Here is a 56,501-nt window from a genome sequence, read left to right as displayed (position 1 = left end):
TAGCGCCTATTTCCGGCTGGCCTGGACGTGGACCCGCGCTGCGATGGCCTATCCGGCCTCGTTCGCCCTGATGTCCGTGCTCGGTCTCATCGTGGCGGGCACCGACGTGGCGGTGATCCTCATCATCTTCGCCAACACCACCTCTCTGGCCGGATTCTCCCGCGCGGAGACACTCTTCCTGTACGGCACGGCGAACGTGGCCTTCTGCCTCTGCGACATGTTCGTCAGCAACATCGACCGGATCAGCCAGCACGTCAAGGCGGGCACGTTCGACACCATGCTGATCCGGCCCGTGAGCACCTGGATCCAGATGGCGGCCGACCGTTTCCTGCCGACCCGCATCGGCCGCGTCCTACAGGCGGCGCTCGTGCTCGGCTACTCGATCAGCGCCCTCGACCTCGACTCCGGGCGGCTCTGGATGATCCCCGTCATGATCACGACGGGGGCGGTCATCTTCGCGGCGCTGTGGACGCTGGCCGGGGCGGTGCAGTTCGTGCTGACCGACGCGTCTGAGGTGACCAACGCCTTCACCTACGGCTCCGGCCAGCTCACCCAGTACCCGTTCGCCATCTACGGCCGCGAGCTGGTGCGCGGGGTGACCTACGGGCTTCCGCTGGCCTTCGTCAACTGGCAGCCCGCCCTCTACGTGCTGGACAGGGACGACCCGTTCGGCACTCCGGGCTTCATGCGCTTTCTCGGGCCGGTCGCGGCCCTGGTCCTCGCCCTGCTCGCCGGGTTCGCCTGGCGTCTGGGCATCCGGCACTACCGATCCACGGGGAGTTAGGGATGATCGAGCTCGACCGGGCCGGGCGCTCGTTCAAGGTGAAGCGGAGCCTCAAGCTCGAAGGGAACCTCGTCCACGCCGTACGCGACCTGTCGTTCACCGTGGCGCCGGGAGAGTTCGTCGGCTACCTCGGCCCCAACGGCGCCGGCAAGTCCACCACGATCAAGATGCTGTGCGGCATCCTGACGCCCACCTCCGGCCGGGTGCGGGTGGCCGGGCTCGACCCCTCGCGCAAGCGCACGACGCTGGCGCGGCGCATCGGCGTGGTGTTCGGGCAGCGGACGACGCTGTGGTGGGACCTGCCGCTGCGGGACAGCTTCGAACTGATCCGGCACCTTTACAAAGTAGATCGCAACGTCTTCAAAACCCGGCTCGACGAGCTGACCGAGACGCTCGACCTGGGCGGCTTCATCCGCACGCCGGTGCGCCAGCTCAGCCTGGGCCAGCGCATGCGCGGCGACCTGGCCGCCGCGCTGCTGCACGCGCCCGACGTGCTGGTGCTCGACGAGCCGACGATCGGGCTCGACGTGGTCAGCAAGTCGAGCATCCGGGCGTTCCTGCGCCGGCTCAACACCGAGCAGGGCACGACCGTGCTGCTGACCACGCACGACCTGGGCGACATCGAGCGGCTCTGCCGCCGGGTCATGCTGATCGACCACGGGCGGCTGGCCTTCGACGGCACGCTCGACGAGCTGATGGCCACGGCGCCCGAGCAGTCCACGATCGAGGACGTGGTCACCCGTCTCTACACCGGCAGCCGCTGAGCGCGCGACCCTATGGCTCGAAGACGACGATCAGTAATAGCTGCCCTGGGGGCTCTCCTCGTAGTCCTCGTCCTCGTCCTCGTGCCGCCGCGCCCAGCGGGACGGCATCAGCACCGGGATGAACATCGCCACGCCGAGCAGGGCGAAGACGCCCGTGGTCAGCATGGTCTTGTCACCGAACCCGATGTCCCTGATGATCTGGTTCACCGACGGCTCGTCAGGGATCAGGGAGATCGCCCGGTTGACATCGAGGGAGTAGACCACCGTCCAGGCGAGGAGCACCATCGAGGGCACGAACGTGGCCAGCGGAGACACCCGTCCCGCCACCACGAGCCCGACGACCAGCCCCACCGCCGCCATCGAGCCGAGCGCGATCCACATCTTCTGCCCGCCCGCCGGATTGGCCGCCGCGCTGGATAACGCCTGCTGCACGGCCCATCCGCCGCCGCCCAGCACTGCTGCGGTCACCACAACTCCGATGAGCAATCCTGCAAAGTGCCGCAACGTTCTCACCCCAAGTCAACGTGGTTCGGCACGACCCTAGCGACAATTGCCGCAAATCGACCAGGCATTGCACAGCTTGAGAGTAGAGGTCACTCGGGACCCTGCCCCCGTGAGAGCATGTGACACACTCATGCGCGCGGAACTTCCCCTCAGGCTCGCGCGGACGGCCGCCTTCACCGCCGTCTGCGTGGGACTCGCCGCGCTCGCGCACGCGATGGGCGGCGGCTCGGTTCCCGCGCCGCACACGGCCGCGCTCGGCCTCGGCGCCGTACTGCTGGCGGCCCTGGCGCTGGGCGGCCGGGAGCGCTCGGCCCCGACGATCAACGTCGCGCTGGTGAGCGCCCAGCTCGGGCTGCACGAGTTGTTCGGCACCGACGGCACCGCCTACGTCACCGCGCATCCGCACGGCCGCGGGCTCAGCGAGGGCGCCGGCATGCTGCTGGCCCACCTGACGGCCACGCTGATCACGGGGTGGTGGCTGGCGCGTGGCGAGAGCGCGCTCTGGGCGCTGCTGCACCGCCTCGGCCACCGTCTGACGCTGCTGCGCCCGGTCGCCGTCGCGGCCGTGCGACAGGCCGTCCCGATCGTGATCGTCCGGATCGTCCCACTCGATCCGCTCCTCCTGCACTGTGTCGCCAGGCGTGGTCCTCCACTGCCCGCCTGAACCTCTGACACCTTCTCGATCCGTCGATCATTCCCAGTGGAGTTTCATCATGCCCTTCATGCGTCGTGCCGCGACCGTTCTCGCCGCCGCCACCGCGATCACCGCCGGCCTCGCCCTTCCCGCGCTGGCCCATGTCACGATCAACCCGGGCACCGCCGAGCAGGGCGGCTTCTCCAAGGTCGCCTTCCGGGTGCCGAACGAGCGTGACGACGCCTCGACCGTCAAGGTCGAGGTCTCCTTCCCCACCGATCACCCGCTGGCGTTCGTCTCGGTCAAGCCGGTGCCGGGATGGAGCGTCAAAGTCACCGAGGGCAAGCTGCCCAAGCCGGTCAAGACCGAGTACGGCGAGCTGAAGGAGGCCGTCACCAAGGTCGTCTGGTCGGGCGGGAAGATCGGCAAGGGTGAGTTCCAGGAGTTCGAGGTGTCCATGGGGCAGTTGCCCGAGGACACTGATCAGCTCACGTTCCCGACCACGCAGACGTACACCGGCGGCGAGGTGGTCAAGTGGGCCGACGCTCCCAAGGCGGACGGCAGCGAGGCGGAACACCCGGTTCCGACGCTCAAGCTGACGCCCGCGACCGCGTCGGACTCGCACCACGCCGACGCGTCGACCCCCGCGGCCTCGGCCTCCGCCTCCGCCGACAAGGCAGCGGCCCCGTCGGTCACCCAGGTGGCGTCGGCGTCGTCCGGCTCGTCCTCGGACGGCACCGCGCGCCTGCTGGGCGGCGCGGGGCTCGTGGTGGGCGTCATCGGCATCGTGGTCGCCATCCTGGCCCTCCGCCGCCGCCCGTCCTGAGGTCCGGAAGGGTGAAGCCCGGGTCGGATCTCACCGGCCCGGGCCGGTCACGAAGTGATGTCCTTGCCCGAGAAGCGGGCCCAGGCGATGGAGCCGAACAGCAGGATGTACGCCCCGAAGACCAGCAGCCCCTGACCGAGATTGGCGAAGTCGACCGGACTGCGCAGCACCGCGTCGAACCGGGTCCACCAGGTGGGCAGCAGGTACGGCGTGATCCCCTCGAGCTGCGGGATGGCCCGGAGCACCTGGGTGACGATGACCAGCACCATCGTCGCCGCGATGGCGCCGATGGACACCTCGGTGAACGTCGACAGCGCCACCGCCACGGCCGCCAGCGCCGCCATGCCCGCGCCCACGTACCCGACGCTGATCAGGATCCGCAGCAGGCCGTCGGCCACCGAGATCGTGCTGCCCGACAGCAGCGTCACCGGCCCCACCGGGAACAGGATCAGCCCGGTGATGAGCGCCGACAGCGCCACCACGACGGTCACCGCGTAGGCGAACACCACCACGTTGAGGTATTTCACGACCAGCAGCCTCGTGCGGCCGGCCGGCGCGGCGAGCAGGTAGCGCAGCGTCCCCGCACCCGCCTCGCCGGCGATCGAGTCGCCGCCGACCACGCTCACCGCGATCGGCATCAGCAGCAGCACCAGGACGGAGAACGAGACGAACGTCAGCATGAGGCTGTTGCCCGCCACGGCGCCGATGAGCCCGCCGACGGCCTCGTCGCCGCTGGCGATGCGCAGCCCGATGCCGATCAGCACCGGCACGCTCGCCAGTACGGCCAGCATCACCTGGTTGCGCGGGCGCCGGAACGTCAGGCCCAGCTCGGAGCCGAGCAGCCGCCAGAACGCCGACGGCAGGCGGGCCGGCGGCTGCGCGAGCCCGGGCGGCTCGGGCGGGCGCCGCTCGGCGGTGCGCATCGTCTCGGTCACCGGCACGAGCCCCGGCGTCCGGCGCTCCTGTGTCCCCGCCACCGGACCGTCCGATGGCTCGCCCGGCGTCTGACGGGTCTGCGTCTCAGCCGTCGACATCGAATCCCTCCCCTGTCAGTCCGACGAACACGTCCTCCAGGCTCGGCCGGACGACGGCCAGCCCGCGTACGGCGACACCCTCGCGCACCAGCGCCGCGTTGATGTCCTCGGGCGCCTGCGCGCCCAGCTCCGCCGTCACCGAGGCGGCGCCCTCGTCAGGGGTGCGCACGTCGGCCAGTCCGAGCGTGCCGAGCACCCGCGCGGCGTCGGCGACGTCCGGCGTCTCGACCCTGACGCGGGTGGCCAGGCCGCCGTTGAGCGAGGCGATCGTGCCCTGGGCGACCAGGTTGCCGGTACGCATGATCGCGGCGTGCGTGCACATCTGCTCGACCTCGGTCAGCAGGTGCGAGGAGACGAAGACCGTGGTGCCGTCGGCGGCGATCTCCTTGACCAGCGCGCGCACCTCGCGGGTGCCCTGCGGGTCGAGCCCGTTGGTGGGCTCGTCGAGTATGAGCAGCTCACGCGGCCCGAGCAGGGCCGCGGCGATGGCCAGGCGCTGGCGCATGCCGAGCGAGTAGTTGCGGAAGCGCTTCCCCGCCGCCGCGGACAGCCCGACCCGCTCCAGCGCCTCGCCGACCCGCTGCTTGGCGGTGCCGCCGGGAGCGGTGGGGTCGGCGGCGTCGAAGCGGAACAGGTTCGCCTCGCCCGACAGGTACGGGTAGAACGCCGGCCCCTCGACCAGCGCTCCGACGCGGGGCAGCGCGTCCGCCAGGGGCAGGCCGAGCACCGAGTACTCGCCGGCCGTGGGCGTCACCAGGCCGAGCAGCATGCGGATCGTGGTGGTCTTGCCCGAGCCGTTGGGCCCGAGGAAGCCGAAGACCGACCCGCGCGGCACGGTCAGGTCCAGTGCGTCGACCGCGACCTGGCCCCCGCGAAAACGCTTGGTCAGGCCCCGGGTGACGATCGCCGAGTCGCCGGAGGGCGGGGCCGCCCCGAAGGGCGCCCCCGCTTCCTGTGTGACGACGGTCACTTGATGCCCGCCGCTTTGGTGATCTCCTCCGGCGTGACCGCGCCGACCAGCAGCCGGCCGTCGTCGGTCAGCAGCGCGGTGACGAGCTTGGTCTTGATCAGCTTGCCCGAGCCCCACGTGCCGCTGACCGGGGTGGCCGACTTGAGCACGTTGTCGACCAGCGCGCTCGTGTCGGTGCCGTCCGCGCCGCCCTTCCACGGCTTGTGGAACTGGCCGTCCGCCGGGGTCTGCTCCGGCTTGGCCGCCAGGTCCTCCAGCGAGGCGGGCAGGACGGCGACGCTGGTCCAGCCGGCGCCGACGACCTTCACGTCCTTGGCGGTCTCCTTGGCCTTCTCCGCCTCCTGCGCGTCGTCGCCGCTGACGCCACCGATCGTCTGCTCCTTCACCTTGGCCCCCGCGGGCGGGGTGAAGGTGAAGTTCTCGGCCGCCGGCTGCGTGAACGTCACCTGGGTGAAGCCGACCTGGAAGGCCGGTTCGGCCGAGCCCTTGGCGTAGACCTGGACCTGCAACGGCACGTACGTCTCACCGTCGAGCGCCAGCCGCACCTCCTGGACCAGCGAGCCCTGGTCCTTAGGGGTGAGCACGAGCTGGTAGGCGGACCGGCCGGCCACCTGGGCGTTGTTGGTCACCCGGATGGCGGTGTGCTCGTCGGCCTTGGCCAGCAGCTTCTCCGCCACCTGCTGCGGCGTCACGTCGGCGGGCCCCGGCGTGGGCACGGCGTGCCGCGCCGTGGCGTCGCCCGTCATCTTGATCTTGGTGGCGGTGTTGTCGCCGCTGTCCCAGTACCAGACCTGGTCGCCGTTGACGATCAGGTTGGACTCGTCGAACTGCGTCGGCATGGCGACCCGCATCTTGTCGCGACCGCCGTACCAGACCTTCACCTCGTGCGAGCCGGACAGCAGGCTCAGCGGTGACGCGCCGCCCATGTCCGGCAGTGCGGGCAGACCCAGCGAAGCGGTCTGCTGCACGGTGCCGGACATGGGCGGCGGCGCCTTGTCCTTGCCGGCTGCCGCGGCGGCGGCGAGCAACTGCTGCGCCGTACGCTCGGGTAGCACGGGATCGCCGCTCACCGCGGCGATGACCGGGCCGGCCCCCATGGCGCCGGCGATCACAGCCGCGGCCGCGATCGGAACTCCCCATCTCACGAACGTGCCTCTGCGCATCTCACTCCTTAACGGTATGTCGATGACCAGAGCTTGCGTCATGCATGCTTAGGCGAGCCTGAGACCGGCTGAGACGGCTCTCAGCCTTCTCAGCGTGGTCTCAGGGCAGGAAATGGAGAATCGCCACATGAGAGTACTTGTCGTCGAGGACGAGCGGCGGATGGCGGCCGCGCTGCAGCGGGGGCTGCAGGCCGAGGGTTTCGCCGTGGACCTCGCCCACGACGGCGAGCAGGGGTTGCACGAGGCCAGGCACGGCGACTACGACATCGTGGTGCTCGACATCATGCTGCCCCGCCTGTCGGGCTACAACGTGTGCAAGCAGTTGCGCGCCGAGGAGAACTGGGTGCCGATCCTGATGCTCTCCGCCAAGGACGGCGAGTACGACATGGCCGACGGGCTCGACCTGGGCGCCGACGACTACCTGACCAAGCCCTTCTCGTACGTGGTGCTGGTGGCCAGGCTGCGCGCGCTGCTACGGCGCGACTCCGGGCGGCGGCCCGCGGTGCTGGCGGCGGGCGACCTGTCGCTGGACCCGGCGCGGCGCAGGGTGCAGCGGGGCGAGGCCGGGATCGAGCTGACGCCCAGGGAGTTCGCGCTACTGGAATACCTGATGCGCCGGCGCGACGAGGTGGTGTCGAAGTCGGAGATCCTGGAGCACGTGTGGGACACCTTCGACACCGACCCGAACGTGGTGGAGGTGTACGTGGGCTACCTGCGGCGCAAGGTCGACTCCCCGTTCGGCCGGAACGCGATCCAGACCGTGCGGGGCGCGGGCTACCGGCTGGCGGGCGACGGTGGCTGACTCGCCGCTGATCTGGTGGCGGCGCCAGGGGCTGCGCTTCCGGCTGACGGTCGTGGCCGCCGCGGTACTCGCGCTGGCGCTGGCGATCTCGGCGTCGGTGCTGCTGACCGTGCTCGACCGGGCGCTGATCGGCACGGTCGACGACTCGACGCGGCAGCAGGCCCAGACCATCCGGGTGCAGGCCGACGCGGGCACGCTGACCAGCCCGATCGCCACCCACGACGGCACGATCGTGCAGGTGATCGACGCCAAGGGCCGCATCACGGACGTCACCTACGGCGCCGACCGGCTGGTCCCGCTGCTGGACGCGCGGGCGCGGGCCGAGGTGCTGCGCGACGGCCAGGCCACGTTCCTGGACGGCCGGCCGTACGCGATCTCGGGGCCGCTGCGCGTGGTGGTCATCAGCGCCGACCACGGCAGGACCGTGATCGCGGCCCGGCCCGTCGGCGAGATCCAGACCAGCCTCGGTACGGCCGGCCGGATCCTGCTGGTCGGCACGCCGATGCTCATCGTGCTGCTGGCCGTGGCCAGCTGGCTGATCATCGGCCGGACGCTGCGGCCGATCGCCGCGCTGCGCAGGGGCGCCGCCGAGATCACGCACACCGCCAGGTCACGCAGGCTGCCGGTGCCCGAGTCGCGCGACGAGGTGCACTCGCTGGCCACCACGCTCAACGACATGCTGGCCCGGCTGGAGGAGGCCGAGCAGCGGCAGCGGGCGCTGGTCTCCGACGCCGCGCACGAGCTGCGCAGCCCGCTCGCCAGCATCCGGCTGCAACTGGAGGTGGCGCTCGGCCATCCGGAGGGCCAGGACTGGCCCGAGACGGCCGAAGGCGTGATGGAGGACGCGATGCGGCTGTCCAGGCTCGCCGAGGACCTGCTGGCGCTGGCCCGCCTGGACGAGCGCGGCGGCGTGCCCGCCAGGAGCGAGCCGGTCGATCTCGACGAGGTGGTGCGCCAGACCGTCGACAGGTACGGCGAGGCGCGGCTGACCGTGTGCGATCCCGTCGTGGTCCGCGGCGACGCGCTGGACCTGAGCCGGGTGCTGACGAACCTGGTGGACAACGCCGTACGGCACACCTCGTCGAAGGTGGAGGTGGCGCTGACCGCGGACGGGGTGCTGACGGTGACCGACGACGGGCCGGGCATTCCCGAGCAGGATCGCGAGCGGGTGTTCAACCGGTTCACCCGGCTCGACTCGGGTCGCAGCCGCGACGAGGGCGGCGCTGGGCTGGGCCTGGCCATCGTGCGGGAGACCGTACGGGCTCACGGGGGTGCGGTACATCTGGAGGACGCCTCGCCGGGGCTGCGTGCGGTCGTGCGGCTGCCGGTGGCGAGGTGAGTTGAGGGGGGAGGGTCTCGCGTCCGGCCGGGCGCGGTAGCGGCCGAAAGCGATGTGCTCAGGACAGAGGTTAGGCCGCCGAACCCTTCTCGGCGGTGGCCAGGAAGTCCTGGGCGATCAGCGGCAGGCGGCGACGGGCGTGCACGACGGCGATGACCCGGCGGACCGCGGGTTCCAGCGAACGGACCATGAGGCCCGCCCGGCCGGCCTGTTCGGCCATGCCGCGATACCACAGCAGTGACGCCTGGCCGGTCCGTACGGCGTTGAGCCAGCCGTTGCGCTCGTCGGTTTCGAGCACCACGATCGGGCTGACGGCGTACTTGCCGAACATCGCGTCGAGCTCTCTGCGCCGGACGCTGCCCCGGGCGGGCAAGGCCAGGCGCATCCCGTCAAGCTTGCCCATGGGCACGGGATTGGGCAGTTCGAGGCCGGGCGGGGAGATCAGCACGATCTCCTGGCGTTCGAGCGGATGGGTAATGAGATCGGTGGGTACGGGGAGATCGGTCAGGCCGAGGTCGGCCCGCTGATCCCTGATGGCGCTGACGACGGCGTCACGGCCTTCGCAGCGGACGATGTGCACGCGGACACCCGGGTGCTCGGCGGTATAGGCGGGCAGCAGCCGTCCGGCCAGGCCGGGTTCGAGGCTGGGTGTGGCGGCGATGCGGAGCTCCGCCTCCCCTGTGCTGCCGTGATTGGCGAGGCTCTCGATCTCGTGTACGGCGTCGAGTGCCTCCCTTGCCAGTTTGACCACCCGCCGGCCTTGTGCGGTGACGACGACACCGCGTCCGGACCTGGCGAAGAGCGTCATGCCGAGTTCCCGTTCCAGATCGCGGATCGCGCGCGAAAGCGCAGGTTGCGCGATATACAGCGATCTGGCCGCGTCGGTCATGGTGCGGTGCTCCGCAGTCGCGACCACGTAGCGGAGCTGCTGGAGGTTCATGTCAAAGAAGCTAGGACACCACCTGCCGCGCGGTCCGGGACATAGCGGAGATCACCTCGAATGATTTCGGACCGTAGCCGGGTACTGCGACTTCTGTGACGGGTGATAAATCGGTATGCTTCTGCCCAAAATTCGGCAAATGCCAGAGGGGTGACATCCCAAGTCACTCATTACGGACAACCGAGTAAAGGGGGATACACGGTGACAGGCAACGGGCAGCATCCACCCCCGCCTCAAGGGCCAGGTCAGCCCCAGCGGCCTCCTTCTCGCCCGTGGCCGCCGCCGGGTCACCGGGAGCCGCAGCCTCAGGGTTACGGCCATCCACACCCGGTGCCGGGACAGCAACCGCCGCCCCCGGCATATCCGCCGCCCCCGCAGGGGCCCGTGTATCCGCCGCAGGGACAGCCGTACCCGCCGCAACCGCAGGGGCAGCCCTATCAGCCGGGCGGGCCGTACGGGCCGCCGCAGGGGCAGCCGTACCAGCCGGGCGGGCCCTACGGGCCGCCACAGGGTGGGCCGTGGCATCCTCAGCAGCCGCCGCCTCCCCCGCCGCGTCCGCCGATGCCGCCGGGGCAGTGGGGGCCGCCGCCGAGGAAGAAGTCGGGCATGGGGGTGGCCGGCATTCTCGGGGCAGTCTTCGGCTCCCTGGCGGCGCTGTTCGTGTTATTGGTGATCGGCGCGGCGATGCTCAAGGGCTCGTCCAGGCCCGACACGACCACGCCGGTCGCGATCCCCTCCTCGTACACCTACGACGACGACGAGACGCCTTCCCCGAGCGAATCGGAGAGTCGGACGCGGTCGAGCGAGCCGACGGCGACGCGCTCCACCGAGCCTGAGACGCCGACCCGGGCCACGCTCAACACCAGCACGAAGAACAACACCCTGTACCGGGCCGGCGCCCTGCCGAGGGTGAGCTGCCCGGCCGGCGGCGCGAACATCTTCAGCCACAGCCAGCTCAAGGCGCTGATCCTGAAGACCGGCAAGTGCATGGACCGGGCCTGGGGGCCGATCATGCAGAAGCAGGGCATCCCGTTCTCGCCGCCGAGCTACTCGATCGTGGCCACACGCGGCAGGGGCGCCTGCGGCGACTACCCGTCGCCGGGCAGCATGGTGCCGTACTACTGCCCGCGCAACAACACCATCTACGCCTCCACCTCGGCCATGGCCAGGGGCAACGGCAACGCGCGCGGCTACGGGGAGATCATCTCCTGGCACGGCGGGATCATCAGCATGCTGGCCCACGAGTACGGGCACCACGTCCAGAACATCTCGGGCGTGATGGACTCCTGGTGGAAGCAGACGGTCGACTCGGGCAGCAGGAGCGGCAAGCTGGCACTGAGCAGAAAACTGGAACTCCAGGCGACCTGCTTCGGCGGCATGTGGATGAGATCCGTGGCCGCCTCCTATCCGGTCAGCACGTCGGACCGCGCCCGCCTCTTCTGGTTCTACGGGCAGGTGGGCGACTACCCCGGATACCCCCGCGACCACGGGAACAGAGTGAACAACAACCGGTGGTTCCGGCAGGGCTGGGAGAAGAACCAGGCCTTCCAGTGCAACACCTGGATGGCCGCGTCGTCGACGACCTCGTGAAGTCACGGCATGTTCATCTCAGGTTGGGTACATGTCTTGGATGTCCCTATATGGGGGCTAGACTCCTGGCAATCTTGTGCCCTACGGGGCGCTTAAAACCCATGGGTTTCGCCAGGTAGGCGTGTGAAGGAGCCGGTGTGAGCAAGCGCGATGGGGTGGACACCGCGCCCGAGGGCAGAAAACGGCGCGCTCCCCGCCGCTCGGGCACAGCATCCGAAGCCGGACCGGGAAACGGTCCGGGCACCAGTCCCACGGGCGAGGCGGCGGACGCGGACGACCCACCGCAGGACGGCTCCCCCACGGACGGTCCCCCAGTCGCGGGCACCCACGGCACCCATCCGGCCGGCCCCCGCCCGACCGGTCCGAGCGGCACAGGTCCGAGCGGCACCGGTCCGGGCGAGAAGGCTCCAGGCGGGAAGGGCCCCGGCGGGAAGCCGCCGGGCGGCAAGGGCGCCCGCGGTCCCGGGTCTCCCGGTGCCGGGCGGCCCAAGCCGCGCTCCCGGCCGGGCTCAGGGGCGCCGCAGTTCGCCAAGCCGCTCACCCTGGGCTCCGTGCTCGGCTGGACCCTGCTGTCCGCCCTCGTGCCCGGCGTCGCTCACCTGCGCGCCGGGCGCCGCCGTACCGGTCTGATCCTGCTCGGCGTCTACGTGGTGCTGCTGCTGGCCGGGCTGGCGTACGGGCTGACGCGCAAAGAGGCCGACTTCGCCGTGTTCGCCGGCGCCGACGGGCAGATGACGGTCATCGTCATCGCCTCGCTGCTCGCACTGACCTGGTTCGCCGTCATCGTGACGTCGTACGTGGCGCTCGGCCCCAACCGGCTGAACCAGCAGGGCCAGATCATCTCCGGCATCGTGGTCGGCGTGCTCTGCGTCTCGGTCATGGCCCCCTTCGCCGTCACCGCGAGCGCCGTCCAGACCATACGCAATACGTCTCAGAAGATCTTCAAGCCCATCGCCGAGAGCACGGACCCGGGTATGGCGCCGATCAAGGCGAGCGATCCCTGGAACGGCAAGGACCGGGTGAACTTCCTGCTGATCGGCGGCGACGCGGCCGGCGACCGCACCGGCGTGCGCACCGACAGCATGACGATCGCCAGCGTGGACATCCGGACCGGCAACACGGTCCTGTTCAGCCTGCCGCGCAACCTGCAGCACGTGCACTTCCCGACGACCTCTCCGCTGCGCAAGCAGTTCCCCAACGGCTTCATGGCGGAGCTGCCCAACGGCGGCCTGCTCAACGAGGTCTGGCAGTACGCCACTGACAACCCGCAGGTCATGGGCGGTAAGAACAGGGGACCGCGCGCGCTGATGGACGCCATCGGCTACACGCTCAACCTGAAGATCGACTACTACGCCATGATGAACATGTACGGCTTCGCGGACCTGGTCGACGCCATCGGCGGCCTCAAGATCCGCGTGGAGCGCGACATCAAGTGGGGCGGCCACTACGGCACCGCGGGCACGATCAAGGCGGGCTACAAGAAGCTGACCGGCGAGCAGGCCCTGTGGTACGGCCGGTCGCGGGTGGACAGCGACGACTTCTCGCGCATGGCCCGCCAGCGCTGCGTCATCGGCGCGTTCGCGCAGCAGGCGACGCCTGACAAGATCATTCTCAACTTCGGCAAGATCGCCGATGCGACGAAGCGGCTCGCGCAGACGAACATCCCACAGGAGCTGGTGAAGCCGCTCGTGGAGCTGGCCGTCAAGGTGAAGAACGCCAAGATCACCAGCTTGCAGTTCGTGCCGCCGGAGTTCCTGTCGGGGCGTCCCGACTGGCTGAAGATCCGCCGGGCCGCGGCCAAGGCGATCGCCGACTCGACCCGGACGGCACGGAGCGCGCAGGCGGCGGACGTCACCTCCTCGCCCGGGACGCCTACAACCAGCCCCTCGCGCTCGTACGCCGCCAAGCCGACCCAGACGCCGACCCAGAACAGCCAGAAGTCCGCCAAGAGCCTCTCGGAGCTCTGCGGGCTGTAAGCCGCCGCCTCCCGGCCGCACCTGGTGCGGCCGGGAGCGTGCTACTGGGTCGCGAGGGAGACGAGCTTGCGCAGGTAGGCGGCATGGCGGGGGTCGCCGGTGACCGACACCTCGCCGCCCCTGCCCCACACCCAGCGCAACAGCTCGTCGGGCGCCCCCGACACGACCGTCTCGGCCTGCTCGACCGCTCTGTCAGCGGTCTCGTCCTCGACGGCGACCTCGGTGGGCGACGGCCGGACGAGCCAGGCCCGCTCCCCGCCGACGACCGCGATGGCCGTCCCCTTCGGGTCGTCACGCACAGCCTCGGCGAAGTCCTCGGGGTAGCGGGCGAAGTCGTACGCGAGCATCACCTTGAGCCCCTCGTCCACGCCGTCGAGGGCCAGGTCGGCGGCGGCGGGCGTCACGGGCAGGCCGGCCGCGAGCTCGGCGTCGACGCGATGGATCACCGTCTCCTGCGCCATGCGCCTGATCCAGAACCCGACGCTCTGGTCGGGCTCGTACCAGGTGAGCGCGTACTCGTCCGGGACCCGCGCGGCGAACTCCGTCACCAGCTCGGCATAGGACCGGTCGAGCGCCGCCAGCGGCTCCTCGCCGGACAGGTCGGGCGGCCACGGCGTCGGCCACTCCCCGCGCAGCATCGTCTCGGCCTTGTGCAGATAGACCTCGGTGACGTGCGCGACCAGATCGGCGACGGTCCACCCGGGACAGCTCGGCACCGGCGCCACGTCCGGCGCGGCGGAGACCGCGGCTCTGAGCAACGCGTATTCATCGGCCAGGCAGGTCATCAAGCGAGTGGCGTCCATGGAACATCCAACCACGCGGCCCCGGCCACGGCATCGCATTAATTTCGCGTTTCAACCAGCGGATCGAACAGGCGCCCCCACAGCGCCCGTTCCTCTCCCGCTCCAGCGCTAGGCGGCGCTACCGGGCCCGTTCGCCACGGACATCCCGCCCCGTCGTACGCCCGGCATCCCGGGACGCCGGTACGGCAAGGCGAACCACGTCGCCTTCCCGATGCGCCCGGGACTGGTGACGTACTTCTGGGGGTGGCATCCCCAGAAGCCTTCGGAGAGCGCGGCGACGATGCACAGTCCCCGCCCACGCTCGCTGTCGGCCTCGACGACACGGGCCACCGGCAGCGGTGAACCGCAGTCCACCACCATGCACACGATCTCCTCGGGATCGGTATGGAGCACCAGCTCATAGGGTGCCTCTCCATACAGAAAGGCATTTGTCACCAATTCGCTGGCCATCAGCACGGCGTCATCGACGAGATCGGGACTCAGTTCCAGTCCGGTCAGTACGTCACGGACGACCGTTCGGGCATACCGGACGGCCTGCGCGTCGTGGCGCAGGGGCCAGGCATGCTCGGTGTGTGTTCGCGGGACGGATCGCAGTGGGGTCATGGCTTCTCCTTCCGCGTTCAACTGTCGAAACGTGTACGGAAGAGAGGTCAAAAAGGGCGGATCTTGAAAAATCCGGTTTCGTGGGAGGTGGAGCGGCCCCCTGCGGTGATCGTGCCGGCTAGCTCGCCTCGGCGCGCAGGCGCTCGGCGACGTGGAGGTCGGTGATGAGGACGTTGACCCAGCCGCCGTCCAGCGCGGCCTTGATCGCCGAGTATTTGCGCAGGCCGCCCGCCACGGCGACCCGCCGCTCGACCGCCCGGAAGGCGCGTACGTCGATGCCGACCACCCGCCGGTCGAAGCCCGAGTCGACCGCGCTGCCCTTGGCGTCGAAAAAGTGCAGGCAGACGTCGCCTACGGCGCCCAGCGAGCGCAGCTCTTCCTGGTCGGCCTGCTTGACCGCGTTGCCGCTGCTCAGCAGCAGCGGTGAGGGTTCGAGACTGCCGATGCCGACCAGCACGACGGTCAGCTCGCGCCACTGGGCCATGACGTCGACCACGCCGGGGTCCTCCAGCAGCGCGTCGCGGATCGCGGCGGTGCCGACGACGCCGGGCGAGGGGACGAAGACGGGGCGGGCGCGGGTGATATCGGCCAGGCGGCCGATGAGCCGGGTGGCGTGCACCTGCGCCTCGGGGCTGCCCACGCCGCCGACGAGCTGCATGACCCGGTCGGCGACCTGGGTGTTCTTGGGCTGCATGCGTTCGACGGTGGCCAGCAGCGTCTCGCTCCAGGAGGAGATGCCGATCACGTCGCCGCCGGTGAAGGTGGCGTCGAAGTAGGCGGCGGCGGCCGAGGCGAGCGACGGGATGGCGTCTTCGCGGGCGTCCTCGATGTCGACCACCACGACGTCGCGCAGGCCGTAGCGGCGCTGCAGCTCCTCTTCCAGCTCGGTGTGCACGCCGTCGGGCAGGACGACGACCGTGCGCACGATGCCGCGCGTGACCGCCTCCTTGAGCAGGCGGGAGACACGGGGCTGGGAGATGCTGAGCGCCGCGGCGATCTCGGGCTGGCGCATGCTCTGCTCGTGGTACATGCGGGCCACCCTGGCCAGGAGCCGCAGATGCTCCGTGCTCACACCGCGCCCCCGTCCCAGACTCGGGACCACCGGCCACCGCCTCCCCGCACCCCGTGAATCGATGGTTCAGCCTACCGTTCGGCCTGTCCGAGGGGGACTCTCGCGGGTCCCCCTCGCGGCTGCTACTTCCTGGCGAAAACCCCGTAGTCGTCGGCGTTCTCGGCGGTCACCAGCTCGCAGTCGATGGACTGCTTCTCCTCCTTGCTCGCCTTGCCGGTCTTGATGTACTGGTCGGCCTGTTCGACGGCGCTCTGCGCGCCGAGCGCGGCCGGCTGGAGCGCGGTCGCGTGCATCTGACCGGCCTTGACGGCGGCGATGGCGTCGGGGCTGCCGTCGAAGCCGACGACCGTCACCTTGCCGAGCAGTCCCGCGGCCTTGAGCGCGGCGACCGCGCCGAGCGCCATGGTGTCGTTGCCGGCGATGACGCCCTGGATGTCGCGGCTCTTCTGGATGATGGTCTCCATCTTGGTGAAGGCCTCCTGCTGGTCCCAGTTCGCGCTCTCCTTGGCCACCTGCTTGAGGTCCGGGTACTGGGAGATCACGTCGGCGAAGCCCTTGGAGCGGACGCTGGCGTTCGTGTCGGACTCCTTGCCCACCAGCTCGACGTAGTTGCCCTTGTTCTTCATCTTCTCCACGAACGACTGGGCGACCAGCTGCGCGCCCTGAGCGTTGTTGGAGACGATCTGGGCGGTCGCCACCCCGGTGGCGTTGATCTCGCGGTCGATCAGGAAGACGGGGATGCCACCGGTGACGGCCTTGCGGACCGGGCCGATCGAGGCGTCCGCGCCGGCGTTGTCGAGGATGATCGCCTTCGCCTTGCGGGAGATGGCGGCGTCGATCAGCTCGCTCTGCTTGTTGGGGTCGTCGTCGTGGGAGGCCACGGACGTCTCGTAGCCGAGCGCCTCGGCCTTGGCCTTGGCGGAGTCGGCTTCGGCCTTGAAGAAGGGGTTGTCGTGGGAGGGGGTGATGATGGCGATGAGCCCGCCGGCCGTGCCGCCGCTGGTCGCGGACGGCTGGGTGGCGGCCTTCTGCTCAGCGCCGCCGCCACCGCAGGCCGCCAGCAGGGAGCCGGTGGCGAGGAGCGACAGTACGACGAGCAGGCGACGGGCCGGTCTTGGGGCAGCGGACATGGACGACCTCCAGATGTGGGTGACATGGCGTGGGTGTTCGGCGGCCACCGCCGTGAGCGGTGCCCCGTCGCCGCCAGGTGGGCCGGGCTAGGTGGGCCGGGCGCTCGCGGCGACCGCCGACGCGGCGGCGCCCCTGCGCTTGAACCGCTGCTGGCCCTGGTCGAGCATCACCGCGAGGATGATCACGGCGCCCTTGATGAGGATCTGCCAGAACGTCGAGACGCCCAGGATCACCAAGCCGTCGGCGAGGAAGCCGATCACGAAGGCGCCGACGAGCGTCCCGCGCACGGTGCCCCGGCCGCCGCTCAGCGCGGCGCCGCCGATGACCACCGCGGCGATCGCGTTCAGCTCGTACGTCTCGCCCGCCTGCGGGGCTGCCGAGGTGAGCTCCGAGGCGATGATGAGGCCGGCGATCGCGGCGCAGGCGCCGGAGACCACGTACACGATGGTCTTGACCCGGCGGATCGGCACGCCGGACAGGTCCGCGGCCCGCTCGTTGCCGCCCGTCGCGTACAGCCACCGGCCGAAGGGCGACTTGGCCAGCAGCAGCACGGCCGCCGCCGCGAGCACGATCATGATCCAGATCGAGGTGGGCAGCCCGAGCGGCCGCCCGCTGCCGAGCAGGTCGAAGCCGGTGTTGCCGAGGGCGGGGTTGCCGCCCAGGTTGGGATAGGTGGCGCCGTTGGAGATGAGCATCGCCGCGCCGCGGGCCACGTACAGCATGCCGAGCGTGGCGATGAACGGCGCGACGTTGAACCGCGTGACCAGCACGCCGTTGAGCAGCCCGACCCCCATGCCCACCGCGACGCACAGCACGATCACCACCCACACGGGCGGGTAGGCGATCACGCCGCCGAGCGCGACGCCCTGCAGCAGCTCGCCGGCGACGACCCCGGACAGGCCCACGATGGAGCCCACCGACAGGTCGATGCCGCCCTTGAGGATGACCAGCAGCATGCCCAGGGCGATGACGCCGTTGATGGCGACGTGCTTGGTCATCGTGATCACGTTCGTCACGGTGAGGAAGGAGTCCGACAGCAGGCCGAAGACCACGATGAGGACGGCCAGCGCGATGAAGGCACGCAGCTCGAAAGCGACGTTCAGCAGCGACAGCCGCCGGGCCTTGGCGGCCGCCTCGGGCGGCTGGGGCGGGTCCGGGGCCACGCGCGCGGTGGTGGTTCCCTGGCTGCTCATACGGCGCCGCCGTCGGACACGCTCATCAGTTCCTCCCGGGTCAGCTCGCCGCGTCGGAACTCCCCTGCGACGGCGCCGCGGGCGAGCACCAGCAGCCGATCGGGGATGTGCAGGGCCTCTTCGGCGTCGGAGGTGGTGAACAGGACGGCGAGACCCTGCCGGGCCTGGGCCGCCATGAGCTCGAAGATGTCGGCCTTGGCGCCCACGTCGACGCCGCGCGAGGGCTCGTCGAGCAGCAGCACCCTGGGGCCGGTGAGCAGCGCCTTGCCGATCACCACCTTCTGCTGGTTGCCGCCGCTGAGCGAGCCGATGGCCGCCTTCGGGCCGCTGGCCTTGACGGTGATGTCGGCGATGGTCCGCTCGACCGCGCCGCGTTCGAGGTCCGCCGAGACGAACAGCCCGCGGACGAACGAACGCAGGCCCGCCAGGGACAGGTTCTCCCCCACCGACATGGTCTGGACCAGGCCGTCGCGCTGCCGGTCCTCGGGGACGAGCACCACTCCCCTGCCGATGCGCTCACGGATGCCGCTCCCGTCGAGCGCCTGGCCGGCCAGCTCCACCTGCCCGGACGCGGGCGCGATCCGGCCCGCGAGCGCTTCGAGCAGTTCGGTACGGCCCGAGCCCATCAGGCCGTACACGCCGACGATCTCGCCGGCGCGCACGGTCAGCGAGACGTCGTCGATCGCCAGCCGGTCGGGGTTCGCGGGGTCGGCGACCATGAGGTCGCGCACGGTCAGCAGGTCCTCGCCGAGCACCGGTTCACGCCGCGGGAACAGGGCGTCCTGGTCACGGCCGACCATCCGCTCGACGATCCAGCGGATGTCCACCTCGGCGGCGTCGGCCGTGGCGACCAGGCGGCCGTCGCGCAGGACCACCACGTCGTCGGCGATGTCGAGCGCCTCGTCCAGGTGGTGGGAGATGTAGACGACGGCGACGCCGCTGCCCGTCAGCTCCCTGATGACCCGGAACAGCACCTCCACCTCGGGCGCGGTGAGCGCCGACGTGGGCTCGTCCATGATCAGCACGCGGGCGTCCTGGAGCAGGGCCCGCGCGATCTCGACGACCTGCTGCTGCCCGAGCCGCAGGTCGCCGACGAGCCCGTCGGGGTCGACGTCCTCCTCTAAGCGGCGCAGCACCGCCGTGGTGGCCGCGCGCTGGGTCCTCCTGTCGACCGCGCCGAGCCGGCCGCGTAACTCGCGGGCCAGGAACAGGTTGTCCTGGACGCTGAGGTTCGGGCAGAGGCTCAGCTCCTGGTGGATGATCGAGATGCCGTGGTCGGCGGCGTCGCGTGAGGAGACCAGCTCGACCGGGCGGCCGTCGAGCTCCACGCGGCCCGTGGTGGGGTGCTCGATGCCCGCGAGGATCTTCATGAGGGTGGACTTGCCGGCGCCGTTCTCGCCGAACAGCGCGGTCACCCGCCCGGCGGCGACGCCGAAATCGACCCCCTTGAGGGCGTGCGTCCCGCCGTACACCTTGGTGACGTCGCAGGCCCGCAGCACGTGGCCGGTCACGAGATCGCCACCGGGGTGATCGTCACGGTGGCGGGTGTGAGGAGGGTGAACGCGCCGGTGAAGGTGATCTTCTTGGCCTTCAGCCCGGCGGCGTCGAGGCCGGTCAGCAGCTTCTGCCGCATCTGGTTGTTGAGGGCGGTCGCGGCGTCGGCGTACTCCACCTGGTTCACGAACTGGCCGAAGGTGATGTAACCGGCGGCGTCGCGCAGGGCCGTGCCGTTGACGGCCGGGCCGATCTGGATCGACACCCGGGTGCCGTCGGGCAACCCGTCCACGGTCACCGGCAGCAGGCCCGACTTCGCCTCGCCGGCCACGCCGGTGCCCTTGACCGCGAAGTTGTAGGGGCTGGTGCCCTGGCGTTTGCCGTACTTGGCGCCGGCCGCGTCCTTGCCGGCGGTGATCGCCTTCAGCAGGACGGGTAACTCGACGGCGCTCTTCTGGATGATGGGGACGACCTTGGCCTCGTAGTTCTCGGCGCCGAACGTGGCGGGATCGAACTTCTTCGGCGCCGCCGCGCCGGCCGACTCCGCGGAGCGGTACTCGGTGCTCAGCGCCATGGCCACCACGAGGGCGGCGACGGCCCCGGCGGCGATCCACCGCACCGGCCATCGGCGGCGCCCGGCTAACGATGTGCCCGTCATGTGCTGCTCCTCTCCCCGTGGGCTGACCTGTCTCCGCCCGGTGGCGGGCTTGCCGATGCCGGTGGCGGGCTTGCCGATGCCGGTGGCGGGCTTGCCGGAGCCGGTCGCGAGGTTGCCGGAGCCGGTCGCGGGCCCGGGGGGCGCGCGCGGTCGACGGCTTCGTGCCAGGCGGCCAGGCGCGCGGCGCGTTCGCCCGGGTCGCCTTCCGGGCGGAACTCCTCCGCCGGCCGCTGCCGTCCCTCCAGCTCGTCGTACGTGCACAGCCCGGCCGACAGCGCGGCGGCGTCGGCGGCGCCCAGGCAGGACAGGTCGTGCTCGCCGGACCGGACGACCACGCGGCCGGAGATCTCGGCCTGCGACCGCATCAACCGCGCGCTGCGGGTGAGACCGCCGTCGGCCAGGAGGACCCGTACCTGCCCGGTGGCCCGCTCGACGGCCGCCACCACGTCCTCCACCTGGAACGCGACGGACTCCAGCGCGGCGGCCACGAGCTGCCCGCGCCGGGTGCCCGCGGTCAGGCCGGTGAGCACCGCCGTCGCGTCGGGCTCCCACCAGGGCGCGCCCAGCCCGCCGAACGCGGGCACGAGATGCACGCCACCCGGTTCGTCGTCCCCGGCCTCGGCCAGCAGCCGCTCGGAGTCGACGCCGAACAGCTCGGCCAGCCAGCTGACCGCGCGCCCGGTGGCGCGGATGTTGCCCTCCACGGCGAGCACCCGGCCGCCGAGGTCCCAGGCGATGCTCCGGCACAGCCCGGGAGCGTCGCCGCCGTCGCCGATGGCCATCACCGACGAGCCGGTGCCGTACGTGGCCTTCACCACGCCCGGCCGCCACCCCGCGTGCGCGAACATCGCCGCGTGCGAGTCGCCCAGCACGGCCAGCACCGGCACCCCGTCGGGCACCGGGTCCAGCCCGCGCACCGCCGGAAAGTCACCATCCGAGGCGACCACCCGGGGCAGCACCTGCCGCGGCACCCCGAACAGTTCCAGCAGCCGCTCGTCCCACTGCCCGGCCCGCACGTCGAGGAGCTGGGTGCGGGAGGCGTTCCCGGCCTCGATGACGTGGTCGCCGCCGAACCGGCTGAGCAGCCAGGAGTCGACCGTGCCCAGGCACAGCTCGCCCGCCAGGCTGCGGCGCCGGTCAGGGTCGTAGGCGTCCAGCAGCCAGCGGGCCTTCAGCGCCGAGAACATCGGGTCGAGCGGCATCCCGCTGACCGAGCGCACCAGGTCACCGGCGCCCGTGGCGGCCAGTTCCCGGCACTGGGCGACGGTCCGCTGGTCCTGCCAGCTGATCAGCGGGCCGGCGGGCCGGCCGGTGGAGCGTTCCCAGAGCACCAGCGACTCGCGCTGGTTGCTGATGCCCACCCCGGCGATCCGGCCCGCCGCCGACGGGTCGACGCACGTCCGTACCGCCAGCCGTACGCTCTCCCAGAGCTCGTCCGGCGACTGCTCCACCCAGCCGGGCCGGGGCTGCCGCTCGGCCAGCGGCGCGGTGCCGCGCGCGACCACCCGGCCGCCCGCGTCCACGAGCAGCGCCTTGGTGGAACTGGTGCCCTGGTCGATGGCCAGGACGAGCGGGCCGCTAGCCATGGCCGAGCACGTCCTTCACCGCCGCGATGATCCCGTCGGCCGACAGCCGGAAGTGATCCAGCAGGAACGCCGTGTCCCCCGTGGGGGCGAACACGCGCGGCACGCCGAGGATCCGCATCGGGCACGGCTGATGGGTGACGACCGTCGCGGCGACGGCGGCGCCCAGGCCGCCGCTGGTGGTGGCCTCCTCGGCGGTGACGATCCCGCGCGTCTCCCTGGCCGCCGCGATGACGGCGTCCTCGTCGATCGGGTCGAGGAAGGGCGTGTTCAGTACGCGTACGGACACGCCCTCGTCCCGCAGCCGGTCCGCGGCCTCGAGCGCGCGCGAGGTGAGCGAGCCGATGGCGATCACCGTGACGTCGTTCCCCTCACGCAGCAGTACGGCCTGGCGCGGCGCGAAGGGCGCGTCAGGAGGCGTCACCTCCGGCACCTTGAAGCGGGGAACGCGCAGGTAGACAGGCCGTCGCGCGGCCGCGGCCCAGCGGACGGCGGCGCGGGTCTGCACCGGGTCCGAAGGGACGATGACGTCGAGGTTGGCGACCGCGCGGAGCCAGGACAGGTCCTCGATCGAGTGGTGGGTGGGCCCGAGCTCGCCGTAGGCCATGCCGGGGCTCTGACCGCACAGGACGACGTGCGCCTCGCTGTAGGCGACGTCGGCCTTGATCTGCTCCAGGGCGCGGCCGGTGAGGAACGGCGCCGCGGCGCAGACGTACGGGATCTTCCCGGCGTTGGCCAGTCCGGCCGCCACCCCGACGAGGTCCTGTTCGGCGATGCCGACGTTGATAAGGCGGTCGGGGAAGCGTTCGCGGAAGCCGACGAGGTTGCTGGAGCCGACGGAGTCGTTGCAGACGGCGACGATCCGCTCGTCCTGGCTCGCCAGGGAGATGAGCTCCTCGGCGAACGCCTGGCGGCAGTCGAACGTCGCCCGCTGGTCGGTCACGGTCATCCGGCCAGCTCCGCCAGCGCCGTCTCGACCTGCTCGGCGGTGGGCACCTTGTGATGCCACTCCACCCGGTCCTCCATGAACGACACGCCCTTTCCCTTGATCGTGTTGGCGATGACAGCGACCGGACGCCCGGTGGACGAGCCGCTCAAGGCGTCCAGCAGGGCGAGGTGGTCGTGGCCGTCGACCTCGCGTACCTCCCAGCCGAAGCTGCGCCATTTGTCGGGCAGCGAGTCCAGGGCGTTGGTGTCCTCGGTCCTGGCCCCCTGCTGGAGGCGGTTGCGGTCGATGACGGCCGTCAGGGACGACAGCCCGTGGTGCGCGGCCGCCATCGCCGCTTCCCAGTTGCTGCCCTCCTGCAGTTCGCCGTCACCCAGGACCACGAACGTGCGCCAGGACGCGCTGTCCATCTTGGCGGCGAGCGCGCAGCCGGTGGCCACGGGGAGGCCGTGGCCCAGGGCGCCGGTGTTGGTCTCCACGCCGGGCACCTTGACCTTGTTGGGGTGCCCGTTGAGCGCCGACAGCGGGGCCATGAAGGTGTCCAGCTCGGCGGGGTCGAAGAAGCCGCAGTGGGCGAGGGTGGAGTACAGGGCGGCGGCGCAGTGGCCCTTGCTCAGCACGAAACGGTCGCGTCCGGGCCAGTGCGGGTTTTCCGGGTCTACTGACATGACGCCGTAGAAGCAGGTCACCAGGATATCGGTGACGGACAGGTCGCCGCCGATGTGGCCCATGCGGGCGCGGTCGATCATGCGCACGACGCTCCGGCGCACGTCGGTGGCCACCCGGGCGAGCTCCGCAGCGGCGGCCGTCTCGCGGTCGGGTTGGGCGGCGGCCGTGTCGCGGTCGAGTTGGGCGGCTTGCCGGATCCGGGCGGTCAGCTCGCGGTAGCCGGCCGACCGCGCGGCATCTGGGGGAAGCAGGGCCATCACTGATCCGCCATGACGCTCAGCAGCGCCCGCTGGACGATGCGCTGGGCCGCCAGCGCGTCCTGTGCCCGCTGCGCTGCGGCCAGGGCCTCACGGTCGACGAGGCCGAGGGCGCGGTGAATGGCCTTCATCACGCGGATCCCCGCACGGGCCGCCTCGACCGAGTCCTCACGGAACGGGAACTGGTCGAGCTGCCACACCCCGTCCCAGCCGGCCTCACGCAACGCGTAGAAGAACTCGAAGGTCTCGGTCAGGTGCACCGAGCCGACGACCATGTCGTCGTCCCAGCCCCGGTAGTTGTCGTTGACGTCGATCGCGAACAGCCGCCCGCGCGAGATCGCCAGCCGCGCCGCGTCGGCAGGCGACTCGCCGCCGTAGAGCGAGTGGCCGAAGTCGAGCAGGATGCCGACGTTGGGCAGGCCGATCTCCTCGATCCCCAGCAACGTCTTGGCCACCGAGGAGAACACCATCGTGTTACGCGGCTCACGCGGCTTGTACTCGATGGCGAACCGCAGGTCGGGGAAGCTCGTCGCCAGCTCACGCACGGCGTCCAGCGACAGGCGCCACAGCTCGGAGTGGTCGGACTGGAACGGGTAGTCCCAGCCGTCCTGCCCCGGCCACAGCTTCACGTAATCGCAGCCCAGCCGCCTGGCGACCTCGGCGGCCTCGGACACCAACTCGATCGCCTGGCGGCGTACTCCCTCGTCGGGGTTGGTGAACGCGCCGCGGGAGAAACGCCGGGTATAGATCTCGGGGGTCACCGCGATGGCCCGCAGCCCGTTGCTCTTGAGAGCTTCCTCCACCCGTTCTACGGGGAGGTCCACCGGGTCGAACGGGTAGGTCAGGTCCACGACGGACAGCTCGCCCACCTGACCGGCCAGGTCGATGGCGCCGAGGGTGTCCACCGGCGGGCCGTAGCCGTCGGTCGCGTAGCGGTCGACGTACCGGCCGAAGTGCCAGATGCCGGCACCGAACAAGGGCAATTGAATATCTATTCGCGACTGACTAGACATACGACAGACCGTACGATTACGTCAGCGCCATGTCAATGCAATCCACGCGCAACCTGAGACCCGCCGGACCCAGGGGCTCCCTGCCAGGCGTCAGGAACGCTTGGCCTCCTTGACCAGGCCGAGGTCGAGAAGGCTTTGAGCGGTCGCGGTGACGCTGTCCTCGCTGGAGCGCGGCCGCCAGTCCAGGACGGTCCGGGCCTTGGTGTTGTCGACGTGCCGGACGAGGCCGAGGTCGCCGGCGATCCCGCGCAGCGCGGGCACGAAGCGGGCGACGAAGCGGGCGACGAAGCGGAGTAACCAGCTCGGCAGCCTGCGGGCCGGGACCTTGCGGGCGCCCGCGCCGAGCCGCTGCCGCAGGGTCAGGCAGACCTGGTGGAGGAAGACGGTGTCCCCGGCGGTGGCGATGAACCGCTGACCGGCGGCGCCGGGATCGGTCATCGCCCGCAGGTGCAGGTCGGCGGCGTCACGGACGTCGACCACCCCGAAGGACAGGTCCGGCGCTCCCGGCAGCCGCCCGTCCATCAGGCTCTTGATCAGGCGGACGGAGCTGGCCAGGTGCGGGCCGAGTACGGGCCCGAAGATGCCGACCGGGTTGACCACGGCCAGCTCCAGCGCGCCGCCCTCCCGGTCCATGAAGTCCCAGGCGGCCCGTTCGGCCAGCACCTTGGACTTGACGTACGGGGTGACGCCCGGGCCGTTGATGTCGGTCCAGTCCTCTTCGGTGAACGCGCGGTCGGTGGCGGGGTGTCCGTAGCCGATCGTGACGAAGGAGGAGGTGACCACGACCCGCCGCACTCCGGCGTCCCTCGCCGCACGCAGCACCCGCAGCGTCCCCTCAATGGCGGGAACGAGCACCTCGTTCTCGTCCTTCGGGGCGGTGGAGGGCAACGGCGAGGCGACGTGCAGCACATAGGCGCAGCCTTCGACGGCCTCCGCCCAGCGCGTGTCCGACGTCAGATCCGCGACCACGAACGACAACGAGTCTCCCGCCACCACCCCGGCGACCTTCATGGCCTCGCGGACCTCCTGCTCCCTGGCGGCGGAACGCACGGTGGTCCGCACGCGGTAGCCCTCCTGGAGCAACTGAGCGACGCAGAAGCCCGCCAGGAAGCCCGACCCCCCGGTCACCAGCACGGTGTCGCCGTTCATCGCATCCTCCCAGGTCAGTTAAGCCGCACGCGGCTGGGCCGGGCCATGATCGACGAGGTCGCGCGCCGGCGCTCGGACCGTGGCAGGCGGTCCGCACCCCGCTTCTCCCTTGCCGACACGACCTCGCAATCACGGCAACCCTCCATGTCCACGCACTGACCGGATTACGCGTCAAATGTGCTGCATTTTCCGGCTTAAAACACCATTTCACCGCATAGCCAGTCTGCGCCAGGCCCATGTCAGTGACACGTCAGCACAACGACAGCCAGAACGGCGACCATGATTTCGACAAGCGGCCTCGAAATGGCCGCCACATAAGAAATCCTAGAGAGATCCGCGACGAAAGGACGGCCCGCATTGAGAACGACGGTACGGCTACTCGCGATGACAGCACTGGCTGCAGGCATGGCGCTCTCCACTACACCCGCCGACGCCGCCACGGGAACGCTGATTCTTTCCTCCAGTCCGTCCGGCCCAAGAATAGTGTTCAACAATCCAACGGCCGGCTGCCACAGCACCACGTCGGCCTTCACCACGGTCACCAATCGTACGAACGTCTTCGCCACCGTCTACCAAGGAGCGCAATGCCAGGGAATGTCCCTGGTCGTCGCACCGGGAACGAATCCCATGCCGGTAGGAGAACGCCTGAGCGTCTCTGTCCCCAGCTGAGGATTCGCTGTTCCAGCGACCGAAAAAAGGGAGAAAACATGCTTGATCGCATGGCAAGACGAGTAGTCACCGGTGCAGTCGGCCTAACCCTGGCGTTGACTCCCGTGGTCCCCGCATTCGCGACGCAGAGCAGCTCGGCGAGCCGCCAGTCGGCGGGTCCCGCGCAGGTGGCCAGCCATCAAGAATGGGGCGGATGGTATTCCAGCGCGCAAAGCTGCGCCGAAGTCGGCCGGGACTACGTGCACGGGAACGGCGCGATCGGATTCACCTGCCGACCGCTCGACGGCCGGTGGGCCCTCTGGGTCATCTACGACCCCGCCCCCTGACGTCCGCCGCGACAATCCAGGAGAGAACTATGCAGAAAATCAAGAAAGCCGCGACGACGCTCACCATCATGGCCGCTCTGGCAGCCGGCGGCCTGACCCTGGCCGCGCCCACATGGGCGGACAGCGTTCCGTCCGCCGTGAGCTCGAACGCGACACCAGGAGTCTGGTACATCTTCAATTTCTACCCAGATGAGGGAACCTGCGAGGCTCAGCGTAGATGGGGCGCCAGTCAAGGCTGGTGGACCTGGGACCATTCGGCCTGCGCGACCAACGGGCGGGACTGGGCGCTCTTCCTTTACTACGACGCGGCGCCCGGCCAACAGCGAGCGACTCTTCCGGGCCTTCCTGAGGGCTGGCAGCGAGCTTGATCGCCGGACGAATGTGAGATAGCGCGAAAAGGTGCCTTCTGCGGCTGCCTGGCGTGGGAGGCGCCTTTCGCGGCGTACCGAGATAATGGATGGCGTCGGCGAGACGTGTGACACAAAACAGTCCCGCGCACGGCGCGGCGGACTGGGCGCAAAACAGAATCACCCGCCGTCTTGCGCCTGGCCGACCTCCAGGGCTGAAGCGTTCTCATGTCGTGAGACCGAGTGTCGGTTGCAGTTGAAGCTGTCGGTGTTCGCGTGTTGGTGTCGGTGTTCAGGTTGAGTCGTCGGATTCCGCCTTCGGCTCCGATCTTGGTAAGGCAAAATGCTCAGCCATAACGGCTTTGCGCGCTGGCCGGCTGCGCGAGGCCCCTGGCCGAAACCGCCGCCATACTGCAGGACCTGGAGGTCACCGGCCCCGCCGAACCGTCAGCCGACGTCACCGACTACATCGCCCACAAGATCTGGACCGGCGCCGCACGCGTGCCGGCCGGGCCGCTAATCGTCACCATCGCCACCTTCGCCAAGTGCTCGCACCTGCCCCCCACGCGGTCCGGCCCGCCTTGGGCGAGCTCCGCACGAGCGGCAAGATCTCCTGCTGCGGCCAGAAGACCGAGAGCGACCCACCCGCCTGATTCCCGAGGCCGGGTCCATCAACCCTTCTTCCCGATCAGGCCCAGGAGGCGCCGGCCCAGCGCCCGGCCGACTTGGTGTGAGAGCTGACTTCTGTCATGCGGGACCCGTGACACAGCGCACTAACCTCCGCCGAGCGGAAGGCTCATGCTGAGCGCCATGACCATTCGTCGATACAGCACGCTCGCCTCGCGGCTGGGAGCCGCGACCCTGGCCGCCGCGCTGCTCGCGGCGGCACCCGCGGCCGCCGCTGAGGACGGCGGCCTCGACCGGCAGCGGCTGCGGCAGACGCTGGACGCCATGCACGAGGCCGGCATGTACGGCACCTATGCGAACGTCATGGACGGCCGGCGGAGCTGGAAGGGCGCCGCAGGCGTCGCCGACATCGAGACCCGCCGCCCGATGCGGCCCGAGATGGTGCACCGGGCCGGGAGCATCACCAAGTCGTTCGTCGCCGTGGCCGTGCTACAGCAGGTCGGCAAGGGCACGATCGAGCTCGACGCCCCCATCGGCCGCTACCTGCCGGATCTGATCCCGGGTGAGCGCGGGCAGCAGATCACCGTACGCATGCTGCTCAACCACACCAGCCACATCGCCAACCACACCGAGGTGATCTTCCCGACGATCGAGAGCCTGGACGCCAACCGCTTCCGCGCCTTCCCGCCGGAGGAGCTGGCGCGGGCGGGGCTCGGCGCCCCCGCGACCGGGCAGCCGGGGGTGACACCCGGATCGTACTCGAACACGAACTTCGTCATCGCCGGCCTGCTGCTGGAGAAGGTGACGGGCACGAGCGCCGAGCGGTACATCACCGACCACGTCTTCCGCAAGGCTGGGCTGCGGCACACGTCGTTCCCACGCACGCCGTACCTGCCTGGGCCGAGCTCCAAGGCGTACGAGGCGCTGTTCGGCTACTTCGACCCGCCCAAGGACTACAGCGTCTACAACATGTCCTGGGCCTGGACGTCGGGTGCGGTCGCCTCGACGATGGAGGACCTCAACCGCTTCTTCCGGCTGCTGCTGCGCGGTGAGCTGCTCGACGCGACTCTGCTCGCCGAGATGCAGAAGACCGTGCCCATCCGGTCGTTCTCGGGCGCCGTGATCGACTACGGTCTCGGGATCTACCCCCTCGACCTGCCGTGCGGCAGGTTCTGGGGGCACGACGGGAGCGTCCCCGGCATGCAGACCTTCGCGTTCTCCAACACCGGCGGCGGCCGCCAGTTCGCCTTCGGCACCAACCTGAGGAACTACCAGCAGCTCGACGAGAACGGTAGTCCTGTCACGCACGCCATCGACTTCGCGATCGGGAACCACCTGCTGGAGGCGGCGTGCGGGCCAGACGCGGGCGCGGCGACCAGGGCGGCACGGCCGCTCCCGGCGATCGGCGTGGACGGGGGCACGGCCACACCGTGACCGGCGGCGGCGCGACGCGGGCGGGTCACCGATCGGCGGCCCGCCCCAGCGCCGCCGCCCTACCCCGGACGTTAAGCTCTCTCGCCGACAGGAAGACCTGAACAACACGGCTCGAAACCGTTCGAACCGAGGTGTCGTGCCGCAGATCGAAACCTGTCCCAGCCGCCAACTTCATCCGGAAGGGACACCGAGTAGCTGAAGGCCGTCGGCTGGGTGGCTGCGGTAGTGGTCGGTGGCGGAGGCGATGTTGGTCCAGCCGAGCAGGCGTGCCAGGCCGATGGCCAGGTTGCGCAGGCTGGCCAGGACGCGGGGAACTGCTCCGATCCGGGCTCGGCAGGCGTCTTCCCGGTAGGTGACGTCGCGGATGTGGTGCAGGGCCTCGATGCTCCAGTGGCCGCGGATCAGCGCGGCGAGCTGGGGTGGGCTCACTCACTCAACCCGCGTATGCCGGCGCATGCGCTACAACTCGATCTGCCCCATGCCCGACTCCTCCGCTGTCGAAGGGCACCCGTTGACGCCGAAAGCTTTGAAAGCACCCATGGCATCCGTGAGTAGTTCGGGATGCTCCTCAAGATGACGAAGTTCCTCCACCGTGAGCTCTCGGACCAGAGTGTTGGAAGACGTCTTCACCAATAGGATGGATCCGATTAAGATGACCGCCGCAGGAGTCTTCTCCAACTTATCGATAAGGTTCGCGACCGCGTTCAGATTCGTCTCGTTGACGTAGGCCTGGCGCCGCTGCAGTTGCTCCAGTTCTACTGCTCGTAGAGCCTTCTTGGCTACTTCGTCGAGTCCGGCGCCTGAAACCTCTTGGCGAGCCCGAGCGAACAGGCTTTTGAACCAAGAACCAAGTTCGGGGGGTAGTTCGTTGACGATCTCATAGCCCGCCTCATCCAGTACTTCCCGCACGGCTCTATCGATGTTCGGCGCATCGACTTCGTCTTCGAGGAAGATGGAGACTGACACAATCCCCGTTACTTGCGCGGGCGCACTGGAGTCCTGTCTGTCACGCTTGCCTCCGCGGGTCACATAAGTATTGCTAGCGGGAGGAACGCGCGATGGATGGGATGATGAACGCGGTCCTCTGCGTCTTCCGCTGCGATCGAACTCGACCCGCTGGCCTGGCTCTAGCGGACCGTGGGTGAGAATCATCCACAGACTGACCTGCACTTCTTTTCCGTCGTCTAACGCGATAACAACGCGATCTCTCACGGCGTCGTACGACTTCACAGTTCCCCATGCCATAGCAGCGCTCTCAGATGAGTGGCGGACGTTTAGCGCAATAGAAGCACAGCTGCGACGTAGCGTTCGCCAAATGGTCGAGAACTACCGGCATTAAGGAGGAACGGGCACCGAAGCTACCATGGGCACCGGCCGGGCAATGACGCCGCACTGACCGCAAGACCGGCACGACCACCACCGTGACGATCTACGTCATCACCAGCCTCCCACCGGGACTCATCATCCACGCCTGGATCGCCGCGCTGATCCGCGGCCACTGGCGCATCGAGGCCTTGCCGCATTTGCGACGTCACCTCCCGTGAGGACGCCTCCAAATCCCGCGCCGCGCCTCGGATGATGGCTGGCCTGCGCAACCTGGCCATCGACCCGTTATCGCAACCCCCACCGAAGGTCTTTAGCTACTCAGTCTCACAACATGAGAACGCTTCGACCCTGGGCCGACCTCCCCCGAGGTAAGCCCTACGCCCGCCAGACACCATGTCTGGCGGGCACTCATGGCCAGGTCGCCGAGCTCCGGCCTGCACCCGATGCGATGGTGAAGGTCAGAAGATCTTCTGTTGGAGGCTGCCGGGGGCCATGACGTCGAGAATGCCGGCGGCGCTGACGGCGATGTCGGGAAGCTTGATGGTGATTTTCCCGAAAAGGGGATGGCCTCCGTTGACCGCTACCTCAACGGCATTCCCATCGGCTGCCGCAGCGGGGCTGGCGAGTGCCAGCAGTCCCGCCCCAGCGACTGCGGCCACGGCATGCCGGAGCACCCGCCGAGCCGTCCGTACGGAATGGCCGACGCCTGCGGCCTCGATCGACCCGGCTCCGTTGATCGTCCGCTCGACCGGAGCGGGAGGGTACGTCAGGAGATTCTCTGGCATGGTCATCGGGCTCCCTTTGGATCGGGACTACTCACGCTCCGCCACCTACCCGCACCTACAGTAACTTCATGGATACGATTTGTTAGCTCCCTCTCGGTAGCGGTGCCCGCGCTGGACGGGCTGGTTGCCAAACGGGGGCACCGTGCGGATGCTCGCAGTACCCGTGGGCGTCGATGCCCGACGGGATCGATCTCGCGAGGCATCGACGTTGGGCCGTCCGGTCCGGCCGGACGCCGACGCGTCGTCAGTGGCCCATGCCAGGATGGGCGGCATGCTGGAGATCGCGGTGGAGGCAGAGACCGGGCAGCGGCGCATCCGGGTCACCGCCCAGGAGCTTGCCGGCCTGGTCCGCCGGATCGGCGGGGACAACGACAGGTTCCTGGTCGTCCAGCGGGTCCCCGACCTGCCCGATGTTCACATCCAGGTGTGGCATGAAGCAGGCGGCGACTACACGCTGGAGCACCGGGACGGCGGCCCCGACCGACACTTTCAGGTGACGGTCGGCGGACCGGAATCCGTGATCGCGGCGATGACCGGCTGGGCGCGTCAGGAACCTGACTGGAAGATCGGACTGGACTGGGCGCCGCTGGACCTGGGCCCCGCCACAGGTTCCGTTCCCCCGCTCGACCTCGACGAGGACGAGCGTGACCGGCTCGAAACGCGCCTGCGCGAGGTGCTGGTCGGCGGCTATGCCACAAGAGCGCAACTGGCCGAGATCGCGCAGGACCATCTCGTCTCCGGCGACCACCGGCCGGTCTCACCCGGGCAGTCGTGGCAGTTGGTCAACCGGATGTGGCTGGAGCGCGTCGCGGAACAAACCGCCTGGGAAGGCCAGACGGACCCGGAGCGGCTCATCCGGGCCTTCACGGCACTGGAGCAGGCAGGCATCACGGCCCGGGAGAACTTCACCTGTTGCCGTTCGTGCGGTGACGCGGAGATCGGCGGGACAAGCGCTCCGGACGCCTGGGGCTTCGTGTACTTCCACTCCCAGTGCACAGACGCGGCCGCCCGCGGGCACGGGCTGTCGCTTCTGTACGGCGCGTTCCACGGTTCGCCCGCGACGGCGACGTCCATCGGCCAAGCGGTTGCGTCAGCGCTCGAGGAGGCCGGACTGTCGGTGGAGTGGAACGGCGACCCCCTGCAGACCATCACGATCACGCCGCTGGACTGGCGCAAACGGCTCGTCGGCTAGGACCAGGATCCCGAACGGCCGGGAACCACCCCGCTGAGCCCGCCGAGATGCGAGCGTGGCGGTCGAGAAGGCCGAGCGCCGTCAGGTAGTCCGGCGGCCACCACCACGTCCCGGCCGTCCAAGACAAGGGTCAGCGAGATGATCGGCAAGGTGCCGTACTCGGTGTAGCCGCCCATCCGGGGCACGACAGCGAGAAGGCGCCTTCCAGCCTTGCTGCTTGGTGGGCTGTTCCGCGATGGCAGGTTAGGCGCGGATGCGGGCGTGGGGGTGGAGGGTGGGCAGCCAGCGGCCGAGGAGGCCCACGAACGCCTGGGGTCGTTCCAGATGTAGGAAATGACCGGTGCCGTCCCAGGTGACCATCTGCGACCCGGAAGGTGCGGGGATCGAGGACTCCCAGGCGGCCGGCTCGCTCAGTGAGCGGACGCAGAGCACCGGGCGGGTGCGCCTGGCCAGGTACCGGTGCGTCGCGGGGCGGGCGCCGAACGCGTCCGGGCCCAGGTACATGCCCTCGTAGCACGCGGCCAGCACGTGGCCGGGCGTGGCGAGCAGTTGGTCGCGTACCGCGGCGGGCATGGAGCCGAGCTGGCGGACGGCCGCCCGCGCGCCGTTGGCCCGCAGGGCGGCCAGCCGTCTGGCGAACAGTCGCTCCTCGGCGGCGTCGGCCCCGTAGGCGGGATCGACGACCACCAGCGCCGAGACGTGTTCGGGGTGCTCCACGGCCATGGCGGTGACGACCTGGGCGCCCATCGAGTGCCCCACCGCCACGACCGGCCCGGCGCCGAGGCGATCGAGCAGGGCGACGAGGTCGCCCGCCAGGTCAGTGGGGCGGTAGCCGTCCAGGGGCACGGGCGACTTCCCGTGCCCGCGCAGGTCGGCGGCGATCACGCGGTGACCGGGCTGGAGCGCGTCGGCGATGGGATCCCACGTACGGGCGTGACCGCCCCAGCCGTGCACGAGCAGCAGGGTCTCGCCCTCGCCGCGATCGGTGTGGTACAGCGTTACGGGGGCCATCAGTGTGAGCCTTGGCGGATCATGGGACGCCTCCTTGAAAGCGCTTTCCCACCATACTAGCGGTCGCCCGTCCGGAGAGCCCGACACACAGCCCGACACCGAGCCCGGCCGATCGCCGAGAACGGTCTCCGGTCAACGTCATCAGGTGGGCAGAAGCGGAGCAGGGTCGCCAATGCTGCACTCTTATCGCCTGACATGCAGCAAAATGTGACCGACGCGCGTGTCCGTCCTATCGGGGTGAGGGTGAGGATCTTGGCAATCTCGGCGCCGGCGGCTCCGGAGGCCGCTGGAACGTTGCGCTATCCGGCCGGATCCCTGGTGATCCTTACCGGCCTGCCCGGTGCGGGCAAGACCACACTGCTGCGCCGCCTGTACGCCCTGGACGGCACGGAGAGCCGCCCCGTCGTGGCGGGCTCGGTCGTGGTGATCGACTCGTCGCAGTCTCGGCTGCGGTGGAGCACGAGCCTGGGCTGGGCGCCCAAGCCGGTGCGTACGGCGGTGGTGTTCACGACGCACGTGTGGCGCATCGGCCGGGCGCTGCGGGGCGGGTCCGCGGTGATCGCGCACAATCGCGGCTGCGGGTCGGCCGTGCTGCACGGGTTCGCCTGGCTGGCACGACGGTCGGCGGTTCCGTTCCACCTGCTGTTGCTGGACGCTCCTCCCGAGGACGCGCTGGCCGGTCAGCAGGCCAGAGGGCGGGTCGTGGCGACGCGGACGTTCGCGCAGCACCATCGCCGCTGGGAGGCGCTGCTGGCGAGGGTCCGGGCCGGCCAGACCGGCCCGGCCACCGGCGCGCACGTCCTGGACCGGCCCGCCGCCGACCTCCTCGAAGGCATCCATTTCGACGTGCCTCACCCTCGCTGACGAGATCCCGCTGAACGACCAACCACCGACCTCGATGTGAGGCGGCGGAGTGGCATGCTCCGGCTGTACGGCCGAAGGGCAGGGGCGGGCCGCCCGGCAAGCTCGCGCACGGGCCACGCGACCGAATAGCCGGGCCGGCCGACAGGCTCGGACCACACGGCCGGACAGCCCGAGCAGCCCGAACGGGAGGGACGGGCCGCACGGCTGGAGTGGCATGGGCCGGACGCACATGTATGGCTCTGGGAAATCTGGTGCGTGCCACATATCAGGCCGTTCGCCCGGAACGTACCGTCGCGGGCAATCGCCAGGCGTGTGAACTCCGGAGTCGCCGATGTTTCCGCTCCCCAGCCGGGCCGTCGTCAGAGCCATGACGGCGCTCATCCTCGTCCTCGCCGTACTCGCCGTCGCCCGCCCGTCCCGGGCGGCCTCCTTGACGAAGGTCACGGGGTTCGGCTCGAACCCGGGTCCCCTGAACATGTGGGTCTACCGCCCCGACGGCCTGCCCCCGGGCTCCCCCGCCGTCGTCGCGCTGCACGGTTGCACGCAGAGCGCCGACGTCTACTACACCAACTCGGGCTGGCGGAGGTTCGCCGACCTGTACGGCTTCGCGCTGATCTTCCCCGAAGCCACCACGCCACCGTCGAACTGTTTCCAGTGGTTCCAAGAAGGCGACATCGGGCGCGGCCAGGGCGAGGCGCTGTCCATCGCCCAGATGGTGACGTACGCGACGAGCACCTACCAGCTCGACCCCGGCCGGATCTCCATCACCGGCCTGTCCGCGGGCGGCGCGATGACCGCGGTCATGGTGGCGACGTATCCGGAGCTGTTCGACGCGGCCTCCATCGTCGCCGGTCTGCCGTACCGCTGCTCCCCGCCCGCCTCGACGAGCACCTGCATGAACGGCCCGGTCACCAAGACCCCGCAGGACTGGGGAGCCCTGGTACGCGGCGCCTACCCCGGATACACCGGGCCGCGGCCGAGGGTGAGCATCTGGCACGGCCAGGCCGACTACGTGGTCAACAAGGCCAACGGCGTCGAGCTCAGAGACCAGTTCACCGACGTACTCGGCCTGTCGCAGGCCCCCGCCTCGACGACGAGCCTGCCAGGCGGGACCACGATGGAGACCTACGGCGGCGGTGAGGTGCGCTTCTACCGGATCGCCGGGATGGGTCACGGCACCCCGGTCGATCCGGGCGGCGCCGCCGAGCAGTGCGGCACGGCGGGCGCCTACTTCCTCGACACCATCTGTTCGGCGTACTACGACAGCCGCTTCTTCGGCCTCGACACCGGATCGCCGCCGACCCCGACCCCCACCCCGTCACCGCAGCCCTGCTTCACCGCCACCAACTACGCGCACACCCAGGCGGGCCGCGCCTACCAATCCGGCGGCTACGCCTACGCCAACGGCTCCCACCAGGCAATGGGCCTGTGGAACACGTTCGTGACCACTACGCTGCGACAAACAGGACAGAACTCCTACGAGGTGGTCGGCTCGACGTGCTGACCAGGCCCCAGTGCGCGAGCGAGGAAGCCGGACAGCGAGCTCTCATAGCGGGCACGGTCGGTGTTCCACTCCTGCGTGTGCCCGGCGCCCGGGAACTCCACGTACTGGATGGCCCACCCCAGCCGAGCCCCCGCCGCGGCGAAGTCCCGTGACGCCTGGACGGGGACCTCGACATCGGCGTCACCCTGGAGCACCAGCGCCGGCGGCTTCACCCTCGGCGGATGACCGAGCAGGTCGATCCGGCTGACGTCGATCCCGGCCCGCCACCCGGCGATCAGGTCGCCGGCCCGGGCCATCATCGTCGGCATGCGCATCAGGCCGACCTGGAAGTCACTCGTCAGGGGCGCGCTGAGCAGCGGGTTCTCCAGGACGACGGCGGCGACGACATCGGCCAGCCGCGAGTGGGTGAGGAACTGGCCGACGACAGCCCCACCCATGGACTCCCCGAACAGCACCACCCGACGGGCGCCCCTGCCCTGCGCGGCGCGGACCGCGGACTCCACGTCGCGCCACTCGGACGCGCCAAGGTGGATGAACCCGTCGGGAGAAGCCGGGGCCCCGAGGTCGTTGCGGTAGGTGATGTCGAGCACGGGCAGCCCGAAGCGGTGCATCGCGGGGATGGCGTGCAGGGTCGCCTGGCGCCGGCCGTTGCTGCCGTGCACCATGATGGCCCAGGTCGTGGCGGCTGGGTCGGCGGCGGGGATGTACCAGGCGGGGGCGTCGCCGAGTTCGGTGGGCACGGCGATCTCGGTGAAGTCGAGGCCGAGCGAGGTCTTCGGGTCGCCCTGGTAGGTCGACGTCACGCTCACCGGCTGGCCGGTCGGCGGGGCGGTGCCGCTGAGCAGTTCGCGCTCCACGCGCCCCGGCGCCTGGCCGACGATGTCACCGAGCATGGCCGCGCCTCCGTCCCAGACCAGCCCCCACGCGCCGGGGCGGGCGGTGGCGGCGGACGAGGCGAGGACGACGACCTTCCCGCCGCCGGTCATCCGTACGCCGAGGACGCGTTCGGCGTGCTCGCCGCCGGTCGGGTGAACGGGGTCGAGCATGATGCCGCTGCCGTACCAGCCGCCGCCGAGCGTCCCGCCCACCAGGACCACGGCCAGGACGACGACCACCACCAGCACGATCCGCCGCCACCGGGGGCGGCGGACCGTCTCTTCCCCTATGTCTACACCGTAAACAGTCACGTTTACAGCGTATACAAGAATGAGCGATGGCGGCTGGTCACCGGGCGTTGAATCTGGGCCTACCGATCCAGCTCACCGAGCAGATCGAGTCTTCGATCACCGGTGTCACGGCGTCCGGGTCCGAGATCAGGGTGAGGTGGCCACCGCCGGGAAAATCTGCATGATCTACGCGGAGATTGTCCAACCATGACAATCGGCAACAAAGACGCATGTCAGACTCGCACAGAGAGGGAGCGGGCCACCGCCGAAACGGGCCTGTCGTCGCTTGCGCGGGCTCTCGCCAACGAGGAGGACCGATGTCCTCGGACACGAACGGGAACGCTCAGGACTCGGCGGATCTCATACTCGGGAGCGTGCCGGGCGAGCCGGCACTCGGGCGAGGTCCCATCAGCGAGGACCACTTCGAGCGACGCGATTACCACCATCCCGCCGCGGGCTGGGGTGCGGCGCGAAGCGTCGCCGAGGTGATCGCGAAGGCCGGCGAGCCGATCGAAGGGCCACGCGCGATCAGGCGGATGAACCACGAGAACGGCGGGTTCGACTGCCCGGGGTGTGCCTGGCCCGACGACACCAAAGGTCTGCATCTCGACATCTGCGAGAACGGCATCAAGCACGTCATGTGGGAGCTGACCCACAAGCGGACCGACCGGGACTTCTTCGCCGCCCACACCGTCACCAAGCTGGCCGGATGGAGCGACTTCGCACTTGAGGATCAGGGGCGGCTCACCGAGCCCATGCGCTACGACCCGGCGAGCGACCGGTACGTACCGATCTCCTGGGAAGACGCCTTCACCATCGTCGGAGTCGCCCTGAACCGCCTCGAAAGCCCCCACCAGGCCTCGTTCTACACCTCAGGCCGGCTCAGCAACGAGGGCTCGTTCCTCTACTCGCTGTGGGCGAGAGAGTACGGCACCAACAACCTGCCGGACTGCTCGAACATGTGCCACGAGGCGAGCGGGCGCGCGCTGACGGCCTCGATCGGAACGGGCAAGGGCACCGCCGACCTCAAGGACTGGGAGGAGGCCGACGCGATCTTCGTACTCGGCGTCAACGCCGCCACGAACGCGCCGAGAATGCTCACCTACCTCGCCAAGGCACATCGCCGCGGGGCCCGGATCGTGCACATCAACCCGCTCGTGGAGGCCGCGGCCACGCGCACGATCGTGCCACACGAATTCGCGGCCATGGCGAGGTTCAAGTCCACCGAGCTCAGCACCCTGAACGTGCAACCGCGGATCGGCGGCGACCTCGCCCTGCTCAGGGGCGTGGCCAAGGCCGTCTGCGAGCTGGCCGAGACCGATCCCGGCGCGATCGCCTCGGAGTTCGTCGACCGCTACACCACCGGCTTCGAGGACTATCGCGACGCGTGCGCCGCCGCCTCGTGGGCCGAGCTGGAGCGTCAATCGGGGGTGAGCCAGGCGACGATGCGGCAGATCGCGGACGTCTATGTGCAGGCCAAGCGCACGATCATCTGCTGGTGCCTCGGCATCACCCAGCAGGAGCACGGCGTGGACTCGGTCAGAGAGATCGTCAACCTGCTGCTCCTGCGCGGCAACATCGCCCGCGAAGGCTGCGGACCTTCACCGGTGCGGGGGCACAGCAACGTTCAGGGCAACCGCACGTTCGGAATCGACCATCGCCCATCGGAGGCGCTGCTCGACCGGCTGGCGCGGGTATGCGGTATCGACCCGCCACGGCAGCACGGTCTGGACACCGTCGGCACGATCGAGGCGATGCGCCGGGGCGAAGTGAAGGTGTTCGTCGGCATGGGGGGCAACTTCGCTCTCTGCACACCCGACACCGCGACGACCTCCGAGGCGATCCGCCGATGTGAGCTCACGGTCCAGATCAGCACCAAGCTCAACCGCAGTCACGTGGTGCACGGCAGGCAGGCGCTCATCCTGCCCTGCCTGGCACGCTCGGAGAAGGACCACCAGCGTGGCGGCGTGCAAGCCGTCACGGTCGAGGACTCCATGGCGATGGTGCACCTGTCGCTCGGGATGAAGGAGCCCATATCCCCCGATCTGCGATCCGAGCCGGCGATCATCAGCGGCATGGCGCAGGCGAGCCTCCCCGGCAGCCGGACGCCGTGGCAGGAGTACGTCGACGACTACGACCGCATCCGCGACACGATGGCGAAGGTGTTCGACGGGATAGAGGACTTCAATCGCCGCGTACGCAGGCCGCTGGGCTTCCGCATCCGGCAACCGGCGAGGGAGGGCGTGTTCCTCACCCCGTCGGGCCGCGCCGAGTTCGCGGCGGGGCCGGTGCCCGATGTCGTTCCGGCCGACGGCCGCCTGACCTTGAGCACCAAGCGGTCACATGATCAGTTCAACACGACCATCTACTCCAACGACGATCGCTACCGCGGCGTCAAGAACCTGCGCACGGTCGTGTTCATGAACCGGGACGACATGCGCGAGCGCGACCTCGCGGAGTACGACCTGGTCGACATCACCAGCATCGCCAGGGACGGCACTCGCCGCACGGTGTACGGGTATCGCGCGGTCGCGTACGACATCCCCGCAGGCTGCGCGGCGGGATACATGCCGGAGTTGAACGTCCTGTGCCCCATCGGGGACTTCAGCTCGCAGAGCGACCAACCGCTGATGAAACACCTGCTCGTCGAGGTGGTGCGGGGCGTCGGCGCGCCTGCCGTCAACCCCGTGGAAGGGTGACGGCGAGGAAGAAGGTGGCTCCGGCGCACGCGACCAGGCCGGCCACGCCGACGGTGAACGACCATCCGTGGTCTCCGAAGAACGTGAAGCCGACACCGACCAGGAAGGACACAGCGGCGAAGGCCGCGACCGGGCGGATCCGCTTGGCTCCGGACGTGGGACGCGCGGCCGGCGCGTGTCCCCGGGGTTCGGGGGCCGCGTCCAGGTGGCCACGGAGAAAGAGGCCGAACAGCAGAACCAGAGATGGGATGAGGACCACCGCGCCGATGGCGACGCTGACGATCACCGCCATGAGAGTCGCGCGGCCGGCCGCCGCCTGCTCGATCGTGAGCCCGGGAAGGAGAACGGGCCGCTGCGCGACGCCCCATCCGGCCACGATCGCCGCGACGGCGAGCGCGGCCGACAGACGTGCCGGGCCGTAGCGGCGGCCGCGCACCAGCACGAGCGTCGCCAGCCCTGCCGCACCGGACACGATCACCATGACCAGCCCGGCCCCGCGCATGAAACCGGCCCAGAGCGACGGCGCGTCCACACGGACGACCAGCAGCCCGGCCAGTGCCAGCGCGCCGGTCGCGACCCCCGCCCACAGCGCACGCGTCCTGAAGTCGCGCTCCAGCGCGCGCTCGCCGAACCGCACGGCGTCGGCCGCCAGATAGACCGCCGCCAGGTAGGCGGAGGTCGCGACCGCGAGCGTCCCGATCATCAAAGGCGTGGGGTTCAGCCAGCTCGTGACCAGGTCTCCCTTGGCGTTCCCGACAGGTACCCGGCCAGAGGCGATCGCCCCGACGACCGTGCCGAGCGCGAAGGGCGTCAGGATCGAGGAGAGCGCGAAGACGCTCTCGACGGCTCGCGCATCCTGGAGTTGGGGGCGCAGCACGTACGCCGCCCCGCGCAGGATGATGCCGACCGCGGCGACGAAGAGCGGAACGGCGAGCGTCGAGGCGATCGAGCCGAAGGCCACCGGATAGGCGGTCCAGCAGATGACCAGCACGAAGATCAGCCAGACGTGGTTGGCCTCCCACACCGGCCCCATGGCATGCCGGGCATGATCGCGGGTCGCCGCCCGGCTCTCCTGCCCGCCACCGGCCACGAGGGTCCAGAAGCCGGCGCCGAAGTCCGCCCCTGCCAGCACGGTGTAGGCCGCGAGGCCGAGCAGGATGAAGATGATGGGGATCTCAGTCAGCATGACCCGCCTGCCCGTCGGGGTCGAGGTCGAGGTCGAGGCCGGGGTCGAGGGGGACGCGGCTGAGGCGGTGCAGCAGCCATGCCAAGGCGACGGCCAGGCAGAGGTAGACCACCACGAGCGTGCCGTAACCGATCGGGATCCCGCGGGCGCCCGTGACGGCCTGAGAGGTACGCAGCACGTCGTAGACGATCCACGGCTGGCGGCCGACCTCTGTCGTGATCCAGCCGGCGATCAGGGCCACCACGGAGAGCGGGCCGGCCGCTATGACCGCCCGGTAGAACCAGCGCGAAGTGGGCAGTCGTCTGCGCCGGAAGCGTACGTAGAGGTAGATGACGCTCAGCAGCGCGAGCAGCGAGCCGATCCCGACCATGGCCTGGAAGGCGAAACGCACGGTGTTCACCGGCGGCCGGTCGGCGACGGGAACGGTGTCGAGGCCCTGAACGGTCGCGTTCGGATCGTGGAAGGCCAGCAGCGACAGCAGGTCCGGGATCGCGACGCCGTCGACGACCTCGCTGCCGTCGTACCAGCCCAAGAGGTGCAGGGCCGCGCCTGACGTCGTCGGGCCGAGTCCTTCCATGGCGGCGAGTTTCACCGGCTGCAGGCGCGCGACCTCGCGCCCGGCCCAGTCGCCGATGACGGGTTGCAGCGGCGCGGCGACCGCGGCCGCGGCGAGCGCGATCGTCAAGGCCAGCCGCTCGTAACGGCCCCATCGCCCCCGCGATCTGCCCCAGGCGTAGGGTCCGGCGAGCAGAAAACCGGCGACGATGAAGGCGGCGAAGTACATGTGCACCCACTCGTGCCAGAAGAACGGATTGCCGAACAGCGCCCTCCAGGGGTCCGCGGCCACGGCCCGGCCGTCCCGCAGCGTGAAGCCGCTGGGGTGGTTCATCCAGCCGTTGACCGCGATGACGAACAGCGACCCGGTGACACCGGCGATCGCGACGGGAACGCCGCAGAGAAGGTGGAGCCGGGGCGGGAGCCTGTCCCAGCCGTACACGTAGATCGCGATGAAGATGGCCTCGATGAAGAACGAGAACCCTTCCAGCGCGAAGCCGAGCCCGAACACGTTGCCGAAGCTCGCCATGAAGGTCGGCCACAGCAGTCCGAACTCGAAGCTGAGAATCGTCCCCGTGACCACGCCCAGCGCGAACAGGGCGAGCATCACTTTCGACCACCGCTTGGCGAGCACGCGGTAGACGACGTCGCCGGTCCGCAGGTACCTCCACTCGGCGAACAGCACCAGCACGGGGAACGCGATGCCGAAGCAGACCAACGGGATGTGCACGGCGAGCGACAGCGCCTGCATCTGGCGCGCCAGGAAGACGAATTCCTGTTCGGCCGGCGAGATGGGAGTGCCACCGGCGGTGACGAGACAGCCGACCCACGCTGTGATGGACATGAACATCCCAAGGTCATTGGTGATGACGCCGTCGTGCGCAGATCATGGACCGAGTACGCGACTGCGCCAGGCTGCCATCTCACCTCGATCTTTCCGGGCTCCGCCCCAAAGCCCGTTCGAGTCGCGGCAAAGATTGCGGAACAAGGCGGTAAATGCAGTGAATTGATGGGCCGAAATCGGGGAAAGGTTGCGGCGCAGGTTACGGTGAACCCCAATGCTGGAGGAGGGGCGGCATGGCGGAACTCGCGGACGCGCTCCCACAGCCGGTGCTGAGCCCGCTGACCAGAGCGGCGATCTTCATCGTCGCGACGATCGATCCGGATGGCGAACCTGCGGTCCGGGACCTCCTCTCCGACCTGGCGGGTCTGCAGCGGGCCATCGGCTTCCGGGCGCCGGACGACACGCTGAGCTGCGTCGCCGCCATCGGCTCTCATGCCTGGGACCGGCTGTTCGGCGGCCCTCGTCCCGTCGAGCTGCACCCCTTCCGCGAACTGGTCGGAAGCCGGCATCATGCCGTGTCCACCTCCGGTGACCTGCTGTTCCACATCCGGGCCCAGCGCCTCGACCTGTGCTTCGCGCTGGCAATGGAGATCATGAACCGGCTCGACGGCGTGGTGACCGTCCGCGACGAGGTGCACGGGTTCAAATACTTCGACGTACGCGACCTGCTCGGCTTCGTCGACGGGACGGAGAACCCCGTCGGTCCTGACGCGCACGCGGCGGTCCTGATCGGTGACGAGGATCCCGAGTTCGCCGGCGGGAGCTACGTCATCGTGCAGAAGTACCTGCATGACCTGCGCGCGTGGAACGCCCTGCCCGTCGAGGCGCAGGAGAAGGTGATCGGCCGCAGGAAGCTGACCGACATCGAACTGGACGACGCCAGCAAACCGGCCGACTCGCACGTCGCCATGACCACGATCGCCGACGCCGACGGCACCGAGCGCCAGATCCTGCGCGACAACATGCCGTTCGGCGCCGTGGGCCGCGGCGAGTTCGGCACGTACTTCATCGGCTACGCCCGCACCCCCACGGTCACCGAGCGGATGCTGGAGCGGATGTTCCTCGGCGCCCCACCGGCCGGCCACGACCGGATCCTCGACTTCTCTACGGCTGTGACCGGCACGCTCTTCTTCGCCCCGAGCGCCGATTTCCTTCAGGACCTGCCGGCTCCCCCGAACAGCGGGACCACAACCGACGCGGACCCCTCTCCCCGCGACTGACGTCCCAACCACGGCCGACGGATCCCTCTGACTCGAAGAGAGGCACCGCGCGAGGTCGGGCACCCGTCAGCTCCGGCAGGCGGCCTCGGCGACACGGGCCGGCGCCGGGCGCGAGCCGCACTGTTACCGCGCCAGATCAGCCGGCCCAGCTCGCCGGGGCCGAAGCGATGACCAGCCGGTCACGACGGGAGAGTCGCCAACTCCTCACTCGTCAGGACGAGGTCGGCCGCCGCCACCGAGTCGATGATCGTCTCGGGCCTGCTGGCACCGGGGATCGGGATCACCACCGGACTGCGGGCCAGCTCCCACGCCAGGCACACCTGCTGCGCCGAAACCCCGCGCGCCGCGCCCACCTGAGCGAACACCGCGTGCTTGTCCCCCAAGGCGCCCACGTTGCTCATGCCGCCCAACGGCGACCACGGCAGGAACGCGATACCGAGTTCCGCACACACGTCGATCTCCGGCTCGCTGCTGCGGAACCTGGGCGAGTACTCGTTCTGCACGCTGGCCAGCCGGCCCCCGAGGATCTCGTGTGCCAACCTGATCTGAGCGGGATCGGCGTTCGAGATGCCCGCCATCCTGATCTTCCCGGCGTCGAGCAGGGTCTTGAGCGCTCCGATCGTCTCCTCGTACGGCACGGCCGGGTCAGGCCTGTGATGCTGGTACAGCCCGATCGCCTCGACGCCGAGCGCCTTCAGCGAGCGTTCACATGCTTCCACCAGGTAGTCGGGCCTGCCGTCGACGTCCCAACCACCGCGCGGCACGCGGGTGTGCCCGCCCTTGGTGGCCACCAGCACGTCGCCGGTGTCGCCGCCGTAGGTCGCCAGCGCCTTGGCGATCAGCCGCTCGTTGTGCCCGACCTGATCGTGGGAAGGCGTGTAGGCGTCGGCGGTGTCGATCAGCGTGATGCCCATGTCAAGGGCGGCGTGCACTGTCCTGATCGACTGCTCTTCGTCCGGCATGTGCCCAGCGACCGACATCGGCATGGCGCCAAGCCCGATGGAGCTGACATTGGTCTGACCGAGTGTGCGTGTATTCATGCCCGACATCCTGCAAGCTGGAGTCGACTCCAGGTCAAGCCCAGTGGCCACCCGCTCGTCGTGAACGTCTGCCAACACCGTCTGAGATTTCCTGTACTTGCCCAAGCCCGTGTGGGTTGAGTGTTGCGGGTGGCGTAGCGCGACCACAGCCAGTTCCGTACTCAGCAAGGAGGAGTGAGTCCGCCCCATTTCTACGACAGTTCAAGATCTTTCAATCACGCCATCCACTGGCTCTTCTTGGGCTTCGGGAGGTCCGGGTGGTCGAGCAGCCACAGAAGATAGCGCGCCCGTAAGCGGAAGATCTCTACAGGATCGTCGGCCAGCCCGGCCAACAGCGGACGTAGTCGTGCGCCGCCGATCGCCCTGGCCAGCACGGCATATCGCACGTCCTCGCAGCGATGCTCCCGCCGTACGGCCAGGCAAACCAGACCCACGAGTTGATCGATCACCTCGGCCGGCAAATACGGCAAGGCCATGGTCAGGTTCTGCAGAGCGCCACCCTTCAGCCCCCAACTCTTGGCGGCGGACATCCACTCATCTGGATAACGGGACTCCCACTCCAGGTAGAGCAGGAGGTATTTGAGCCCACCCCAATGGGCGTAGGCCGTAACTGGGACGTACTCCCAGAACGCTTCCGGAAGCCTTCTGTCCCGCTCGGCACTCCATCGGGACAGCGCCTCGGCACCTGCCGATCCCTCGTCCTGCCATACCTCGTTGAAATCCTCCAACGCTCGGTCGCGCCGCTCATCCGAAGCCCGCAAACAGCCTCGGGCCCACTCCCTGCGCGCTGGATCGCTGGAGACCAGCTCCAGCGCCCACCCAAGACGCTGATCCCACTCTTCAACAGACTGCACAGCCTCAATATTGACGGAGCTTCCGGCCCCTGGTGCGGAATGCTCGCACCTCCTGCGCAGTGGGAGGCAACGGCGCCCTCTCCCCTGGGATCATCACGGCGCCGCTTCGATGCGAACCCCGGTAGGGCGTGCCGCTCCTGGTCATCGGATGCCGCCCGGTTGCCGCGACGGTGACCTCCGGTGATATCTGTTGCGCTCTCGCGTCAGCGGGTTCGCCGACTTTGCACTGACTCTGGCCAGCCTCTCCGCGGGGCTGATCAGCCGCCGTCCGCCGCCTTTCCCTGCCGCCGACGAATACGGCGGATGCGCTTGCGACCAGCTCCCGGATCGTCGATGCCCCGCCTCACCCGACGCTCGATACGCCCCTGCAAGATCTCACCAAGGGGTGCGTCGCGGAACTTCTTCCAGCGCTTGGGCCGCCTGACGTATAGACGCTCTTCGGCAACTCCGCTCGACTGCTCGTCGGCGGGGCCCCGGGCAGCTTCGAGAATCTGATGATCACGATGGCGGTTGGCCCGATGAGGTATCCGCTTGTTGCGCCGGATGTTCTTGCGCGAGCTCTTGTCATTCTCGCCATAGTCGTTGCGACGATCTTTTGTGTAGCTCAGCCGCTTCTTCTCCTGTGGAGTCTTCCTGCGCTTCCCCAGAGGCGTGTTCCGACCCATGACTCCTCGCTCCGGTCGCTCAATCCGGTGATCAACGGTGACAGGCATCCCATCAGGCCGGCAAGGCGTTATCGCCCACACCCGGCCCGAACGTCCGATGTGCTGCCTGACGATCTCCCCAGAGGCGGCTTCCTCACGCAGGGGCCGCGCATGTGGGTGAGCGTGAAGTCGGCGCGGGGACTTCGCGGTGATGCCGCGGGGTCGGGTTTCAGGGTGTACCAGATCGGGTCGCCGTCGCCCGGGTCGTGCGCGTCTCCGGGTTGCGCGCGTTGAGCTGGTGAACGGGGTCGAGCATGATGCCGCTGCCGTACCAGCCGCCGCCGAGGACTGCGGCGAGCTTTTTTGTCTACACCGTAAACGCTCAAGTTTACACTGTATACAAAGATGAGACGTGACGGCTGTTTCACCCTCGAAAATGTTCGATGGCGGGCAATACGCTCCGGCCGTACGGCCGGTCAGAAGGAGCCGCGCCAGGCTGAGGGCGTGCGTCCGCGGGCGCGTTTGAACGCCACGCTGAACGCGAACGGATCCTGGTAGCCGACCTGGCGGGCCACAGTGGCGACGGTCTGCCGGGTGTCGCGGAGCAGATCGGCCGCGAGGGTCATGCGCCAGTCGGTGAGATAGCCGAGCGGCGGCTGACCGGCCAGGGCGGCGAAGCGCTGGGCGAAGGCGGCGCGGGACATGCCGACCTTGGCGGCCAGTGAGGCGACCGTCCACCGGTGGGCGGGCTCCTCGTGCATGAGCCGCAGCGCCTCGCCGATCGCCGGCTCGGTCAGCGCCCGGTACCAAGCGGGCGGCGTCGCCTCCGGCCTGGTGCACCAGGCCCGCAACGCGATCACGAAGATCAGATCCAAGAGCCGGGCCAGGACCGCGTCCTGGCCCGGCTCGTCGCTAGCGGCCTCCGCGGAGAGCAGATCGAGGGCCACCCGGGTACGCGGCCCCGCGGGCACGACCGCCAGCGGCGGAAGCAGGCCCAGCAGGCGGGAGGCCACGTCGCCGTGCAGCTCGTACGCGCCACGGAGCATGGTGGTGGCCCCGGACAGATCGGCGCCATACGTACGGGGGGCCGGCATCGGGTGGGGCTCCGCCGGTGCGCCGGTGGGGAGATACTTGCGTCCGTCCCGGATCACGAACTGAGGGGTGGTCGCCGGGGCGTCCGAGATCGTGTACCCGCCGGGGGCGGTGATCAAGGCGATGTCACCCGCGGCAAGGCGCGTGGGAGCGGAATCCCCGAGCCGGATCGAGGCATGGCCGCCGAGCGTGGCCGCGACCGTGAGCGGCGGCGCGTCGGCGTACGTCATCCCCCACGGAGGCCGCTGGATCAGCCGCCTGACCAGGGCGTTCTGCGCGCGGGCGCGGTGCAGCAAGTCCGTCAGCACGTCCACACGCTGAGCTTAGACGATCACAAAGGTATTTCAGATGTTCTCCCATGGATCGTCTAGGCGCCGGTGAGGTTGGCTGGACGGCATGACGAAATCCATCGCAGTGTTCGGAACCGGTCCAGGCGTTGGCCAGGCCATCGCCCGCCGATACGGAAAGGAAGGGTACGACGTGGTCCTGGTCGCCCGCCGCCAGGAACCCTTGGACCTGCTCGCCCGGGATCTGTCCGCCGATGGCATCACCGCCCACGTGATCACCGCCGACCTCGACCAGACCAGCGCCGTCCCGGCGCTCGCCGAACAGATCCGCGCGAGCGTCGGGAACCCCACGGCTCTCTATTACGGCCCGGTCCCCACGGACCCGGCCTTCGTTCCCGCCGTCGACCTCACCCCGGAGCTGCTTCAGGACCGTATGCCGATCACGATGTACACGCTCCTGGCCCTGGTCCGGGAGTTCCTCCCCGCCATGGTCGAGCGGCGCGACGGCGCCATCCTCAGCGCCCAGGGGGCCGCCGCCGTCCGGGGCCGACCGAACATGAGCGGCTGGCCCACAGTCCTGGCCGCCCAGCGGAACTACCTTCAGTCGCTCGCGGCCGAGGTCTCCGGCAAGGGCGTCTACGTCGGCATGCTCTACATCGGCGCACGCATCGCGGGCACCCCCTTCGACGCCGATTACCAGCGACGCCGAGCCCAGGGCGAACCCGTGCCCGACATGGCCGCCGCCGACCCCGCCGAGCTGGCCGACATCCTCTGGGACATGCACGCCAAGCGGGATCGGCACGAAACCGTCGTCCCCGTCGGCCTCCTGGATGGATAACACCGAACGTCACCTGGCTGTCCACGATTCATGACCGCCAGGTATGCGGCGGCCCGGTCGTACGCCGCGCCTGCGACCCCCGCTCAGTCGAAGGTCATCCGCTACCCTGACTCGGATTGATCGTTTCCGGGAGAAGGCGCCGTGATGCAGGGATCCGCAGCAGAGGCGCTATCCCTGGAGGCGGCGGCGCTGCGCTTCGGCGCGGTTCTGGCCGCGTCCGGACCGGTGATCCTGACGGCCTTCGGGGTGGGCAGGCAGAGCGTCGGCTGGTTCTGTTCCGCGACGGGCTCCCATCCGGTGGAAGGTCCGTACGCGCTGGAGAATGTGCCGGGAGAGCTGCTGTTCTGGGGCGTTCTCCTGCTGCCGGTCGTCGTGGCCGGCCTTCTCCTGCGCGGGTCTCGTCGGGCCACGCTCACCGCCGTCGCCGCGGTCGGCACCGTACTCGTGTTCGGGCTCGTCACCGCGCTCCTCCTGCCGGGCCCCGACCCATGCACCGGGCAGGAACGCGCGGTCGTCCTGCCCTGGCCCTTGATCGTCTGCTATCCGGTGGCCGCGGGGGCGCTGATCCTGGCGGCTCGGTCACCCCAGCACCGGAGACCGTACAGGATCATCCTGTGGGCGGGGGCCGCAGGCGCGGCGGCGTGGGTGGCGATGTTCCAACGCTGCGTGGCCACATACGACATGCGGGTGGTCAGCGTCACCTTCCTGGAGATTCCGGAGTCGCCCTGGGACGGCCTCGCGTGGTGGTCCGGCGAGGCCGACCGGATCGGTTTACCGGTCGTTCTCGTCGCATTGGCGGCGGCCACGAGAGCCACCACTTCCCCCCGATGGGGACGCTTAAGCGGCACCGCGGCCGCGGCGGCACTTCTCCTCTTCCCGCTGCTCGACGTCGCGATGTACATCAGCCAGGACAGCGGCGACTTCGAGCTGCCTTTCGCCGATTCGGTGCGGTGGCAACTGGTTGTCGCGACCGTCCTCGTCGCGTGGGCCGCTTGGAGCCCCCGGGTGCGGATCTCCTGGGCCGGGATTGGCCGCCTGGCGCGAAGCATGATCCGCGGCCAGTCGAAAGGCATGATTTCCGGACGGGCAAAGAATCTCGCCGTCGCAGTTGCGATCGCGGCCGCCAGCGTCTGGCTGGTCGTCTCGTCCTTCACCCCGACGCGGTAGGAGGGCCTCGATTCGGGAAACGCGTCCCCCAGGCGCGGGTGCTGACCGGCGGTCATGCCGTGCACGCTGCACAAGTGCGGCCTGCCATCCCTGCCGCGCTCACCCGACCAAACCGACCTGTGTCTGCGCAACCTGAGGCACAGGGCTGAACGCACATTGAGCGCCTGCTCGCTAGTAGAGCCACTTCTCGCGGTGGCGATGCCTCGTAGGCTCCGGCTCATCGCCCCGTAGCAGAACCAGCCGGACGCGCTGTCGGGCCTTCCGCTCTGCGATGCCCTTGTAGGAACCGCCCATGTCGTGTCTGTAGCGGCGGCCGTCCTGCTTCTGGACGCGCAGCGGCATCGTGTTGTCCGTCCGGCTCACACGGGGATTTTGGCAGCCGCTCAGGTACGGCCGCCACGAGCGGTCAGCAGTGATGCCGCGCGCGTTGGGCTGCCGGGACCGTTCTCAGGGAGTTCACAGGTGGAGTTTGTAGCACTTTCGACTGAGATTGATGAGCATGGGGTGATGGAGCGCGTGCCGCAGGAGGCTGGTGCGGCCACGGCTCAGGGAGCCATGGCCGGGAGGGCTCGGCGGTTTGTCGTCGGGGGCGGCGCACTTGTCGTCGTGGCGGTGCTGGCGTACTGGCTGGGAAGCGGCGGTGGGAACGGCGAAGCGGCCGCGCCCAGGCCGAGCGCCACGCCGACGCCCAGTGCGACGCTCACGGTGCCCGACGTCTACAAGAGGGTCGGGCCGTCGGTGGCGGTCATCCAGGCCGGGAAGTCGCTCGGAACCGGGGTGATCGCGGCCGAGGACGGGACGGTTCTGACGGCGTACCACGTCGTCAAAAGCGTCGTCAAAGGCACCGTGGGCGCCACCGTGACGTTCGCTGACGGCACCAGGACGAAGGCCGTTGTCGTGTCGTCGAACCCCAAGCGCGACGTCGCGACCCTCAAGCCGGCGAAGCTGCCGGAGATCGTCGTCCCGGCGACGCTCGGCGGCGCCGTGGCCGTGGGCGCGCCCGTCGTGGCGATCGGCAATCCGCTGGGCCTGACCTACAGCGTCTCCACCGGCGTGGTGTCGGGCCTGAACCGGACCACCAAAGACGGCGACCTGGGCGGGCTCATCCAGTTCGACGCCTCCGTCAACCCGGGCAGCTCCGGCGGTCCCCTTCTGGACGCTCGCGGCCTGGTCATCGGGATCGTTGTCTCGATCGCCGACCCGGGAGGCGACGAGGCGTTCGCCGGCATCGCGTTCGCGGTGCCGATCGGCGCGGCCTTGGGCAGCGAAGGCGACGGCCCGGGCGGGCCCAAGATCTGACCGAAGCGCCACCACGACTTCAAGCGTCACGACCGAAGCGTCACGAGAAGGAACGCCATATGACCTCGACCAAGTCCCCCGAGTCGGCCCATCCGCTCGAACATGTGCTGTTCGAGGTCAAACGTACGATCGTCGGCCAGGACGTCCTGTTGGAGCGCATGGCCGTCGCGCTGATCGCCGACGGCCATCTGCTCGTCGAGGGTGTGCCGGGCCTGGCCAAGACGCTCGCGGTGCGGTCGCTGGCCGCCGCGATCGCCGGGAGTTTCCAGCGCGTGCAGTTCACCCCCGACCTGGTGCCCGCCGACCTCGTGGGCACGCGGGTCTACCACCAGCACTCCGGGGAGTTCCGGACCGAGCTCGGCCCGGTGTTCGCGAACCTGCTGCTGGCCGACGAGATCAACCGCGCCCCTGCCAAGGTGCAGAGCGCCCTGCTGGAAGTGATGCAGGAGCATCAGGTGACGATCGGCCGTGAGACGTTCCGGGTGCCCGAGCCGTTCCTGGTCATGGCGACGGAGAACCCGATCGAGTCGGAGGGCACCTACCCGCTGCCGGAAGCGCAGGTCGACCGTTTCATGATGAAGGTGATCGTCGACTATCCGACGCAGGCCGAAGAGCAGGCGATCGTCGACCGGGCGCTGCGTCCGCCGGAGCCGCCGCAGCCGATGGTGACGGCCGAGGACCTGATCGCGATGCGGGCCCGCGCTCAGGAGGTGTACGTCGATCCGTCGATCGTCGACTACGCGGTACGGCTGGTCTCCGTGACGCGTTCCCCCGCGACGGCCGGGCTCGGCGAGCTGGAGCGGTACGTCACCTACGGGGCGAGCCCGCGGGCGTCCATCGCGCTCGTCACGGGCGCCCGGGCGCTGGCGTTCCTGCGCGGCCGCGACTACGTCCTGCCGAACGACCTGTCCGAGCTCGCGCTCGACGTGCTGCGCCACCGCCTCGTGCTGTCCTTCGAGGCCCTCGCGGACGACGTCGACGCCGACACGATCATCACCAGGGTACTCGGGGCCGTCCGGGCACCCGCCGTCGTCCTGCAGAACCGCTGAGCCATGACCACCGCCCCCGAGAGGCTCCTGCTCCGCCTGGAGTGGAAGGTCGTCCGCAGGCTCGACGGCCGGCTCCAGGGCGCCCATCGTACGGCGCACCGCGGTTCCGGGATCGACTTCACCGGGTTGCGCGCCTACGGCGACGGCGACGACGCCCGGCACATCGACTGGAACGTGACCGCACGGCTGAACGAGCCGCACCTGCGGGTGTTCACCGAGGACCGCGAGCTGACGGTGTGGCTCGTGCTCGACCGATCGGCGTCGATGGCGGCCGGCCGGCCGGGGCGCGGCAAGCACGACGTGCTCGCCGAGCTCGCGCTCGTCCTGGCTCGGCTGTTCGGCCGGGGCGGCAACCGCGTCGGCGCCCTGCTGTTCGACACCGGGATGCTGCGCGTCGTGCCGCCCGGCACGTCCCGGCGGCACGCGCTGCGGATCGGCGCCGAGCTGCGACGCACCGCCGAGACGCGCGGCGGTGCCACCACGGACCTGGCGGAGATGCTCGATGCGGCCGGACGGCTCGCCCGCCGCCGCGCACTCATCGTCGTGCTGTCGGACTTCATCGGCGACGGCGACTGGGAGCGCTCGCTCCAGCGCCTTGCCCGGCGGCACGAGGTGGTCGCCCTGCGGATCGTGGACACGGCCGACGACGTGCTGCCCGAAGCCGGGTTGATCGTGGTCGAGGACGCCGAGACCGGCGAGCAGCTCGTCGTCGACTCCGCCGACCCGCTGTTGCGGGTCCGCTTCCGTGAGGCCGTCGACGCCCGCGACGACCGGCTCGCGGCGGGCATGCGCCGGGCCGGGGTGCCCGTCCACCGCATCGACACCGACCGCGATCTGGCCGAGGCGCTCGTCGAAGTCGTCGCCCGTACCCGGGACCGGTCGTCATGACCGAGTTCGTCGCCCGTACCTGGGACCGGTCGCCATGACTCTGTCCTCCCCGCTGCTGCTGGCCGTCGGACTGCTCGTCACGGCGGCGCTCGCCTGGGCGACCGTCGTCTCGGCGCGCCGCCGGACGGCGGCGCTCGCCACGGCCGGCGTCGCTGTTCCGGGCGGTCGCCGGGGGTTCCTCGGAATCGGCCTGACGATCGCCGGCGTCGCCGTACTCGCGATCGCCACCGCCGGACCGGCGGCCGTGCTGCCGGTCCTGCGGACCGGGGGCACCGTCATCCTCGCCATCGACGTCTCCAACAGCATGGGCGCCGACGACGTCGCGCCCACCCGGCTGGCGGCCGCGCAGCGGGCGGCCCGCGCGTTCGTGGCGGCGCAGCCCGACAGCGTCGACATCGGAGTCGTCGCGTTCGAACAGGGCGCGTTCACCACCGCACGGCCCGACGCCGACCACTCCATCGCGCTCAAGGCCATCGACCGGTTGAAGATCGCCGGCGGCACCTCGCTGGGGACGGCCATCACGGCCTCGCTGACCGCGATCACCGGCAAGCCGGTGGCCATCGGCCGCGACGGCACCGCGCCCGACATCGGCTACTGGCCGTCGGCGACGATCGTGATGCTCTCCGACGGCCAGAACCAGGGCGCGAACGTCGAACAAGCCGCGACCGTGGCCCAGAAGGCGGGCGTACACATCCACACCGTCGGCGTCGGCACCACAGCCGGGGCGACGGTGAAGGTCGACGGCTACCTCCTGCAGACCTCGCTCGAGGAGGACACCCTCACCTCGATCGCGCGGACCACCGGCGGCGCCTACCACCCCGCCGCCGACGCCGCGCGCCTCGACGGGATCGCCGACACGATCGATCTGCGGCTCACCGTCTCCGACGAGCCACTGCCCCTCGCCGGCGGGCTGATCGGTCTCGCCCTCGCGCTGCTCACCGGAGGAGCGGCGCTCACCGTGCTCCGGTCTGGACGGGTGATCTGAATGTCATTCTCATGGCCGTGGGCGCTGCTGTCGGTCTTGGTCATCCCGCTGATCTTCGCCATCCGCGAGTGGGCACGGCGTCGCCGCCGCCGGGCCGCCGTGCGCGTCACCTCGATCGCGCTCGTACGGAGCGCCCTGCCCGGCCGTACGCGCTGGACCCGGAAGATCCCCCCGGCACTGTTCATCGCCGGGCTCACCCTGCTCGCGGTCGGCGCCGCGCGACCGCAGGCCTCGGTGCCGGTTCCGCAGACGTCGGCGACGATCCTGCTCGCGCTCGACACCTCCCGCTCCATGTGTTCCACGGACGTCGACCCCAACCGCATCACCGCCGCGAAGAAGGCGGCCGCGGACTTCATCGAGTCGCAGCGGGGCGGGCCGCGCATCGGCCTGGTCACCTTCGCGGGCACCGCGGGTCTGCTCGTCCCTCCCACCGACGACACCGACTCGCTGATCAAGGCGCTGGACAACCTCACCGTGTCCCAAGGCACCGCGATCGGGCAGGCCATGCTCGCCTCGATCGACGCGATCGCGGACGTCGACCCGTCGGTCGCCCCCACCGGGGCGAACCCCGGCGACGGTGGCGGAGGCGGGTACGCCGCGGCCGCGATCATCGTGCTCACCGACGGCGCCAACACCCAGGGCGTCGAACCGAAGATCGCCGCCCAGGAGGCGGCCCTGCGCCGCGTCCGGGTCTTCCCCATCGGCTTCGGCACCACGAACCCCGCCCGGAGTGTCTGCGACAACTCACAGGTCGACGGCGGCTGGGGCGGCGGCGGCTTCGGTGGCCGCGGCGGCTTCAACCGGGGCCGCAACCTCCTTACCATCGACGAGCCCGCACTCAAAGAGATCGCCCAGACCACCGGCGGCTCCTACCACCGCGCCGAGAACGCCGACCAGCTCCAAAGCGCCCTCGACGCCCTGCCCGGCAGCTTCACCGTCATCCGCCAGCGGGTGGACACAGCCGCCGCCTTCGCCGCCGGCGGCGGCATCCTCATTGTCGCGGCCCTGTCTCTGTCTCTCTGGTGGAACCGACCCCGGATCCCGACCCGCTGACGGTAGCTGTAGCCGGAACGTCTCAGCGGTCCCCGGCCGGTTCGCGGCCGTCCACGTCCGCTGGCCGCGGCGCGGACCGGGGCGGCGTAGGCGGCCTTGACAACCTCGGGCCAGCTCAGATGCTCAGCTCGCAACGCCGCCTGGAGCGCGGCGACCTTGCTCGCGAGATTGCGACGACGCGCCCGCTTGAGCACCGCGCCGATTTGCGCGATCGTCAGCTTCGCGGCCGAGGCTGGGTCCGGCGCCTGACTCAATAGTTCCAGCGCGTCGGCAGCGCTCAGGTCGTCGAACGCCTCCAACGCGGCGGGGAAGTACTCGCGCAGCGCATGCCGCAGCCGCTGGGTGTGTCGGGTGCGCTCCCAGATCAGCATCCCATGTGCGTGGGTGACCACCTTGATCGCCATGGCTTGGGCGCTGTCGCCGGCCACGGTGCGCAACTGGTGAGAATCGGTGCGGACCATATCGGCCAGCACGTGAGCATCGCTGGCGTCGCTTTTGGCGCCCGACACCGTATGCCGCTCGCGGTAACGCGAGGCCTGCAGCGGGTTGATCGCGAACACACGGTAACCTGCCGCGATCAGCGCCTGCACCCACGGGCTCCGGTCGGTCTCGATCCCGATCAGCACCTGGACGGGAGCGTCCTGGTCGAGGTACTCGGCGAGCATTGCGTGCAGGCGGGTCATGCCCGCCACACCCTCCGGCAGTCGGGCCTTGGCCAGCCGGCGGCCCGAGGCGTCCATCACCTCGATGCCATGGTGATCTTCGGCCCAGCCGTCTCCGACAAACGGCAAATGCTTCTCCCTCCTCGGCTGTCGCTCCTTGACGGCAGCCGTTCGGGAGAGCCATCAGCAACCTAATGAATCAGTGCTCACGCCCAGATGGCGGGCGCGACATCCCATCAGCGATCAACTCACCCGGTCACCGGCCCAATGCCGTTTAGTTAGCGATCTTGCTGGTAGCGTCGATCGATGATCTTGGCGGGTGAGTTAGGCGGTCCGGGTCGGTTGACGGATCTGGTGGCGGTCGGCGCGTTGACATCGCTGATCCCTCGCCAGGCCCTGGACGCGGCCATCGCCGCACACGAATGCCGGGAGCGGCGGGTCCGTAAGCTGCCCGCGCACGTGGTCGTCTATCTCCTGATCGCGCTGTGCCTGTTTCCTGACGATGACTACGAGGAAGTCGCCGAGAAGCTGACCGGGATGCTCGCGTTCGCGCCGGGCTCGCAGTGGGAGCCGCCGACGCGAGGTGCGGTGACCCAGGCCCGGCAGCGGTTGGGCGCCGGGCCGGTCAAGGAGGTGTTCGAGCGTGTGGCCCGCCCAGCCGCCTCCCCGACGACGACGGGCGCCTGGCTCAACTGCTGGCGGCTGATGGCGATCGACGGATTCGTGCTCGACCTGCCCGACACCCCGGCAAACCTCGAAGACTTCCCCAAGGACAGCGCGGGCGGGTATGAAACCGCATTCGCGCAGGCCCGCGTCGTGGCCATCAGCGAGTGCGCCAGTCACGCGATCGTCGCGGCGGATGTGGGCTCTTCGAACTTGAACGGGGTTTGAGGTTCCGCGGAGTGCAGGGGGCTTGAGAGAGCTCGTGGCTCTCGGTGATCCTTCTTGTTGTCGAAGCAAGAAGATCACAGCAGAGAAGCCACGAGCATGG

At 69.7% G+C, this 56,501-nt stretch carries 55 protein-coding genes and 1 pseudogene (2 of these 56 only partly in view); 26 read left to right on the top strand and 30 right to left on the bottom strand.

Annotation, left to right across the window (positions count from 1 at the left end; genetic code table 11):
* Positions 1–3, top strand: the end of a protein-coding gene (locus KLK06_RS54930; protein WP_250907527.1) for an ABC-2 family transporter protein. Its footprint begins 894 nt before the window's first position; only the last 3 of its 897 coding nucleotides appear in the window; its start codon lies off the left edge, out of view; its stop codon occupies positions 1–3.
* On the top strand, positions 1–784 hold the 3' portion of the coding sequence (locus KLK06_RS54925; RefSeq protein WP_308168945.1) for an ABC-2 family transporter protein. It extends 5 nt beyond the left edge of the window; only the last 784 of its 789 coding nucleotides appear in the window; its start codon lies off the left edge, out of view; the stop codon is at positions 782–784. Before KLK06_RS54930 ends, KLK06_RS54925 begins: the two co-directional genes overlap by 8 nt.
* Before the next feature lie 2 nt (positions 785–786).
* Complete coding sequence (locus KLK06_RS54920) at positions 787–1,548, top strand: ATP-binding cassette domain-containing protein (protein ID WP_214643858.1); 762 nt, start codon at positions 787–789, stop codon at positions 1,546–1,548.
* 30 nt (positions 1,549–1,578) lie between these two features.
* Here the strand turns inward: KLK06_RS54920 and KLK06_RS54915 are convergent, their stop codons facing one another.
* Complete coding sequence (locus KLK06_RS54915; RefSeq protein WP_308168944.1) at positions 1,579–2,016, bottom strand: hypothetical protein; 438 nt, start codon at positions 2,014–2,016, stop codon at positions 1,579–1,581.
* Between the two features lie 166 nt (positions 2,017–2,182).
* Between KLK06_RS54915 and KLK06_RS54910 the strand changes: the two genes are divergently transcribed.
* Together KLK06_RS54910 and KLK06_RS54905 are read left to right on the top strand one after the other, a co-directional pair.
* A complete protein-coding gene (locus tag KLK06_RS54910) occupies positions 2,183–2,716 on the top strand; it encodes an MFS transporter (RefSeq protein WP_214643856.1) in 534 nt (177 codons plus the stop codon).
* Positions 2,717–2,765: 49 nt separating this feature from the next.
* Positions 2,766–3,512 carry a YcnI family protein gene (locus KLK06_RS54905; RefSeq protein WP_214643855.1) on the top strand — a complete coding sequence of 249 codons (747 nt, stop codon included), beginning with the start codon at positions 2,766–2,768 and terminating at the stop codon, positions 3,510–3,512.
* A gap of 47 nt (positions 3,513–3,559) precedes the next feature.
* Here the strand turns inward: KLK06_RS54905 and KLK06_RS54900 are convergent, their stop codons facing one another.
* From KLK06_RS54900 to KLK06_RS54890, 3 genes are read right to left on the bottom strand one after another with little or no spacing between them, the layout of a single operon-like run.
* Positions 3,560–4,546 (bottom strand): ABC transporter permease, encoded by a 987-nt coding sequence (locus KLK06_RS54900; protein ID WP_214643854.1) that lies wholly within the window; start codon positions 4,544–4,546, stop codon positions 3,560–3,562.
* Positions 4,533–5,516, bottom strand: a complete 984-nt coding sequence (locus KLK06_RS54895; RefSeq protein ID WP_214643853.1) for an ABC transporter ATP-binding protein — start codon at positions 5,514–5,516, stop codon at positions 4,533–4,535. The genes KLK06_RS54900 and KLK06_RS54895 overlap by 14 nt, the downstream gene beginning before the upstream one ends.
* Positions 5,513–6,679: a DUF2092 domain-containing protein gene (locus tag KLK06_RS54890; protein ID WP_214643852.1), complete on the bottom strand. Its 1,167-nt coding sequence runs from the start codon at positions 6,677–6,679 to the stop codon at positions 5,513–5,515. Before KLK06_RS54890 ends, KLK06_RS54895 begins: the two co-directional genes overlap by 4 nt.
* A gap of 127 nt (positions 6,680–6,806) precedes the next feature.
* Here KLK06_RS54890 and KLK06_RS54885 point away from each other — a divergent pair, with 127 nt between their 5' ends.
* Positions 6,807–7,481, top strand: coding sequence for a response regulator transcription factor (locus tag KLK06_RS54885; protein WP_214643851.1), 675 nt, complete (start codon positions 6,807–6,809; stop codon positions 7,479–7,481).
* The gene (locus KLK06_RS54880) at positions 7,474–8,820 is read left to right on the top strand and encodes a cell wall metabolism sensor histidine kinase WalK (RefSeq protein ID WP_214643850.1); all 1,347 of its coding nucleotides are present in this window, start codon (positions 7,474–7,476) and stop codon (positions 8,818–8,820) included. The genes KLK06_RS54885 and KLK06_RS54880 overlap by 8 nt, the downstream gene beginning before the upstream one ends.
* A 70-nt stretch (positions 8,821–8,890) precedes the next feature.
* On the opposite strand, the gene KLK06_RS54875 is transcribed toward KLK06_RS54880, so the two are convergent.
* Complete coding sequence (locus KLK06_RS54875; RefSeq protein ID WP_214643849.1) at positions 8,891–9,760, bottom strand: LysR family transcriptional regulator; 870 nt, start codon at positions 9,758–9,760, stop codon at positions 8,891–8,893.
* A gap of 384 nt (positions 9,761–10,144) precedes the next feature.
* On the opposite strand from KLK06_RS54875, the gene KLK06_RS54870 reads away from it, so the two are divergent.
* Positions 10,145–11,350 (top strand): neutral zinc metallopeptidase, encoded by a 1,206-nt coding sequence (locus KLK06_RS54870; protein ID WP_308168943.1) that lies wholly within the window; start codon positions 10,145–10,147, stop codon positions 11,348–11,350.
* A 137-nt stretch (positions 11,351–11,487) separates the two neighbouring features.
* On the top strand, positions 11,488–13,326 hold the full coding sequence (locus tag KLK06_RS62845; protein ID WP_308168941.1) for an LCP family protein: 1,839 nt from the start codon (positions 11,488–11,490) through the stop codon (positions 13,324–13,326).
* Between the two features lie 41 nt (positions 13,327–13,367).
* On the opposite strand, the gene KLK06_RS54860 is transcribed toward KLK06_RS62845, so the two are convergent.
* The 13 genes from KLK06_RS54860 to KLK06_RS61105 all read right to left on the bottom strand — a co-directional run bounded on the left by KLK06_RS54860 (position 13,368) and on the right by KLK06_RS61105 (position 26,433).
* Positions 13,368–14,129 carry a maleylpyruvate isomerase family mycothiol-dependent enzyme gene (locus tag KLK06_RS54860; RefSeq protein ID WP_214643848.1) on the bottom strand — a complete coding sequence of 254 codons (762 nt, stop codon included), beginning with the start codon at positions 14,127–14,129 and terminating at the stop codon, positions 13,368–13,370.
* Positions 14,130–14,237: 108 nt separating this feature from the next.
* Positions 14,238–14,732 (bottom strand): ATP-binding protein, encoded by a 495-nt coding sequence (locus tag KLK06_RS54855; protein WP_214643847.1) that lies wholly within the window; start codon positions 14,730–14,732, stop codon positions 14,238–14,240.
* 118 nt (positions 14,733–14,850) lie between these two features.
* Complete coding sequence (locus tag KLK06_RS54850) at positions 14,851–15,804, bottom strand: sugar-binding transcriptional regulator (RefSeq protein ID WP_308168940.1); 954 nt, start codon at positions 15,802–15,804, stop codon at positions 14,851–14,853.
* Between the two features lie 122 nt (positions 15,805–15,926).
* On the bottom strand, positions 15,927–16,934 hold the full coding sequence (locus KLK06_RS54845; RefSeq protein WP_214643846.1) for a D-ribose ABC transporter substrate-binding protein: 1,008 nt from the start codon (positions 16,932–16,934) through the stop codon (positions 15,927–15,929).
* Between the two features lie 87 nt (positions 16,935–17,021).
* Complete coding sequence (locus KLK06_RS54840) at positions 17,022–18,128, bottom strand: ABC transporter permease (protein ID WP_214643845.1); 1,107 nt, start codon at positions 18,126–18,128, stop codon at positions 17,022–17,024.
* Positions 18,125–19,639 (bottom strand): sugar ABC transporter ATP-binding protein, encoded by a 1,515-nt coding sequence (locus tag KLK06_RS54835; RefSeq protein WP_214643844.1) that lies wholly within the window; start codon positions 19,637–19,639, stop codon positions 18,125–18,127. Before KLK06_RS54835 ends, KLK06_RS54840 begins: the two co-directional genes overlap by 4 nt.
* Positions 19,636–20,280: a DUF2291 family protein gene (locus tag KLK06_RS54830; protein WP_214643843.1), complete on the bottom strand. Its 645-nt coding sequence runs from the start codon at positions 20,278–20,280 to the stop codon at positions 19,636–19,638. Before KLK06_RS54830 ends, KLK06_RS54835 begins: the two co-directional genes overlap by 4 nt.
* Positions 20,277–21,866: an FGGY family carbohydrate kinase gene (locus tag KLK06_RS54825; protein WP_214643842.1), complete on the bottom strand. Its 1,590-nt coding sequence runs from the start codon at positions 21,864–21,866 to the stop codon at positions 20,277–20,279. Before KLK06_RS54825 ends, KLK06_RS54830 begins: the two co-directional genes overlap by 4 nt.
* On the bottom strand, positions 21,859–22,812 hold the full coding sequence (locus tag KLK06_RS54820; protein WP_214643841.1) for a transketolase family protein: 954 nt from the start codon (positions 22,810–22,812) through the stop codon (positions 21,859–21,861). Before KLK06_RS54820 ends, KLK06_RS54825 begins: the two co-directional genes overlap by 8 nt.
* Positions 22,809–23,735 carry a transketolase gene (locus KLK06_RS54815; protein ID WP_214643840.1) on the bottom strand — a complete coding sequence of 309 codons (927 nt, stop codon included), beginning with the start codon at positions 23,733–23,735 and terminating at the stop codon, positions 22,809–22,811. The genes KLK06_RS54820 and KLK06_RS54815 overlap by 4 nt, the downstream gene beginning before the upstream one ends.
* Entirely contained in the window at positions 23,735–24,712 is a 978-nt protein-coding gene (locus tag KLK06_RS54810; RefSeq protein ID WP_214643839.1) for a TIM barrel protein, read from the bottom strand. Before KLK06_RS54810 ends, KLK06_RS54815 begins: the two co-directional genes overlap by 1 nt.
* A 126-nt stretch (positions 24,713–24,838) precedes the next feature.
* Positions 24,839–25,897 (bottom strand): aldehyde reductase, encoded by a 1,059-nt coding sequence (locus tag KLK06_RS54805; RefSeq protein ID WP_214643838.1) that lies wholly within the window; start codon positions 25,895–25,897, stop codon positions 24,839–24,841.
* A 239-nt stretch (positions 25,898–26,136) separates the two neighbouring features.
* On the bottom strand, positions 26,137–26,433 hold the full coding sequence (locus tag KLK06_RS61105) for a hypothetical protein (protein WP_250907525.1): 297 nt from the start codon (positions 26,431–26,433) through the stop codon (positions 26,137–26,139).
* A 183-nt stretch (positions 26,434–26,616) separates the two neighbouring features.
* Between KLK06_RS61105 and KLK06_RS54795 the strand changes: the two genes are divergently transcribed.
* The 3 genes from KLK06_RS54795 (at position 26,617) to KLK06_RS54785 (ending at position 29,300) form a co-directional block, all read left to right on the top strand.
* Positions 26,617–26,892, top strand: coding sequence for a hypothetical protein (locus KLK06_RS54795; protein ID WP_214643836.1), 276 nt, complete (start codon positions 26,617–26,619; stop codon positions 26,890–26,892).
* A gap of 29 nt (positions 26,893–26,921) precedes the next feature.
* Positions 26,922–27,260, top strand: coding sequence for a hypothetical protein (locus KLK06_RS54790; protein WP_214643835.1), 339 nt, complete (start codon positions 26,922–26,924; stop codon positions 27,258–27,260).
* A gap of 789 nt (positions 27,261–28,049) precedes the next feature.
* A complete protein-coding gene (locus KLK06_RS54785; protein ID WP_250907524.1) occupies positions 28,050–29,300 on the top strand; it encodes a serine hydrolase in 1,251 nt (416 codons plus the stop codon).
* Between the two features lie 171 nt (positions 29,301–29,471).
* Here the strand turns inward: KLK06_RS54785 and KLK06_RS54780 are convergent, their stop codons facing one another.
* Together KLK06_RS54780 and KLK06_RS54775 are read right to left on the bottom strand one after the other, a co-directional pair.
* Positions 29,472–29,729, bottom strand: coding sequence for a hypothetical protein (locus tag KLK06_RS54780; RefSeq protein WP_214643834.1), 258 nt, complete (start codon positions 29,727–29,729; stop codon positions 29,472–29,474).
* Positions 29,730–29,759: 30 nt separating this feature from the next.
* Positions 29,760–30,329: a hypothetical protein gene (locus KLK06_RS54775; RefSeq protein WP_214643833.1), complete on the bottom strand. Its 570-nt coding sequence runs from the start codon at positions 30,327–30,329 to the stop codon at positions 29,760–29,762.
* Between the two features lie 392 nt (positions 30,330–30,721).
* On the opposite strand from KLK06_RS54775, the gene KLK06_RS62115 reads away from it, so the two are divergent.
* A complete protein-coding gene (locus tag KLK06_RS62115; RefSeq protein WP_284735412.1) occupies positions 30,722–30,844 on the top strand; it encodes a hypothetical protein in 123 nt (40 codons plus the stop codon).
* 240 nt (positions 30,845–31,084) lie between these two features.
* On the opposite strand, the gene KLK06_RS54770 is transcribed toward KLK06_RS62115, so the two are convergent.
* Positions 31,085–31,417: a hypothetical protein gene (locus tag KLK06_RS54770; protein WP_214643832.1), complete on the bottom strand. Its 333-nt coding sequence runs from the start codon at positions 31,415–31,417 to the stop codon at positions 31,085–31,087.
* A 265-nt stretch (positions 31,418–31,682) separates the two neighbouring features.
* Here KLK06_RS54770 and KLK06_RS54765 point away from each other — a divergent pair, with 265 nt between their 5' ends.
* Positions 31,683–32,603 carry a hypothetical protein gene (locus KLK06_RS54765; RefSeq protein ID WP_214643831.1) on the top strand — a complete coding sequence of 307 codons (921 nt, stop codon included), beginning with the start codon at positions 31,683–31,685 and terminating at the stop codon, positions 32,601–32,603.
* 243 nt (positions 32,604–32,846) lie between these two features.
* On the opposite strand, the gene KLK06_RS54760 is transcribed toward KLK06_RS54765, so the two are convergent.
* Positions 32,847–33,614 carry an alpha/beta fold hydrolase gene (locus KLK06_RS54760; protein ID WP_214643830.1) on the bottom strand — a complete coding sequence of 256 codons (768 nt, stop codon included), beginning with the start codon at positions 33,612–33,614 and terminating at the stop codon, positions 32,847–32,849.
* A 252-nt stretch (positions 33,615–33,866) separates the two neighbouring features.
* On the opposite strand from KLK06_RS54760, the gene KLK06_RS54755 reads away from it, so the two are divergent.
* Together KLK06_RS54755 and KLK06_RS54750 are read left to right on the top strand one after the other, a co-directional pair.
* Positions 33,867–34,478 (top strand): AAA family ATPase, encoded by a 612-nt coding sequence (locus KLK06_RS54755; protein ID WP_250907523.1) that lies wholly within the window; start codon positions 33,867–33,869, stop codon positions 34,476–34,478.
* A gap of 331 nt (positions 34,479–34,809) precedes the next feature.
* Entirely contained in the window at positions 34,810–35,982 is a 1,173-nt protein-coding gene (locus KLK06_RS54750; RefSeq protein WP_214643828.1) for a PHB depolymerase family esterase, read from the top strand.
* On the opposite strand, the gene KLK06_RS62840 is transcribed toward KLK06_RS54750, so the two are convergent.
* Positions 35,955–37,169, bottom strand: a complete 1,215-nt coding sequence (locus tag KLK06_RS62840) for a S9 family peptidase (protein WP_214643827.1) — start codon at positions 37,167–37,169, stop codon at positions 35,955–35,957. The genes KLK06_RS54750 and KLK06_RS62840 overlap by 28 nt on opposite strands.
* Before the next feature lie 296 nt (positions 37,170–37,465).
* Here KLK06_RS62840 and KLK06_RS54740 point away from each other — a divergent pair, with 296 nt between their 5' ends.
* Complete coding sequence (locus tag KLK06_RS54740) at positions 37,466–39,847, top strand: FdhF/YdeP family oxidoreductase (protein WP_214643826.1); 2,382 nt, start codon at positions 37,466–37,468, stop codon at positions 39,845–39,847.
* On the opposite strand, the gene KLK06_RS54735 is transcribed toward KLK06_RS54740, so the two are convergent.
* Together KLK06_RS54735 and KLK06_RS54730 are read right to left on the bottom strand one after the other, a co-directional pair.
* Complete coding sequence (locus KLK06_RS54735; protein ID WP_214643825.1) at positions 39,828–41,033, bottom strand: cytochrome d ubiquinol oxidase subunit II; 1,206 nt, start codon at positions 41,031–41,033, stop codon at positions 39,828–39,830. The genes KLK06_RS54740 and KLK06_RS54735 overlap by 20 nt on opposite strands.
* Positions 41,023–42,432 carry a cytochrome ubiquinol oxidase subunit I gene (locus KLK06_RS54730; RefSeq protein WP_214643824.1) on the bottom strand — a complete coding sequence of 470 codons (1,410 nt, stop codon included), beginning with the start codon at positions 42,430–42,432 and terminating at the stop codon, positions 41,023–41,025. The genes KLK06_RS54735 and KLK06_RS54730 overlap by 11 nt, the downstream gene beginning before the upstream one ends.
* A 233-nt stretch (positions 42,433–42,665) precedes the next feature.
* On the opposite strand from KLK06_RS54730, the gene KLK06_RS54725 reads away from it, so the two are divergent.
* Positions 42,666–43,652, top strand: coding sequence for a Dyp-type peroxidase (locus KLK06_RS54725; protein WP_214643823.1), 987 nt, complete (start codon positions 42,666–42,668; stop codon positions 43,650–43,652).
* Between the two features lie 179 nt (positions 43,653–43,831).
* Here the strand turns inward: KLK06_RS54725 and KLK06_RS54720 are convergent, their stop codons facing one another.
* The 4 genes from KLK06_RS54720 to KLK06_RS54705 all read right to left on the bottom strand — a co-directional run bounded on the left by KLK06_RS54720 (position 43,832) and on the right by KLK06_RS54705 (position 47,596).
* The gene (locus tag KLK06_RS54720) at positions 43,832–44,692 is read right to left on the bottom strand and encodes an aldo/keto reductase (RefSeq protein WP_214643822.1); all 861 of its coding nucleotides are present in this window, start codon (positions 44,690–44,692) and stop codon (positions 43,832–43,834) included.
* A 215-nt stretch (positions 44,693–44,907) separates the two neighbouring features.
* Positions 44,908–45,546, bottom strand: a complete 639-nt coding sequence (locus tag KLK06_RS54715) for a hypothetical protein (protein ID WP_214643821.1) — start codon at positions 45,544–45,546, stop codon at positions 44,908–44,910.
* 257 nt (positions 45,547–45,803) lie between these two features.
* Entirely contained in the window at positions 45,804–46,211 is a 408-nt protein-coding gene (locus tag KLK06_RS54710; protein ID WP_214643820.1) for a hypothetical protein, read from the bottom strand.
* A 455-nt stretch (positions 46,212–46,666) separates the two neighbouring features.
* Positions 46,667–47,596, bottom strand: a complete 930-nt coding sequence (locus KLK06_RS54705; RefSeq protein ID WP_214643819.1) for an AraC family transcriptional regulator — start codon at positions 47,594–47,596, stop codon at positions 46,667–46,669.
* A gap of 82 nt (positions 47,597–47,678) precedes the next feature.
* Here KLK06_RS54705 and KLK06_RS54700 point away from each other — a divergent pair, with 82 nt between their 5' ends.
* From KLK06_RS54700 to KLK06_RS54670, 7 genes are all read left to right on the top strand, one after another.
* A complete protein-coding gene (locus KLK06_RS54700) occupies positions 47,679–48,407 on the top strand; it encodes an SDR family oxidoreductase (RefSeq protein WP_214643818.1) in 729 nt (242 codons plus the stop codon).
* Between the two features lie 144 nt (positions 48,408–48,551).
* Positions 48,552–49,574 carry a hypothetical protein gene (locus KLK06_RS54695; RefSeq protein ID WP_214643817.1) on the top strand — a complete coding sequence of 341 codons (1,023 nt, stop codon included), beginning with the start codon at positions 48,552–48,554 and terminating at the stop codon, positions 49,572–49,574.
* A gap of 507 nt (positions 49,575–50,081) precedes the next feature.
* A complete protein-coding gene (locus KLK06_RS54690) occupies positions 50,082–50,873 on the top strand; it encodes a S1C family serine protease (protein ID WP_214643816.1) in 792 nt (263 codons plus the stop codon).
* Positions 50,874–50,932: 59 nt separating this feature from the next.
* On the top strand, positions 50,933–51,922 hold the full coding sequence (locus KLK06_RS54685; RefSeq protein WP_250907522.1) for a MoxR family ATPase: 990 nt from the start codon (positions 50,933–50,935) through the stop codon (positions 51,920–51,922).
* A 3-nt stretch (positions 51,923–51,925) separates the two neighbouring features.
* Positions 51,926–52,810, top strand: coding sequence for a DUF58 domain-containing protein (locus KLK06_RS54680; RefSeq protein WP_214643815.1), 885 nt, complete (start codon positions 51,926–51,928; stop codon positions 52,808–52,810).
* A gap of 34 nt (positions 52,811–52,844) precedes the next feature.
* Positions 52,845–53,795: a VWA domain-containing protein gene (locus tag KLK06_RS54675; protein ID WP_214643814.1), complete on the top strand. Its 951-nt coding sequence runs from the start codon at positions 52,845–52,847 to the stop codon at positions 53,793–53,795.
* Positions 53,796–54,848 carry a VWA domain-containing protein gene (locus KLK06_RS54670; protein ID WP_214643813.1) on the top strand — a complete coding sequence of 351 codons (1,053 nt, stop codon included), beginning with the start codon at positions 53,796–53,798 and terminating at the stop codon, positions 54,846–54,848. It begins immediately after the preceding gene.
* Positions 54,849–55,165: 317 nt separating this feature from the next.
* Here the strand turns inward: KLK06_RS54670 and KLK06_RS61095 are convergent.
* Positions 55,166–55,639 (bottom strand): annotated as a pseudogene (locus KLK06_RS61095) (IS110 family transposase); the annotation flags it as partial.
* Positions 55,640–55,852: 213 nt separating this feature from the next.
* Between KLK06_RS61095 and KLK06_RS54660 the strand changes: the two are divergent.
* The gene (locus KLK06_RS54660; protein ID WP_214643812.1) at positions 55,853–56,401 is read left to right on the top strand and encodes a transposase domain-containing protein; all 549 of its coding nucleotides are present in this window, start codon (positions 55,853–55,855) and stop codon (positions 56,399–56,401) included.
* The last annotated feature ends 100 nt before the right edge of the window (positions 56,402–56,501 follow it).

Origin of the sequence: Nonomuraea sp. NEAU-A123 (assembly GCF_018603905.1) — a bacterium.
GTDB lineage: Bacteria > Actinomycetota > Actinomycetes > Streptosporangiales > Streptosporangiaceae > Nonomuraea.
Note: the sequence above shows the minus strand (reverse complement) of the source record. Positions and strands in the feature narration are given on the sequence as shown.

Excerpts from the sequence above, each read along its gene's own strand:
- KLK06_RS54920 (WP_214643858.1), top strand. The coding sequence starts at position 787 with ATGATCGAGCTCGACCGGGCCGGGCGCTCGTTCAAGGTGAAGCGGAGC.
- KLK06_RS54910 (WP_214643856.1), top strand. The coding sequence starts at position 2,183 with ATGCGCGCGGAACTTCCCCTCAGGCTCGCGCGGACGGCCGCCTTCACC.
- KLK06_RS54905 (WP_214643855.1), top strand. The coding sequence starts at position 2,766 with ATGCCCTTCATGCGTCGTGCCGCGACCGTTCTCGCCGCCGCCACCGCG.
- KLK06_RS54900 (WP_214643854.1), bottom strand. The coding sequence starts at position 4,546 with ATGTCGACGGCTGAGACGCAGACCCGTCAGACGCCGGGCGAGCCATCG.
- KLK06_RS54890 (WP_214643852.1), bottom strand. The coding sequence starts at position 6,679 with ATGCGCAGAGGCACGTTCGTGAGATGGGGAGTTCCGATCGCGGCCGCG.
- KLK06_RS54885 (WP_214643851.1), top strand. The coding sequence starts at position 6,807 with ATGAGAGTACTTGTCGTCGAGGACGAGCGGCGGATGGCGGCCGCGCTG.
- KLK06_RS54875 (WP_214643849.1), bottom strand. The coding sequence starts at position 9,760 with ATGAACCTCCAGCAGCTCCGCTACGTGGTCGCGACTGCGGAGCACCGC.
- KLK06_RS54860 (WP_214643848.1), bottom strand. The coding sequence starts at position 14,129 with ATGGACGCCACTCGCTTGATGACCTGCCTGGCCGATGAATACGCGTTG.
- KLK06_RS54855 (WP_214643847.1), bottom strand. The coding sequence starts at position 14,732 with ATGACCCCACTGCGATCCGTCCCGCGAACACACACCGAGCATGCCTGG.
- KLK06_RS54845 (WP_214643846.1), bottom strand. The coding sequence starts at position 16,934 with ATGTCCGCTGCCCCAAGACCGGCCCGTCGCCTGCTCGTCGTACTGTCG.
- KLK06_RS54840 (WP_214643845.1), bottom strand. The coding sequence starts at position 18,128 with ATGAGCAGCCAGGGAACCACCACCGCGCGCGTGGCCCCGGACCCGCCC.
- KLK06_RS54830 (WP_214643843.1), bottom strand. The coding sequence starts at position 20,280 with ATGACGGGCACATCGTTAGCCGGGCGCCGCCGATGGCCGGTGCGGTGG.
- KLK06_RS54825 (WP_214643842.1), bottom strand. The coding sequence starts at position 21,866 with ATGGCTAGCGGCCCGCTCGTCCTGGCCATCGACCAGGGCACCAGTTCC.
- KLK06_RS54820 (WP_214643841.1), bottom strand. The coding sequence starts at position 22,812 with ATGACCGTGACCGACCAGCGGGCGACGTTCGACTGCCGCCAGGCGTTC.
- KLK06_RS54815 (WP_214643840.1), bottom strand. The coding sequence starts at position 23,735 with ATGGCCCTGCTTCCCCCAGATGCCGCGCGGTCGGCCGGCTACCGCGAG.
- KLK06_RS54805 (WP_214643838.1), bottom strand. The coding sequence starts at position 25,897 with ATGAACGGCGACACCGTGCTGGTGACCGGGGGGTCGGGCTTCCTGGCG.
- KLK06_RS54795 (WP_214643836.1), top strand. The coding sequence starts at position 26,617 with ATGGCAAGACGAGTAGTCACCGGTGCAGTCGGCCTAACCCTGGCGTTG.
- KLK06_RS54790 (WP_214643835.1), top strand. The coding sequence starts at position 26,922 with ATGCAGAAAATCAAGAAAGCCGCGACGACGCTCACCATCATGGCCGCT.
- KLK06_RS54785 (WP_250907524.1), top strand. The coding sequence starts at position 28,050 with ATGACCATTCGTCGATACAGCACGCTCGCCTCGCGGCTGGGAGCCGCG.
- KLK06_RS54770 (WP_214643832.1), bottom strand. The coding sequence starts at position 31,417 with ATGACCATGCCAGAGAATCTCCTGACGTACCCTCCCGCTCCGGTCGAG.
- KLK06_RS54765 (WP_214643831.1), top strand. The coding sequence starts at position 31,683 with ATGCTGGAGATCGCGGTGGAGGCAGAGACCGGGCAGCGGCGCATCCGG.
- KLK06_RS54760 (WP_214643830.1), bottom strand. The coding sequence starts at position 33,614 with ATGGCCCCCGTAACGCTGTACCACACCGATCGCGGCGAGGGCGAGACC.
- KLK06_RS54750 (WP_214643828.1), top strand. The coding sequence starts at position 34,810 with ATGTTTCCGCTCCCCAGCCGGGCCGTCGTCAGAGCCATGACGGCGCTC.
- KLK06_RS54740 (WP_214643826.1), top strand. The coding sequence starts at position 37,466 with ATGTCCTCGGACACGAACGGGAACGCTCAGGACTCGGCGGATCTCATA.
- KLK06_RS54735 (WP_214643825.1), bottom strand. The coding sequence starts at position 41,033 with ATGCTGACTGAGATCCCCATCATCTTCATCCTGCTCGGCCTCGCGGCC.
- KLK06_RS54730 (WP_214643824.1), bottom strand. The coding sequence starts at position 42,432 with ATGTCCATCACAGCGTGGGTCGGCTGTCTCGTCACCGCCGGTGGCACT.
- KLK06_RS54725 (WP_214643823.1), top strand. The coding sequence starts at position 42,666 with ATGGCGGAACTCGCGGACGCGCTCCCACAGCCGGTGCTGAGCCCGCTG.
- KLK06_RS54720 (WP_214643822.1), bottom strand. The coding sequence starts at position 44,692 with ATGAATACACGCACACTCGGTCAGACCAATGTCAGCTCCATCGGGCTT.
- KLK06_RS54710 (WP_214643820.1), bottom strand. The coding sequence starts at position 46,211 with ATGGGTCGGAACACGCCTCTGGGGAAGCGCAGGAAGACTCCACAGGAG.
- KLK06_RS54700 (WP_214643818.1), top strand. The coding sequence starts at position 47,679 with ATGACGAAATCCATCGCAGTGTTCGGAACCGGTCCAGGCGTTGGCCAG.
- KLK06_RS54695 (WP_214643817.1), top strand. The coding sequence starts at position 48,552 with ATGCAGGGATCCGCAGCAGAGGCGCTATCCCTGGAGGCGGCGGCGCTG.
- KLK06_RS54690 (WP_214643816.1), top strand. The coding sequence starts at position 50,082 with ATGGAGCGCGTGCCGCAGGAGGCTGGTGCGGCCACGGCTCAGGGAGCC.
- KLK06_RS54685 (WP_250907522.1), top strand. The coding sequence starts at position 50,933 with ATGACCTCGACCAAGTCCCCCGAGTCGGCCCATCCGCTCGAACATGTG.
- KLK06_RS54680 (WP_214643815.1), top strand. The coding sequence starts at position 51,926 with ATGACCACCGCCCCCGAGAGGCTCCTGCTCCGCCTGGAGTGGAAGGTC.
- KLK06_RS54675 (WP_214643814.1), top strand. The coding sequence starts at position 52,845 with ATGACTCTGTCCTCCCCGCTGCTGCTGGCCGTCGGACTGCTCGTCACG.
- KLK06_RS54670 (WP_214643813.1), top strand. The coding sequence starts at position 53,796 with ATGTCATTCTCATGGCCGTGGGCGCTGCTGTCGGTCTTGGTCATCCCG.